The sequence below is a fragment of the Bradyrhizobium sp. CCBAU 25360 genome, from assembly GCF_028128695.1.
GTDB classification, from domain to species: domain Bacteria; phylum Pseudomonadota; class Alphaproteobacteria; order Rhizobiales; family Xanthobacteraceae; genus Bradyrhizobium; species Bradyrhizobium ottawaense.
Map to the genome: position 1 here is coordinate 662611 of NZ_LBJA01000001.1, position 57671 is coordinate 720281.

Annotated in this window: 53 protein-coding genes and 2 pseudogenes (2 of these 55 only partly in view); 15 read left to right on the forward strand and 40 right to left on the reverse strand. The window is 58.6% G+C overall.

What is annotated here, in order from left to right:
• The 3 genes in view from XH81_RS02955 to XH81_RS02965 are tightly spaced (at most 39 nt apart) and all read left to right on the forward strand, a layout consistent with a single transcriptional unit that may run on beyond the window.
• On the forward strand, positions 1–1199 hold the 3' portion of the coding sequence (locus XH81_RS02955; RefSeq protein WP_271595681.1) for an MFS transporter. It extends 22 nt beyond the left edge of the window; 1199 of the gene's 1221 nt are visible here — the last part of the coding sequence; its start codon lies beyond the left edge, outside the window; the stop codon is at positions 1197–1199.
• A gap of 39 nt (positions 1200–1238) precedes the next feature.
• On the forward strand, positions 1239–2093 hold the full coding sequence (locus tag XH81_RS02960; protein ID WP_271595682.1) for an SDR family NAD(P)-dependent oxidoreductase: 855 nt from the start codon (positions 1239–1241) through the stop codon (positions 2091–2093).
• Complete coding sequence (locus tag XH81_RS02965; RefSeq protein ID WP_271595683.1) at positions 2090–2806, forward strand: dihydrofolate reductase family protein; 717 nt, start codon at positions 2090–2092, stop codon at positions 2804–2806. The genes XH81_RS02960 and XH81_RS02965 overlap by 4 nt, the downstream gene beginning before the upstream one ends.
• 11 nt (positions 2807–2817) lie before the next feature.
• On the opposite strand, the gene XH81_RS02970 is transcribed toward XH81_RS02965, so the two are convergent.
• From XH81_RS02970 to XH81_RS03015, 10 genes are all read right to left on the reverse strand, one after another.
• Complete coding sequence (locus XH81_RS02970) at positions 2818–3762, reverse strand: LysR family transcriptional regulator (RefSeq protein WP_271595684.1); 945 nt, start codon at positions 3760–3762, stop codon at positions 2818–2820.
• A gap of 506 nt (positions 3763–4268) precedes the next feature.
• Positions 4269–4772, reverse strand: coding sequence for a hypothetical protein (locus XH81_RS02975; protein ID WP_271595685.1), 504 nt, complete (start codon positions 4770–4772; stop codon positions 4269–4271).
• An 82-nt stretch (positions 4773–4854) separates the two neighbouring features.
• A complete protein-coding gene (gene otnC / locus XH81_RS02980) occupies positions 4855–5550 on the reverse strand; it encodes a 3-oxo-tetronate 4-phosphate decarboxylase (protein WP_271595686.1) in 696 nt (231 codons plus the stop codon).
• A gap of 103 nt (positions 5551–5653) precedes the next feature.
• Positions 5654–7066, reverse strand: coding sequence for a pyruvate kinase (gene pyk, locus XH81_RS02985; protein ID WP_271595687.1), 1413 nt, complete (start codon positions 7064–7066; stop codon positions 5654–5656).
• A 45-nt stretch (positions 7067–7111) separates the two neighbouring features.
• Entirely contained in the window at positions 7112–7897 is a 786-nt protein-coding gene (locus tag XH81_RS02990) for an SDR family NAD(P)-dependent oxidoreductase (protein WP_271595688.1), read from the reverse strand.
• 28 nt (positions 7898–7925) lie between these two features.
• Positions 7926–8948 (reverse strand): TRAP transporter substrate-binding protein, encoded by a 1023-nt coding sequence (locus tag XH81_RS02995; RefSeq protein ID WP_271595689.1) that lies wholly within the window; start codon positions 8946–8948, stop codon positions 7926–7928.
• Positions 8949–9005: 57 nt separating this feature from the next.
• On the reverse strand, positions 9006–10943 hold the full coding sequence (locus XH81_RS03000; RefSeq protein WP_271595690.1) for a TRAP transporter large permease: 1938 nt from the start codon (positions 10941–10943) through the stop codon (positions 9006–9008).
• Between the two features lie 25 nt (positions 10944–10968).
• Positions 10969–12354: a four-carbon acid sugar kinase family protein gene (locus tag XH81_RS03005; protein ID WP_271595691.1), complete on the reverse strand. Its 1386-nt coding sequence runs from the start codon at positions 12352–12354 to the stop codon at positions 10969–10971.
• Positions 12351–13628, reverse strand: coding sequence for a ribulose-bisphosphate carboxylase large subunit family protein (locus XH81_RS03010; RefSeq protein WP_271595692.1), 1278 nt, complete (start codon positions 13626–13628; stop codon positions 12351–12353). The genes XH81_RS03005 and XH81_RS03010 overlap by 4 nt, the downstream gene beginning before the upstream one ends.
• Positions 13629–13810: 182 nt before the next feature.
• Entirely contained in the window at positions 13811–14719 is a 909-nt protein-coding gene (locus XH81_RS03015) for a LysR substrate-binding domain-containing protein (protein WP_271595693.1), read from the reverse strand.
• 187 nt (positions 14720–14906) lie between these two features.
• Here XH81_RS03015 and XH81_RS03020 point away from each other — a divergent pair, with 187 nt between their 5' ends.
• On the forward strand, positions 14907–15788 hold the full coding sequence (locus XH81_RS03020) for a 3-keto-5-aminohexanoate cleavage protein (RefSeq protein WP_271595694.1): 882 nt from the start codon (positions 14907–14909) through the stop codon (positions 15786–15788).
• A 190-nt stretch (positions 15789–15978) separates the two neighbouring features.
• Here XH81_RS03020 and XH81_RS03025 read toward each other — a convergent pair whose 3' ends face one another.
• From XH81_RS03025 to XH81_RS03060, 8 genes are all read right to left on the reverse strand, one after another.
• Complete coding sequence (locus XH81_RS03025) at positions 15979–16959, reverse strand: aldo/keto reductase (protein WP_271595695.1); 981 nt, start codon at positions 16957–16959, stop codon at positions 15979–15981.
• A 39-nt stretch (positions 16960–16998) separates the two neighbouring features.
• A complete protein-coding gene (locus XH81_RS03030; protein ID WP_271595696.1) occupies positions 16999–17847 on the reverse strand; it encodes an N-acyl homoserine lactonase family protein in 849 nt (282 codons plus the stop codon).
• Positions 17844–18326 carry a hypothetical protein gene (locus XH81_RS03035; RefSeq protein ID WP_271595697.1) on the reverse strand — a complete coding sequence of 161 codons (483 nt, stop codon included), beginning with the start codon at positions 18324–18326 and terminating at the stop codon, positions 17844–17846. The genes XH81_RS03030 and XH81_RS03035 overlap by 4 nt, the downstream gene beginning before the upstream one ends.
• Complete coding sequence (locus XH81_RS03040; RefSeq protein WP_271595698.1) at positions 18323–19372, reverse strand: aldo/keto reductase; 1050 nt, start codon at positions 19370–19372, stop codon at positions 18323–18325. Before XH81_RS03040 ends, XH81_RS03035 begins: the two co-directional genes overlap by 4 nt.
• 28 nt (positions 19373–19400) lie before the next feature.
• Positions 19401–20465: an aldo/keto reductase gene (locus XH81_RS03045; RefSeq protein WP_271595699.1), complete on the reverse strand. Its 1065-nt coding sequence runs from the start codon at positions 20463–20465 to the stop codon at positions 19401–19403.
• Positions 20466–20530: 65 nt separating this feature from the next.
• Positions 20531–21517, reverse strand: coding sequence for a substrate-binding domain-containing protein (locus XH81_RS03050; RefSeq protein ID WP_271595700.1), 987 nt, complete (start codon positions 21515–21517; stop codon positions 20531–20533).
• Positions 21518–21607: 90 nt separating this feature from the next.
• Positions 21608–22540 carry an ABC transporter permease gene (locus tag XH81_RS03055; protein ID WP_271595985.1) on the reverse strand — a complete coding sequence of 311 codons (933 nt, stop codon included), beginning with the start codon at positions 22538–22540 and terminating at the stop codon, positions 21608–21610.
• Between the two features lie 109 nt (positions 22541–22649).
• Positions 22650–24188: a sugar ABC transporter ATP-binding protein gene (locus tag XH81_RS03060; RefSeq protein ID WP_271595701.1), complete on the reverse strand. Its 1539-nt coding sequence runs from the start codon at positions 24186–24188 to the stop codon at positions 22650–22652.
• A 191-nt stretch (positions 24189–24379) separates the two neighbouring features.
• On the opposite strand from XH81_RS03060, the gene XH81_RS03065 reads away from it, so the two are divergent.
• The 3 genes from XH81_RS03065 to XH81_RS03075 all read left to right on the forward strand — a co-directional run bounded on the left by XH81_RS03065 (position 24380) and on the right by XH81_RS03075 (position 26344).
• Positions 24380–25081: a FadR/GntR family transcriptional regulator gene (locus XH81_RS03065; RefSeq protein WP_265575518.1), complete on the forward strand. Its 702-nt coding sequence runs from the start codon at positions 24380–24382 to the stop codon at positions 25079–25081.
• A 157-nt stretch (positions 25082–25238) separates the two neighbouring features.
• Complete coding sequence (locus tag XH81_RS03070; protein ID WP_271595702.1) at positions 25239–25625, forward strand: CidA/LrgA family protein; 387 nt, start codon at positions 25239–25241, stop codon at positions 25623–25625.
• Positions 25622–26344: an LrgB family protein gene (locus XH81_RS03075; RefSeq protein ID WP_271595703.1), complete on the forward strand. Its 723-nt coding sequence runs from the start codon at positions 25622–25624 to the stop codon at positions 26342–26344. The genes XH81_RS03070 and XH81_RS03075 overlap by 4 nt, the downstream gene beginning before the upstream one ends.
• A 145-nt stretch (positions 26345–26489) precedes the next feature.
• On the opposite strand, the gene XH81_RS03080 is transcribed toward XH81_RS03075, so the two are convergent.
• The 3 genes from XH81_RS03080 to XH81_RS03090 are packed head-to-tail and all read right to left on the reverse strand — an operon-like array spanning position 26490 to position 29807.
• A complete protein-coding gene (locus XH81_RS03080; protein ID WP_271595704.1) occupies positions 26490–26930 on the reverse strand; it encodes an SRPBCC family protein in 441 nt (146 codons plus the stop codon).
• 42 nt (positions 26931–26972) lie between these two features.
• Positions 26973–28523, reverse strand: a complete 1551-nt coding sequence (locus XH81_RS03085) for a 4-hydroxyphenylacetate 3-hydroxylase family protein (protein ID WP_271595705.1) — start codon at positions 28521–28523, stop codon at positions 26973–26975.
• A 60-nt stretch (positions 28524–28583) separates the two neighbouring features.
• The gene (locus XH81_RS03090; RefSeq protein ID WP_271595706.1) at positions 28584–29807 is read right to left on the reverse strand and encodes an ABC transporter substrate-binding protein; all 1224 of its coding nucleotides are present in this window, start codon (positions 29805–29807) and stop codon (positions 28584–28586) included.
• A gap of 291 nt (positions 29808–30098) precedes the next feature.
• Between XH81_RS03090 and XH81_RS03095 the strand changes: the two genes are divergently transcribed.
• Entirely contained in the window at positions 30099–31022 is a 924-nt protein-coding gene (locus XH81_RS03095; RefSeq protein WP_271595707.1) for a winged helix-turn-helix transcriptional regulator, read from the forward strand.
• 13 nt (positions 31023–31035) lie between these two features.
• Here the strand turns inward: XH81_RS03095 and XH81_RS03100 are convergent, their stop codons facing one another.
• The 8 genes and pseudogenes from XH81_RS03100 to XH81_RS03135 form a co-directional block, all read right to left on the reverse strand.
• Positions 31036–32580 (reverse strand): class I adenylate-forming enzyme family protein, encoded by a 1545-nt coding sequence (locus XH81_RS03100; RefSeq protein WP_271595708.1) that lies wholly within the window; start codon positions 32578–32580, stop codon positions 31036–31038.
• A gap of 11 nt (positions 32581–32591) precedes the next feature.
• A complete protein-coding gene (locus XH81_RS03105) occupies positions 32592–33341 on the reverse strand; it encodes an SDR family NAD(P)-dependent oxidoreductase (RefSeq protein ID WP_271595709.1) in 750 nt (249 codons plus the stop codon).
• Positions 33338–35773 (reverse strand): xanthine dehydrogenase family protein molybdopterin-binding subunit, encoded by a 2436-nt coding sequence (locus tag XH81_RS03110; RefSeq protein ID WP_271595710.1) that lies wholly within the window; start codon positions 35771–35773, stop codon positions 33338–33340. Before XH81_RS03110 ends, XH81_RS03105 begins: the two co-directional genes overlap by 4 nt.
• Positions 35727–36488, reverse strand: coding sequence for an N-acyl homoserine lactonase family protein (locus XH81_RS03115; protein WP_271595711.1), 762 nt, complete (start codon positions 36486–36488; stop codon positions 35727–35729). The genes XH81_RS03110 and XH81_RS03115 overlap by 47 nt, the downstream gene beginning before the upstream one ends.
• The gene (locus XH81_RS03120) at positions 36485–36964 is read right to left on the reverse strand and encodes a (2Fe-2S)-binding protein (RefSeq protein ID WP_271595712.1); all 480 of its coding nucleotides are present in this window, start codon (positions 36962–36964) and stop codon (positions 36485–36487) included. The genes XH81_RS03115 and XH81_RS03120 overlap by 4 nt, the downstream gene beginning before the upstream one ends.
• Entirely contained in the window at positions 36961–37830 is an 870-nt protein-coding gene (locus XH81_RS03125) for an FAD binding domain-containing protein (protein ID WP_271595713.1), read from the reverse strand. Before XH81_RS03125 ends, XH81_RS03120 begins: the two co-directional genes overlap by 4 nt.
• A gap of 36 nt (positions 37831–37866) precedes the next feature.
• The gene (locus XH81_RS03130; protein ID WP_271595714.1) at positions 37867–38640 is read right to left on the reverse strand and encodes an enoyl-CoA hydratase-related protein; all 774 of its coding nucleotides are present in this window, start codon (positions 38638–38640) and stop codon (positions 37867–37869) included.
• A gap of 653 nt (positions 38641–39293) precedes the next feature.
• A pseudogene (locus XH81_RS03135) lies at positions 39294–39870 on the reverse strand (DNA polymerase/3'-5' exonuclease PolX); the annotation flags it as partial.
• 97 nt (positions 39871–39967) lie between these two features.
• On the opposite strand from XH81_RS03135, the gene XH81_RS03140 reads away from it, so the two are divergent.
• The 3 genes from XH81_RS03140 (at position 39968) to XH81_RS03150 (ending at position 40929) form a co-directional block, all read left to right on the forward strand.
• The gene (locus tag XH81_RS03140) at positions 39968–40126 is read left to right on the forward strand and encodes a hypothetical protein (protein WP_271595715.1); all 159 of its coding nucleotides are present in this window, start codon (positions 39968–39970) and stop codon (positions 40124–40126) included.
• A gap of 39 nt (positions 40127–40165) precedes the next feature.
• Positions 40166–40570, forward strand: a complete 405-nt coding sequence (locus XH81_RS03145) for an extracellular solute-binding protein (RefSeq protein WP_271595716.1) — start codon at positions 40166–40168, stop codon at positions 40568–40570.
• Positions 40571–40767: 197 nt separating this feature from the next.
• Complete coding sequence (locus XH81_RS03150; RefSeq protein WP_271595717.1) at positions 40768–40929, forward strand: hypothetical protein; 162 nt, start codon at positions 40768–40770, stop codon at positions 40927–40929.
• Positions 40930–42153: 1224 nt separating this feature from the next.
• Here XH81_RS03150 and XH81_RS03155 read toward each other — a convergent pair.
• From XH81_RS03155 to XH81_RS03175, 6 genes are all read right to left on the reverse strand, one after another.
• Positions 42154–43434, reverse strand: coding sequence for a hypothetical protein (locus XH81_RS03155; RefSeq protein WP_271595718.1), 1281 nt, complete (start codon positions 43432–43434; stop codon positions 42154–42156).
• A 275-nt stretch (positions 43435–43709) separates the two neighbouring features.
• Positions 43710–44036 (reverse strand): WD40 repeat domain-containing protein, encoded by a 327-nt coding sequence (locus XH81_RS38650; protein WP_442868193.1) that lies wholly within the window; start codon positions 44034–44036, stop codon positions 43710–43712.
• A 357-nt stretch (positions 44037–44393) separates the two neighbouring features.
• Positions 44394–45734 (reverse strand): alpha/beta hydrolase, encoded by a 1341-nt coding sequence (locus tag XH81_RS03160; protein ID WP_271595719.1) that lies wholly within the window; start codon positions 45732–45734, stop codon positions 44394–44396.
• 11 nt (positions 45735–45745) lie between these two features.
• Positions 45746–46900, reverse strand: coding sequence for a S1 family peptidase (locus XH81_RS03165; RefSeq protein ID WP_271595720.1), 1155 nt, complete (start codon positions 46898–46900; stop codon positions 45746–45748).
• Positions 46901–46920: 20 nt separating this feature from the next.
• Positions 46921–47595: a M12 family metallopeptidase gene (locus tag XH81_RS03170; protein ID WP_271595721.1), complete on the reverse strand. Its 675-nt coding sequence runs from the start codon at positions 47593–47595 to the stop codon at positions 46921–46923.
• Between the two features lie 4 nt (positions 47596–47599).
• Positions 47600–48679: a hypothetical protein gene (locus XH81_RS03175; RefSeq protein ID WP_271595722.1), complete on the reverse strand. Its 1080-nt coding sequence runs from the start codon at positions 48677–48679 to the stop codon at positions 47600–47602.
• 207 nt (positions 48680–48886) lie between these two features.
• Between XH81_RS03175 and XH81_RS03180 the strand changes: the two genes are divergently transcribed.
• From XH81_RS03180 to XH81_RS03190, 3 genes are all read left to right on the forward strand, one after another.
• The gene (locus XH81_RS03180) at positions 48887–50287 is read left to right on the forward strand and encodes a hypothetical protein (RefSeq protein ID WP_271595723.1); all 1401 of its coding nucleotides are present in this window, start codon (positions 48887–48889) and stop codon (positions 50285–50287) included.
• A 75-nt stretch (positions 50288–50362) separates the two neighbouring features.
• Positions 50363–51328, forward strand: coding sequence for a helix-turn-helix domain-containing protein (locus XH81_RS03185; protein ID WP_271595724.1), 966 nt, complete (start codon positions 50363–50365; stop codon positions 51326–51328).
• The gene (locus XH81_RS03190; protein WP_271595725.1) at positions 51318–51761 is read left to right on the forward strand and encodes a hypothetical protein; all 444 of its coding nucleotides are present in this window, start codon (positions 51318–51320) and stop codon (positions 51759–51761) included. Before XH81_RS03185 ends, XH81_RS03190 begins: the two co-directional genes overlap by 11 nt.
• Before the next feature lie 69 nt (positions 51762–51830).
• Here the strand turns inward: XH81_RS03190 and XH81_RS03195 are convergent, their stop codons facing one another.
• The 5 genes and pseudogenes from XH81_RS03195 to XH81_RS03215 form a co-directional block, all read right to left on the reverse strand.
• Positions 51831–52004 carry a hypothetical protein gene (locus XH81_RS03195; RefSeq protein WP_271595726.1) on the reverse strand — a complete coding sequence of 58 codons (174 nt, stop codon included), beginning with the start codon at positions 52002–52004 and terminating at the stop codon, positions 51831–51833.
• Positions 52004–52225 (reverse strand): annotated as a pseudogene (locus tag XH81_RS03200) (TrbC/VirB2 family protein); the annotation flags it as partial. The pseudogene XH81_RS03200 and the gene XH81_RS03195, both read right to left, overlap by 1 nt.
• Before the next feature lie 47 nt (positions 52226–52272).
• Positions 52273–54420: a prolyl oligopeptidase family serine peptidase gene (locus tag XH81_RS03205; protein WP_333913081.1), complete on the reverse strand. Its 2148-nt coding sequence runs from the start codon at positions 54418–54420 to the stop codon at positions 52273–52275.
• A 333-nt stretch (positions 54421–54753) separates the two neighbouring features.
• Entirely contained in the window at positions 54754–55116 is a 363-nt protein-coding gene (locus XH81_RS03210; protein ID WP_271595728.1) for a hypothetical protein, read from the reverse strand.
• A gap of 303 nt (positions 55117–55419) precedes the next feature.
• Positions 55420–55734 (reverse strand): hypothetical protein, encoded by a 315-nt coding sequence (locus XH81_RS03215; protein ID WP_271595729.1) that lies wholly within the window; start codon positions 55732–55734, stop codon positions 55420–55422.
• 1177 nt (positions 55735–56911) lie between these two features.
• On the opposite strand from XH81_RS03215, the gene XH81_RS03220 reads away from it, so the two are divergent.
• Positions 56912–57671, forward strand: the 5' portion of a protein-coding gene (locus tag XH81_RS03220; protein WP_271595730.1) for an alanine racemase. Its footprint extends 383 nt past the window's final position; the window shows 760 of its 1143 coding nt (coding positions 1–760); the start codon lies at positions 56912–56914; the stop codon falls past the right edge of the window.

The following is a 57671-nucleotide window of genomic DNA, read 5'->3' on the forward strand; positions in this document are numbered from 1 at the left end:
CGCCTCGCGGGCTGGCTGCTGCACAAGTCGTGCTCGCGCTGGGCGGCTTGTTCATTGGTACCGGGGAATTCGCCGCCATGGGGTTGTTGCCCGGCATGGCCGAATCCGTCGGCGTTTCAATACCTCACGCGGGCAATCTCATCAGCGCCTATGCGTTGGGCGTGGTCGTCGGCTCTCCCTTGCTTGCTGTGCTCACGGCTCAAATGGAGCGGCGGACGCTGCTCTTGGTGCTTGGCTCAATCGTCCTGCTCGGCAACGCGGCGTCCTCGCTGGCGCCAGGGTTCTTCAGCCTCGCAGCCGCGAGATTCATCGCCGGTCTTCCCCATGGCGCCTACTATGGCACGGCCTCGATCGTGGCGGCGGCCATGGTCCCTCCGTCTAACCGAGCCCAGGCGATCAGCCGCGTCATGCTCGGCCTCGCTGCCGCCAACGTCCTCGGCGTACCCATCGCAACGTGGCTGGGCCAGATTTTCGGCTGGCGTTCGGCCTTCGCCTTGGTAGCTCTCGGGGGCCTATCACTAGTTGGACTGCTACGCGTATTCATCCCAGTTGTCGCAGCGGACAAGCAGGCCAGTCCGCGGCGCGAACTCTCGGCTTTCGCCAGCGCACAGATCTGGCTGACGCTTGGGGTCGCCACAATCGGCTTCGGTGGAATGTTCGCAGTCTACAGCTACATCACTCCGACGCTAACCGAGGTCGCCGGTGTCGCCGCGGCGCACGTTCCGGCTTTCCTGGCGCTCTGGGGACTAGGCATGATCGCCGGCAACGTCGCCGGAGGATGGCTTGCTGATCGTGCGCTGATTCCATCAATCCTTGGCATCATCCTATGGAACGTGGTCTTCCTTGCCGGCTTCGCGTTGGCGGTCAATGCGGGCCCCGTAGCGGCTGGTCTGGCGCTCTTCATGATCGGCATCGGATTCGCCCTGGTGCCCGCATTGCAAGCGCGCCTGATGGCGGTGGCAGGGCATGCACAATCGCTGGCGGCGACCGTGAATCACTCTGCCTTCAACCTCTCCAACGCCATCGGCGCCTGGATGGGCGGAATGGCTATCAGCGCCGGCTACGGCTGGCCATCGACTGGTTTTGTCGGGTCGGCGCTCGCAGCCGCAGGATTGATGGTGATGGTCTTATCCACACTGCTTCCATGGCTTTGCGCGGGCGCGAAAAGCAGCGAAGCGGCCGGGAGCCGGGCCGCCTAGGGTCGGCTTTCCTCATACCCAAAGCAAGGAACCGTTGACATGGACGACAGAGTTGGAAGACCGACATTGTTTGGTAAAGGCAATGTCGCTGTCATCACTGGCGCGGCCAGCGGAATCGGCCGTGCAGCGGCGGAGCACTTCGCCGCGCTTGGCATGCGCCTGGTGCTGTTCGATAAGAACGAACATGCGCTGGCTGGGGTCGCGAGCGGCCTGCAAGCCGACGTCCGGCACCTCGCCGGCGATGTCACCCGATTCGAAGATCTAGAGCGCTTGCGCGACCTCGCCGTCAGTGCCTTCGGCAACGTCGCTGTGTTGATGAACAATGCGGCGATCGGCGGCCGAGAGGACGACAATTGGACCGGGCTGAGCGATTGGCGCCAGATCATTGAGGTCAACTTCTGGGGCGTCGTGAATGGCGTCCACGCATTCACTGGAGCGATGTTGCTCCAGCCTGCGCGCGGCGCGATCATTAACACCGGCTCCAAGCAGGGCATCACCAATCCGCCGGGCTTTCCCGCCTATAACGTCGCCAAATCGGGCGTGAAGACTTTGACCGAGCAGCTGGCTCACGGTCTGCGCCAAAAGGGTGCTGCCGTGACGGCGCATCTGCTGGTTCCCGGATGGACTTACACCGGCATGACTCATGCCCCGGACGGAAAGCAGCCGCCAGGCACGTGGACAGCCGAGCAGGTGATCGACTTCATGGTGCCTCGGGTCGAGGCGGGTGATTTCTATGTCATCTGTCCCGACGGCGCCGTGACACCGGAGCTCGACGCCGCGCGTATTCTATGGGGCGCCACAGACATGACCGAGAACCGCCCCGCCCTATCGCGCTGGCATCCCGACTGGAAGAAACGCTTCGACGATTTTGTAGCAAAGGAGACGCGCGAATGAAGCCTTATGTAGTCTGCCACATGATGGGCCCGCTTGACGGTCAACTTCTTGTCGAGCAGTGGACCCCGTCCACCGGACAACCCTACGACGCGCTGATCGCTGAGTATGACCGCGTGCACGAACAGTTCGGCGCAGACGCCTGGATTTCCGGTCGGGCCGTCGGTGCTGAATTCGCCGACGGCAAACCACATTCGCCGATACCGATACCCTCCGTGGAGCGGCCTGTTCACGTGGCGCGCAGTGGCGCCGACGAATATGCGGTGCTAATTGACCCACACGGCAAGCTGCACTGGAGTGGACCGAAGACCTATGGCGCGGCCACAATTGTGCTGCTGGGACGAGACGTTCCAGACGCCCATCTGGCCGAACTGTCTTCCGATGGCATATCCTATGTTACCGCAGCGAGCGATAAGATCGATCTCGTCCATGCGCTCGAGACACTGAACACGAAGTTCGGGATCAAGCGGCTGATCCTCGAGGGTGGCGCGCACACCAATGCAGAATTCCTCGAAGCAGGCCTCGTCGACGAGATCAGCTTGCTCCTTTTCCCGGCGATCTGCGGACGGACCAGCAGTCGGACGATATTCGGGGCGCGGCCGGACGGACTCGCTGACCGACTTCGACTATCCATGATCTCGTCCGAGGTGCGACAGGCCGGCGTCATGCATCTCCGTTACAAGGTGGACTACGCGTCGAAAAACAAGGGAGGGTGACTCACGTGGAGTCACTGGACTTCGTTCTTCAAGAAGGAGATCAGGGCGCGTAGCGCGCTCGGCACCTGCCTCCGGCTACTGTAGTAAACATGAAAGGCTGGTCCGAACGAGCTCCACTTCGGCAGCACCTCCTTCAGCGCCCCGGATTTGAGCTGATCATGGACGCGCGGTTCGACGCAATAAGCTATGCCGCCACCGGTCCCTGCGATTTCGATCGCGAGCGCGGTCTCGTTGACGACGATCGCCCAATCGAGGGAAATCTGTGCACGTTCAGGGCCTTTCTCAAGCTCCCAGTGATAAATCGCTCCCGTACCCGTCCGCAGGCCAATGCATCGGTGAGAAGACAGGTCGGACGGATGCTTCAGTCGAGGGCCTCGCGCGAGATATTCCGGGGAGGCGATCATGATCCAGCGAAGATCGGCTCCAATTGGTACGGCAATCATGTCCTCGGGAACAGACCCGCCGAAACGAATCCCCGCATCGAAACTGCCGCTGACAATATCGACGAACTCGTCCTGGACGACGACTTCAAGTTTTACCTTAGGATAACTCGCCATGAATCCTGCGAGGTTTGGGCCCAAGGCAAGCCGAGCCGCGTCGGTGAGCACATTGATCCGCAGGCGACCCGACGGCGTATCCCTGTGAACGTTTAGATTCTCGATCCCGCTCTCGATTGCCTCGAACCCGCTCTCAAGGCTCGCAAGGAGCTTCTCGCCGGCTTCGGTTAACGTGACGCTCCGATTTGTGCGATTGGCCAGACGAACCCCGAGCCTCGTCTCAAGTCCGCGCAACGCATGGCTGAGTGCAGATGCTGAGACATCGAGCTCGAGGGCGGCGCGTCGGAAGCCGCCCGCTCGCGCGATCGTTCTGAACAGGTTCAAATCCCCAAGGTCGGAGCGTGTGAGTGTAGGACGCGCCATGCACAAACTATGAACGTCGCTCTGTTCAATGTCCATAATGTGCTAATCGACGTCATTTTATCTTACGGAGGCAGGCGACCGTAAGATACGAACCTGGCCGCGACTATGTGATCAGTCGAACGCTTCCGCCAAGAGATCGTCTGCGTCGCTATCGCCTGGGCCACCGTGAAAAGAGCCACCCTCACATCTCAATGCTGCATCTTCAGCGGAACGCTTCTCTTACAACTGGCCGAGCGTCGTTCCATCATCTGCCGGTCGCTTGATATAGATGGGGATTCGCTGTCAATCCCGAACGAGAAGTCGTGAAGAGTTTCTGATCGTGGCGAACTAAAGAAAAAATGCGTCCTGTCCGCGCGGCAGGGACTCACGTCGCCGGCGCCGCGCGCGCGGAGAAGCTGCACAATCCGGGGGCGTGTACTCGAAACCAAGACGGGGTGCCGATGCCGTCTGCTTTTTGCTTAGCAGCGAACGGAAGCGTATCTTGCCGGAGGTCTGAGCAGGATCAAAAGGCGACGTTGCTTGGCGACATCAGGGGGATCAGCTCAAGGATCAAGAGCATCATCGGCTAGGGTCCTATGCGTGCGCGCACGAAGTTGAAGGACGATCTCGCCCGCTCGCTTACCGTCGTTAGCGATGGCATCGAGCACTCGCCGGACTTCCTCCAGATCTGGCGGTTGAGCGCTCAGCCAGTTTAACCCCGCCTGTGCATTAATGATGGTCGCTGTGAGCGCGTTGATGGCGGCACCATGGGTGTGCACAGATTCCACTGAGGTCTGCAACGGCGCTCCGCTTTTCGGATCGCCCAGATTTTCTTCTGGTTCGGCGATACGGGTGCGGTGCACCCGACGCGGCCTTAGACACTGAACAGCGTTTGCAACTTTCCGGATCACATCGAGTACGAGGTCAGGCTGGCACAGCTTGGGAAATCGGCCCCTATCGGCCTCGAAGGCAGAAGCGCCGATGCCTTTTACGACAAGACGTTGAAACTCCGGTTGAACCGTGCGGCCCTTGTTGGCCACGATGCACCAACTCGACTTCCAAGACATAGCGCGCTCCTTCCGCAAGCGGTGAAAACGATTCGGCGCTGTCGGCCCGAGAAGCCGCTCCAACGTGGATGCAACGAGCCAACTACTTCCCTTCGGTTCTTTGTAGGTTCTGAATACACGCCCTCTGGCAAATAATCGGAAATGAGAGCTTGAAGGTCTTCGCCAGATCCTGTTCCTGCTCCGGCGATAGGTAGCGGGGGTTGAGTCCACGTAACAGCAAGTAGAGCCTCGCGGTCTCTTCCAATTCTTCGGTAGCGAAGAAGGCAGCTTCTAACGTATCGCCCGCAACCACAGGGCCATGGTTGGCGAGCAAGACGGAGGAATATTTTCCCCCAAGACCTTTGATCGCATTCGCAACGGCAGGATCGCCCGGCCTATAGTACGGCACCAGAGCGGTCCGACCACATCTCATGAGGTAATAGGGGGTCATCGGCGGCAGGACGGCTCGCCGATCGACCTCGGGCAACATCGATACCGCGACCGAATGAACCGAATGAATATGTACTACGGCCCGGGCCGTACCTCGCGTTTGGTACAGCGCGGCGTGTAACGGGACTTCCTTCGTCGGCGCATCGCCAGATAAGACGCTTCCCTGCGCGTCCGGATGGGTGACGCGATTGGGATCGAGGAATCCGACCGATGCGTTAGTGGACGTCACGAGCCAACCGCCGTCATCGAGCATAACACTAATATTGCCAGACGATCCCGGCGTGAAACCGCGCTCGAACAGCGAGCGGCCGAAGCGGCAGAGTTCATCCCTCAACTTGCTGTCGCTCACTGTCGCACCGCCATTCGTCGACTTCAGGTGGCTACTTCTGACATTCGAATGAATCGAAACCTCGCCGGGTTTGGCCGGCCCACAGACCGATAGCCTCAACAGTTCAAGGTACCGCGATGACGCGGATATTATTCGTGGTCCCGGCCTGCGCGAACGGAATTCCGGCAACGATCACCACGTGGTCCAAGCTATCTGCGAAACGTTCTCCGACCGCGGTAGAAACAGCGCGCGACACCATCTCCTCATAGTCGCTCACGTCGGACGAGAACACGCTGTGCGTCCCCCAGAGAAGACACAGACGACGGGCGGTGTCCGAGCTCGGAGTAACGGCAAGCACTGGCACATCTGGACGGCGGCGAGCGATGCGTGCGGCGGTCGTGCCTCCGGACGTGTACACGACGATAGCCGCCGCATGGATCGCCGACGCCAAGCCCGCCGCAGCTGTGGCCACCGCGTGGGGCGGCGTTTGCTCCTCGTCGGGGCGCAAGGCATCAACGATCGATCGATACATCTTGTGACGTTCGGTGCTGCGGACGATGCGATCCATCATCTCCACCGCCTCGCGCGGATATCGGCCGACGGCAGACTCCGCCGATAACATCACGGCGTCGGCCCCATCGTAAATGGCCGTGGCGACATCGGACGCTTCCGCGCGTGTCGGCGTCGGCGAAGACACCATGGAATCCAGCATTTGGGTGGCTACGATCACAGGCTTGACCGCCAGTCGACAGGCTCGCACCAGTTCCTTCTGCCGCCCGGGAACGTCTTCGTGGGGTATTTCCACGCCGAGATCGCCCCGCGCCACCATGACCGCGTCGGACAAGCTAATGATGTCATCGATCCGATCAAGAGCAGCCGGCTTCTCAAACTTCGCAACGAGCCCTGCCCGATCGCCAATCAGGCCCCTCGCTTCAATGAGGTCTCCCGGTCGCTGCACAAAGGACAGCGCGACCCAATCGACGCCGAGTCGAAGGCCAAATTCTAAGTCTGATCGGTCTTTTGGGGTAAGCGGAGACAGATTCAAGATCGTCCCAGGTAGATTGACGCCCTTGTGGTTGGAGATTTTGCCGCCAACGATTACCTCAGCATCGAGACTGTCGCGGAGCAGCGTCTTAACGCGAACGCACAGGCGACCATCGTCGATCAGCAGATCGTGGCCAGGAGCCGCTGCCACGAAAACCTCCGGGTGCGGCAGCGGGATAGCATCCCGATCCCCGGCGCCTTCTTGGACAAAGCGAACGGTTTCGCCCGGTGCTACGGTCAAGCTCCCGTCGCGCAATGTCCCGATCCGGATTTTCGGTCCCTGGAGATCCAGCAAGATGCCAATCGGTCGGCCCATTTCAGCCTCGAGCGCGCGTATTGCTGCGTGGACCCTGGCGTGATCCTCCCTCGCCCCGTGACTAAAGTTAAGGCGAAAGGTATCAACGCCTGCCTCGAACAATGTCCGAAGCATCTCTGGTTCGCAGCAGGCGGGTCCAACTGTTGCTACGATCTTCGCTCGGCGGCTTCGTCGCACCTAATTAGCCTTTCCATCGAAAAAGCAAGCCTGCACAACGGACGCCTATCGAGGCGGCGTTTTGTCCGGTCCGAACATCAGACCAGCTTCACGGAAACCGCCGTCAACGTTCAATGTATGGCCGTGGACATACCTGCTCTCGTCCGAAGACAAAAAGACTGCTGCGTCAGCGATCTCTTCCGGGGTCCCGTAGCGGCCCATCGGAATGAGGTATTCATAGGCCCGGCGTGTCGCGGGATCGTGTGCCGTCTTGGCCATCTCGGTTTCAATCGCTCCCGGAGCGATGTTGTTGACATTGATGCGGTGTTGAGCAAGTTCGACCGCCATGACCTTGGTCAGCAACTCGAGGCCGGCTTTAGCCGCGCCATATGCGCCGCGTCCGTTTCCGCCGCGCTGGCCCGAGAGCGATGCGATGTTTATGATCTTGCCACCACGTCCTTGCTTAACCATCTGGCGCGACACGGATTGTGCCACGATGAATGCTCCCGTCAAATTGATTGAGATCATTCGCTGCCAGTCCTCGAGCTTGATGTCGAGGAACGGCGTGTTGCCCCCGATCCCGGCGTTGTTGATCAGGATATCCATTCCCCCGCAGCGACGGACCACTTCGTCCATCAACTCGCCCACCGACGGTTGATCCGCCACGTCCACGCGCAGGCCTAAGTGATCTCGGTCGGCATTTTCGAGAGCAGCTGCCGCTGTCTTCGCACCGTCAAGGTTGACATCCGCGATCACGATGCGCGCGCCCTCCCGCGCCAGTGCCTTCGAGATTGCAAATCCGATTCCGCGTGCGCCTCCGGTGACGAGTGCCACTCTCTTGTCCAATCTCATGTCTATCTGACTCCCGATTTTGTCGTCTTCACGTTAGCTTTCCGGCGGTGCTCTCAAGCATCGTCCAGAGTTCCTCCCCGTATTTGGTTCGCCATTCCTTGTAGAAGCCGGCGCTGCGAAGAGCATCTCGGAAGGCGTTGACGTCGGGCTCGTTGAAGATCAGACCCTTCTTGGCCAGGTCACCGCGCAATGTCGTGGCAAGCGTCGCCATGTCCTTCCTCTCAGCCATTGCGGCGTCATTGATTGCCGTGGCCACGATTGCGCGCAGATCCTGAGGAATGGCTTCCCAGTTTCGCTTGTTCGCCACGCAGAAGAAGGCATCCCACATGTGACCGGTCAGAGCGCAGTACTTCTGCACCTCGAAAAGGTTCGCCGTAAAAATGTTGGCGAGGGAGTTTTCCTGGCCGTCGACGATCTTGGTCTGCAGCGCGGAGTACAACTCGCTATAGTTGATCGCGGTCGGTGCGGCGCCAAAGGCCTGGAACATAGACGTCCATAGTGCACCTACCGGCACGCGAATCTTGACGCCCTTCAAGTCGGCCGGCGTATTGATCTGCTTCGAGCTCGTCGTAATGTTGCGGAAGCCATTGTCCCACATCTTGGCCATCGGCACGAGGTTCGCCTTGCCGATCGCGGTTCGCAATGCGTCGCCGAGTTGTCCGTCCATCGCCTTCCAGACGGCGTCATAATCCGGAAAGATGAATCCCAAACCGTAGATCGACGCGGATGGAACGATCGTCGAGAGCACGTTGATCCCCGAGTTAAGAAACAAATCCAGACCACCGGCGCGCAGCTGCGACAGCATGTCCGTGTCGCCCCCGAGTTGGTTGTTGGGAAAGACATTGATTTCCACCCGGCCTTTCGTTTCAGACAACACGCGTTCAGCAGCTTCCCGCGCACGCGCGGTAATTGGATGTGACTCGGCGAGGTTGAACCCCCATCGGAGCTGAAATTCTGCGGCCCGAGCCGGCCTCACAGACAATCCGGCTCCAGCAGCCACCGCGACCGACGTTGTTGTCTGCAAGAACGTCCTGCGACTGATCTTCCTCATTGCTTCCTCCATCGTTCAAGTTGCCAGGCTCGATGCCACCTACGGCGGAGCGTCAGTTCACAAGAACCCTGTTGAGATCCACGGAACTGACGCGACAATCACCAGCCCAACCAAGAGGGCCAACATGTAGCCAAGAATGGGCCGCATTCCGGCGTCCGGGCTCACCCTGCTGATCGCGCATGCGGCGTAGTAACCAACGCCGAAAGGCGGTGCGAAGAGGCCGACACCCATCGCCAATATGACGACCATCGAATAGTGAACGAGATCGATCCCCAGAGCTTGAGCTATCGGGAAAAGCAACGGACCGAAGAGAACAATGGCCGGAATACCTTCGAGAACGCTGCCAAGAATGACGAAGGCCACAATGGACACCGCCATGAAGCTTGCCGATCCACCAGGCAACTGCTTCATCGCCACAGCGAGTGAGCGAGAGAAGCCTGATTGGGTCAGACTCCAAGCCATCGACGTCGCGGTGCCGATGATAAAGAGGATGGCCCCAGACAGACTCGCGGTCTCGACCAGCATCGGCTTGATCCTCCGCCAATCGAATTGCCTGTAGAAGAGAGCGCCAACTACAATCGAATAGAAGATCCCAATGGTAGAGACTTCGGTCGCCGTTGCCACGCCTTCGATCACTGCGGATCGAATAACGAAAGGAAGAGCGATTGCCGGTACCGCGAGCAGAAACGCCTTTCCAATTTCCTTGGCTGAGGCGCGACGAGCAAGGCTAAGATCCTCATTGCGGTATCTCCATGCAATGACCCAGCAAAGGGTGATCGCCAGAATCACGCCGGGAAGAAGTCCGCCGGTGAACAGAGCCGCAATGGAGACTCCGGTAACCGAGCCGATGGTGATGAGAACTATGCTCGGTGGAATCGTCTCGGTTTGAGCACCTGTCGCGGCCAGCAGCGCGACGAGATCTCCTTCCTTCGCACCCCGACGCTTCATTTCCGGAAACAGAACCGGCGCCACCGCGGCCATGTCCGCGGCCTTTGAGCCGGAGATCCCCGAGACGAGGTACATCGCTCCGACGAGGACGTACAATAGACCACCGCGCACATGGCCTAACAGGCTCGCGAGGAACGTAACCATGGCCCGCGCCATGCCCGTCATTTCGATCAGTTGACCGAGAAACACGAACAAGGGAACTGAAAGCAGGATGAGATGGCTGACACCTTCGTCGATACGACCCACGATGATCAGCGGCGGAGTCCTGGTCGTAAGCATGAGATAACCGAATGTTGCCAAACCGAACGAAAAGGCGATCGGAACGCCCGTAAAGACGGTGCAGGCAACGACAACGACGAAGAAGATGATGAGATTTACGTTGCCGAGCGGCGCAAAGACCGGCTTGAGAAGCCAAAGTATCCCCACCAACAGTGCGACAATGGCGAGGGCGGTCAGAGCCTGTCTTGCATCACCGAGACGCACGAGGCGAAGGAGTGTGAATATTCCCATCAAGCCAAAGCCGACGGGAGCGGCGGACGCTCGCCACGCGTTTGAGAGATCCATCGCGGGGGTTCTAACGATAGCTTCCTCGATTGCATACTCGAGCGTAGCCGGAAACAGGAGGACGACCAGCCCCAGTGATGCTGCCAGCGCGATCGCGTCGAGGTGAGCTCGCATCCTAGGAGACACGAATGCGAATAGCGCCGTCATTCTCATGTGCTCGCCGCGTCGCAACGCAATCGCGGAGCCCAGCATCACAAGCCAGAGAAACAGCATAGAAGCCAGCTCGTCCGACCAAATGATGGGCTTGAGGAAGACGTAACGCGCCAGGACTCCTGCAAACAGCAGCAGAATCTCGGCCGTCAGCAGTATGCTGACGCAGATTTCAAGAATAAGGCCGAACAATTTATCGGCGCCATCTGCAATCGCCTGCAGAACGCTCTGGCGCGAACTCTCCACGGACCGTCCAAACGGCGCGTGCGAGGTCGCGCTGCCGCGACTATCGTGCGCGGCCATGCCGCCTGAAGCCATCGTTGGGACACGCATTGGCATCCTCCCTATTTCGTTCTTATTAGACTCGACCCAGCCATCCGCGCTTGAAGAATTCTTCGTCGCCGAGTTGACCGCCCTTGAATGCTATCTGAAGTCCATCGAGACGGCCGCGGATCGATCTGGCTCGGCAAAGTGGCACGCCAGGGCTTACGCGCGATTCAATTTCAAGCGCATCAATATCCAAGAGTTGTGCGACCTGACTCGACGTGTCGCCACCGGACAACAACAATCTCTTGAGGGGTACCTCCTGCAGAATATCACTAACGAGTTGGCCAAGCTTCCGACCAAGGTTTCGGCCACCTTCATGCTTGGCGAACTCGCGCGACATCCCGCCCGTTACGAGCATATCAATCATCTTCCCGATCCGTGGATCATCGGGACCACGGGCTGTATGCAAAATGACGCTGCGTCCTTCCTTGAGCAGCGAGAGGGTACGTGCGACGGCTTGCCTCGCGGCTGCCATGTTTTGGCCATCACCGAGCAGCGCAGCAGCGTCGAGAGGCACCTCCGCAAATCCCGCCCGCACAGCGGCATCGATCTGCAATGCGGTCACAGGTGAGGCACTGCCCGACACGGCCAGTACCTGATCGATCGCAGCTGGGCCGCCGTAGGAGCTGGTAGGTGGAGGGATCACACCAGCCTCCCGCCACCACTGCGTCAGGGCATACTCCACCCCTGACGGACCCACCACGAATGCGCTTCCACTCACTCCAGCCCAATCGACGAGGAGTCGCCCAACCTGTGTAAGCTGTGAAGCATTGGTCGAGTCGAGCAGGATTGCGTCGGCCCCACCCTCTGCTAAATCCTTGAACTGCCCGGATGCCAATTCATAGCCCTGGTCCAAGAACGGGCACGTCAGCTTTTCGATCCTGAGCGCTGCCTGCCGTCCGATGTGCAGCGCCAGATCGCTTTCTTGCATAGGCGTCACGGGGTGAACGCTCATAACCGGATGCCTATCGATACGATAGACGTTCCCATCAGTTCCGGATCGGGCAAACAGGTTTCCGAACGCGCAATATCTTTGAAGCGATGGCGTACCCCCAACGATGGGAACTGGATCGCCAAAGATTGACCTTGCGATTTCAATCACTCGACCGATGCTGCCGATCTCCGGCGAACTGTCAAAGGTCGAGCACACCTTATAATGAACGATCGGCGCGCGAAGCGATGCAAGGTACCGTAAATGCTTCTCCAGATGTTCGGTCATCTCCGATGGAGACATGCCGCGACTCACACCGGCAAGGCCGACGACATCAATGTCTCGAAAGTGATTCAAGACATCGGGGCTCGGCGGACGGAGAAAGAGAGCAGCACGGAGCCCGGCGAAGGCTACGACCTCAAGCGCATCCGTCGATCCAGTGAAATCATCACCGTAGAATGCCAACCGGTAGCGAGGCTGTGTCACGCCGCCCCCCCGAACTTGGACAGCGCGAGCTGAAGCGGCGCATGGGATTTTGCGTACTCAACCGCTGGTATACCTTGGACTGCCGCCTGCCAGGCTTCTCGCAAACTCATGACGCCGCCAGCGATGCCGCCAGGATGCCCCATGATCCCGCCGCCGGCGAGGTGCATGAGGTCTATGCTTCCGAGGCGCTCGAATGTGTCTCCGGCTTGTCCGGCCCATTGTCCTGAAGAGAAGACCGGCATCATTGGTTTGACACCTGAAAACGCAGCTAGGCATGAGCTCGCAGACAGGATGACGGAATCATCCGGCTCCCAGAATTTACTCCTCAGACCATTCACGTGCAGATGATCGACACCAGTCAGTCGCCACAGCTTTTGAAATGCCAAGAAATCGAAGCCGAGCCAGGGATGACGGGTAAATAAGCCCCACCCATTGCGGTGACCATGGATCGGCAGATTCGTGTAGGTCCGCAGATGTTCGATCGCAGAGAAGCCGCACCAATTGACGCTCACCATGACGCAGGTTCCACCGGCCTCTAGCACCAGGTCATGGCGACGCCGCATGTCGTCGATCGAACCACTGATATTGATCGCGTACATGGGCTTTCGGCCCAATCGGTCGGCATGCCTGTCGATCACCGGAAAGACCGCCTTCAAACGCTCCTCGAAAGGCGCGTAAGGCGGATCGGCGATTAACTCGTCATCCTTGAGAAAGTCGATCCCGGCTTCGCAGATCTTATCGACCAGCGAGGCGGTCTCGGATGGAGACATACCGATACTTGGCTTCAATATCGTACCGATGAGCGGGCGATCGAAAACACCGGCTAAGCGGCGGGTCCCGTCGACGCCGAACTTCGGACCTGGAAAGCTTGCGGCGTACTCGATGGGAAGGTCGATGTCGAGCAGCCGAAGGCCCGTGATTTCGCCGAGCTCGAATAGATTGCCGGCAACCGTCGCCAAGAGCGTTGGAATATTGCGGCCCACGTTATCGACCGGAAACGCGATCTCGATCTCGCCGCGCCGAAACGTCGTTGTTCTCTGCCTCCGCTCTGAGAGCGCACTGCGCAATGTCGGGGCGTCGGCGGATGGCAGCTCGGTCACCCGAAGCACCCGTGCGCGCGACCGCTTCTTCAACTCATCCGTTTCGCCGGGCAATGAGAGAAACGTCCCGCTTGACTGCTCTCCTGCCACGACTTCTGCCGCCCTCTCGAGACTATCGACAGTCTCGATCAAATATCGGGCTGTGAACTCGGCTCGCGGATTGTCGCTGCGCATTGTGACGCCTTGCTGCATTTCTTCCCGGAATTCGTCTCATCCATCCGTACGATCGAAGAACGTTTGGATGCGGACGGTGATATCTTCACCCGGGCTATGGCATGACGGCAAACGATATTCGTGAAGCAACCCGTGAGGAAAACTCACAGGGGCTCGGCCTTCGCTGGTGTCGGGAGAGGTTGCTAAGCTTCGACCTTACCCAACATGGCACAGCTCTTCACAGTGGCAGACATTTCGCGCGTGAGCCATTGCGAAACCGCTCTACTCTCAGGGCGAGTTGCGACGTGGGGCGCCGTCCATAGCATTAAGGTGCGTTTACCGGGGATGCTGCCAAAGGGCGCAATCAGTCTGCCGCTATTGATCTCCTCCAAGACGAACATCGTCGGGACCAGCGCCAAGCCCAGCCCGCATAGCGCCGCCTGGATGAGAAGATAGAAGTGATCATACGACTCTTGAATGCGGATATCCCACTTCAACCGCATCTCATCCAGCCAATCTGACCAAGCCTCCGGGCGTGTTCGCGTGCCGAGCAAACGGCACCCCGCGATATCATCCGGATCATTCAGGCTGTTGGCCTTGGCGTAAGAAGCTGCGCAAACCGGGGAAATCCACTCCCGCGCTAGCTCCTTGATGACTACGTCTCGCGGCGGTGCGATGGTACTTGAACGGATAGCAATACTGACCTTGTCACGAATGAAATCTACTTGATCGTAGTTCAGGTTGAACTGGAGATCGATGCCTCTGTGAGCGTCATGAAAGGCTGCGAGGCGGGGAATCAGCCAATACATCATGATGGTCGCAGAACATGAAACCGTCAGCGGCCCCGGCAGGATTTGCTCTACACTCGCGTCGATAAGGCTGAATGCGCCAGATAGTCCTTCCGCCAGACGAATCCCCTCCGGCGTCGGGTCTGTGGAGGACGACCCTCGCACCAATAGCGGGACACCGAGCAATTCCTCCAGCGATCGGATGTGCCGGCTAACCGCCCCATGTGTGACGGACAATTCCAACGACGCAGCGGTCATGCTGCGCAATCTCGCCGTGGCCTCGAAGGCACGCAGCGCATTGAGCGAAGGCCGGGGACGCACCATCGATACCTCGAAAGCCTAAAGTTTAGCCGTTGTGAGCTTTAGTCACAAGTGCCGCGATAAAAGTCGTTTGGGCATTTGGCGGCGGAGCCATAATCTCTCGACCTCAAAATCGTTCATGGCTGATGCACTGCGAAGGAGGCCGCCATGAACCAAAGCTCGAGCACCGCCGGCAGCGAGAGAACGGACTATGTTGAGAAAGATGATCGTTGAAGCCCGCGTAAACGAATACGCGATGCGGGACGCTAACCCGAATGTGCCATGGACAGCCGATGAAATAGCCGAAACCGCGGCCCGCTGTCGCGAGGCGGGAGCGTCGATCCTTCATTTTCACGCCCGCGCAGACGATGGGGCGCCGCTCCACACAGCTGAGAAGAACGCTGAGATCATCCGCAAGGTCAGGCAGAAATGCGACATCCTGATATTGCCGACGCTCGGCTTTTTCGCCAACGACACTGATCCGAGCGCACGGATCGACTGCATTCTCGAGCTTGCCAGGGATCCGCAGACCAAACCGGATATCGTTCCCATAGACACCGGAAGCACCAATCTTGACGTGTTCGATCGCGACAAGCTCATGTTCGAACATTCCCAGCGCATCTATGAAAACCGTACGGCCGCTGTAGAGCACTATTTCCGCTCTCTCAAATCCGCAGGCATCAAACCGAAGATGACGTGCTGGTCGATCGGGTTTGTTCGACGCGCGATAGCATTCATGGAAATGGGCCTTGTGGCGGCGCCGGGCTATTTCCTTCTCAACATGACGGACGGTCCGTATCTCACCGGCCATCCGGGGACACTCGAAGGTCTAGACGCATTCTTGCCGTTCTTGCCGAAGCACATCCGCCACACGTGGACTGCCAACATCGTCGGCGGCAACCTGCTGGCTCTGTGCGAGGGCGTGGCCAGGCGCGGCGGCAACATCGCTCCGGGGATTGGAGACTATCCCTACGTTGAGTATGGCTGCCCGACTAACGAGGAGCTCGTTCGCCGGACATGTGACATTGCAAGAAATTGCGGTCGCGAGATCGCTTCTCCTGACGACGTTCGAGAGATGCTTGAAATTTGTTAAGGCACTCGTCCCGGCGTACGTGCTTCGCCGCTAACCAACGGGCGCCGAGCGAACGACCAGCACCCTTCCGCTCTCTCGAGGCTCTCTCCCTGACTGTGCCGGGATTTCAGTGATCCCGGCACTTTTTTTTACAAACTTAATTGTCTCTGATCTGCAAAGCCCAGCACCAAAATCGGCTTCCGGCGTCTACTCACTTCAATCCGACAACGCTGTGAGGCACATAACGCTTTTCCAGTCGCACGATTTCTTCTGAGGTTAGCTTCAGACTTAAAGCGGCGATCGCATCGTCCAAGTGCTGAGGCTTCGTAGCACCTATGATCGGTGCCGTTACGCCGTCTTTTCCGGCCACCCAGGCCAGGGCTACATGCGCTGGTGCTACTCCGCGCTCCCTTGCAATATCGGAAACCACATCCACAACACTCCGATCGGCCGCTTCAGCGTGCCCGTAGAACTCCGAAGTTACATTGTCAGTCTCGGAACGGGCACTTTTTGCGGTCCACGGGCGGGTCAGGCGCCCGCGAGCCAGCGGACTAAAGGCGATCACACCGATCCCTTCGTCGCGACAAAGCGGCAACATCTCTCGTTCCTCCTCACGATAGAGGAGATTTAGGTGACATTGCATGGACACAAAACGCGCCCAAGAATTAGTGTCGGCGCGATGGAGAGCCTTGGCAAATTGCCAAGCGTAGGTATTGCTGGCGCCGATGTATCGGACTTTCCCGCTCCGCACGAGATCGTTGAAGGCCTCAAGAGTTTCATCGATTGGCGTGTCATTGTCCCAGAAATGGATCTGGTACAGATCGATATGGTCGGTGCCGAGCCTCCGAAGACTTGCTTCCGCTTCGGCAAGAATTGCCTTTCGTGAAAGGCCGATCCCGTTTGGTCCCGGGCGCATGCGGCCGTAGACCTTCGTAGCGATCACGATTTCGTCTCGCGGTACCATCTCCTTGAGAATCTTGCCGACGATTTCCTCGCTCGTACCGTCCGAGTACACGTTGGCCGTATCGAAGCAATTGATCCCGAAATCGAGAGCCTTGCGTATGAATGGCCGACTATCGCTCTCGCCTAGGGTCCAAGGATGATTCCCTCGCTCCCCGACCCCGTAACTCATGCAGCCAAGTACAATCCGCGAAATCTTGAGGCCTGAACGGCCCAAACGTATGTAATCCATGAGCGATACCCTCGCTGTCTCGCCAGCCCCTGGGCTGTTTCAAAGTGTCGCGATGTCAATGATCCTCAGTCCCCGATCGCTCACCCGCGATGGGAAGTGATCCTTGAGCTTTTCCTCGTGGACGGGGACGAGCCTCAACATGTCGCCGCCGACGCTGTCGAGCATCTCTTCCGCCGCAAGAATCAGATTGGTCTGACTTCCCGTAGCCAGTCCTGGTGGCACGAAGCATGGATCATCCCGATCACCTCCATGCAGGTTTTCGTAGGTGTAGACAACGTCGCCGGTAAGGACCCATCGGTCCTCCAAGCTTCCGCCGTTGCGGACCACCACGTACTGCGAACCCGCCGTGTGGGTGTCAAAGGCGGGAAGAAGATCGATATTCGGCAGAACGTCATGCGACGCACCGTCCAGCACGGCCAGCCGATTGTTCATTCCGAGATCCACGAGCTTCAGGACATCCGCAGGGTTGATGCCGCCGAGGAGGGATCGAAAACGACGTCCCTTGGACAGCGCCCAAATCCAGCTCTCGATCTCACGCTTCTGGATGTAGAACTTGGCGTTCGGGAAGTAGGCCAGCCCACCCATGTGGTCAAAATGAGCGTGAGTAAGGAACACATGCTGCACATCCTCGGGACGAATGCCGACGGCTCCCAACACTTCAGAGGGCGGAGACCAGCCGGTGACGCCGATGCTATTGGCGATCTCGCCTCCGAAATCCGATTGATCGTAACCGGTGTCAACCAAGGCGACAGTGTCACTGCTACGCAGGAGCAGATAAGCAAACGGCAAGTTCATGCTTCCGCTGTTATGTCGACCGTATACGACACCACTTCTCGGATGTTTGGGGCTCGCTGCGTATTCGAGCACGGTGATGGCATATCTCGTCATTTGGAGGCTCCAATCAGGAGGTCAGCACCAAGCTTAAGTTGGCCGCAGCACTGCCGCAGGTCGATCAAGCCGCCGCAGGCGATCGGACTCGCCCGACGCAGATGGTCCCACGCTCCTGACAGCAAGCTCACTTCGGACGAGCGTTGATGTGGCGCCAGGGGTGCCGCCCGCGGCGGCATCAGCAGATGCGCCGCCTGTTTCACATGATGATGCTCGTGCTGCCGCTGCACCGGTACCCGAACCGCCGCAAGAATCTCGTACACATGATCCGAATCGCCGGAGTCAGGCTTGCTTTCATCCTCCAGACGCGACGTCCCAATGAAGTTCGCGAGAAGACGAACAGAGCGGTCAGTCACAACATCGCGCAGATAGTGGACGACCGGCCCGATGACGACATCGTATTCGGCGACTGCTGAACCCGGTGCAATCCCCTCGAAGGGATCGTCGGCACGGAACTGTGCGCTTAGAAATCCGCTCACGAGGATCGCCCGTCTTCCGGAACCGGAGCATTCGATGGGATTAGGTCGAAATTTTTCAAGTCCTGCCAGAGAGCAGCGGGTATTCGTGCCGAGACAGCGTGGACGTTCTGGGTAACCTCGCTTGTGGACTTCGCGCCCTGAACAACGGTGGCGACGGCGGGATGCGCTTGCACGAACTGGGTCGCGACGGTGGGCAAATCGACACCGTGTCGTTCGCACACTTTCTCGATTGATCGGACGCGCTCCAGGATGGCGCTCGGGACCTGCTGGTAGTCATAGGTCGAGGCCGCCGCCTTCGATCCAGCGGCTAAGATGCCTGAATTGTAGATGCCGCCGGCGATGACCGAGACATTTCGAGACCGCAACTCGTCGAAATGCCCATCGAGTGGTGCATGATTGAGCAACGTGTATCGACCTGCGATCAGCGCACAGTCAATCGCAAATTCGCGAGCCACCCCGAGAACCGAGTCGGTCTCGTTCACTCCTAACCCGACGGCAGCAATGACTCCCGAACTCTTCAGTTCCTCGAGCGCTCGGTACCCGCTCTCCCGGAGCTGGTTCCAGTAGAATTCTGCTTGATCGCCGTGCCATGCGCGTCCCACGTCGTGAATCAGAAGCACATCGATATAGTCGAGGCCCAAACGCTGCTGACTGTCCTCGAACGAGCGCATCACGCCGCTATACGTATAGTCGTACGTGTCTCGAAACGGATACGGATCAACCCATTCGATCCCGTAAACGGTCTCGAGCTTCGGTGTCCGACTGGCTGGCTTGAGCACCCGGCCGCACTTTGTGCTTACTACAATCTGGTCTCGGATACGGAGGTCACGGATAGCGCGGCCGAGGAAGTGCTCGGCCTTTCCGAGACCATACATCGGCGCGCAATCAAAGTAGCGCACGCCGAGATCGAATGCAGCTTTCACGACAGCTTCGAATTCGGCATATGGCACTGCGACATTGAACCCGGAAAGAGGCACTGTCCCGAGCCCCAGCGACGTGACGGAAACTTTGGTGCGGCCTAGAGTTCGTGTCTCGAGCGGCATCATCGCTCTTCTCCTTGCTTGACGTGGAAGTTCAGCCCGACCGGGCCAGTGAGCCCGGATCCGGAAGCGGGGCATGTGTGGGAATCAGGCCTTCGCTCTTCAGGTCCATCCAGAATGCCTGAGGAATTGGCGTCGATATCGAGGCGACGTTCTGCGCGACATGTGCGGTCGTGAGTGCGCCCTGAACGACCGATGTCACGGCCGGATGCGCATAGACGAACTGGGAAGCCGCATTGGCAAGCACGACTTTGTGACATTCGCAGACAGCTTCCAGCGCCTTCACGCGCTCTACGATGTATTCTGGAGCCGTCTGATAGTCATAGGTCCGCGTTAATGCGTTACCCCGACTGCCCTCGGCCAAGATCCCCGAATTGTAGACACCGCCGGCGATGATGCCGATGCCGCGGCGTTGAGCCTCGGGAAAGAACTCCGTCAACGGCGCATGATTAAGGAGCGTGTACCGTCCTGCTACGAGTGAGCAGTCGAGATCGAATTCCGCAGCCACTTCAAGCACTGAAGCCGTCTCGTTGACGCCGAGACCGATCGCCTTGACGGCTCCCGACCGACGGAGCTCATCGCAAGCCCGGTATCCGCTCTCGCGGAGTTGCCCCAGATACAGGGGATACTTCTCCCGGTGCCAAACTCCGCTCACGTCATGCAGGAAAAGAATGTCGATGTGGTCGAGACCGAGGCGCTGCTGGCTATCTTCGAAAGACCTCATGATGCCGTCGTAGCTGTAATCGTATTCGTCGACGAAGGGCAGCGGATCAACCCAATTGATCCCATAGAGACTTTCCGCGCGCTTCGACCGGCTTGCCGGCTTCAACAGCCGGCCCGCCTTGGTGCTCACCACGACGTCCTGACGAAGGCCGTGCACACGAAGAACATGACCGAGGAAATGCTCGGACTTTCCGAGACCGTAAAGCGGAGCAACATCGAAATAGCGTACGCCCTGCTCGTAGGCTTTCAGGATCACTGCCTCGAAGGTCTCAAAGCCGACCGGAACACCGCACCCGCCCAAAGGTGACGTCCCAAGCCCAAGCGAAGTCAAACTCAGACGCCCGTTCGGAAGCGCCCTTTTCTGCAGAGCCACCATTTCCAAATATCCCTGTTTAAGCATCAGTGCGCACGCAGCTGTCCACCGCGTGCGCACGATAGGGTTCACATGTATTTTGCGACGTTCGAGGAATCCAAGATGAGCCACGGGACGGTGTAATCCTTCTGGGTTCCGCCTTTCCACTCCATCAAAGAATCCCAGACCTCGGACCGCGGCTTGTAACTGTCCCCCTTGATGGCACGCAGGGCGAGATCGACTGCGCCCTGCCCCTCAGCACGGGCGTACTTGTAGAGCGTTACAGTCATTTCGCCTTTCTGAACTGCGCGCTTGCCGTCCGGGATGCCATCGATTGCGAGCACCGGAACGGACTTGAAGTCGACCTTTGCACTCTTCATGGCCTCAATCGCGCCCAGCGCCATCTCGTCATTTTCGGCGAGTACGGCATTGATCTGCCCCGGATGCGCGAGCAACCAATTCTCCATGAGCGACTGCCCCTCGGCACGGCTCCAGTTGCCCGACTTGCTGGCAATCAACTTGAGCTTCGGGAACTTGGCCAAGCCGGCGTCGATGCCAGCCTTGCGCTCGATCTGCGCCGACTGACCAATGGGGCCTTCCATCAACACCACGTTCCCACCATTCGGAAGCAGCTTGCCTAACTGATCCCCGATAATACGCCCTCCCTCCGTGTCGTTGACGATGATCGACGCGGTGTAATTCTTCGATGCGGTTTTCAGCGCCGATACGATCACCGGAATGCCAGCCGCGACGGCTTTATCGATTGCGGGCGCCGACGCCTGGAGATCGAACGGTGACATGATGATGGCATCGAACTTTTGGGTAATGGCGGTATCGATCTGGTTCGCTTGGACGAGAGGATCGTACTTGCCGTCAAAGATCGTGACTGCGACAGAACCGTCCTTGACTGCCGGGTGGCTCTGAATCTCGCTGGACCAGGCCTTCATGTACTCGCCGGATTCCCCGAACGATAGGGCGGCGATCCGCGTCTTGCTTTGAGCAAAGGCCGTACCGGTCGATAGAATGATTGCAGCAGCGGCGAAACTCGCCATCGTCGATCTACGCGTAACCTTCATCGTCTCCTCCGATTGATGTGGTCAGTCACCTAGTCCGCCCATGCTGGGCGTTACAGCCGTTGTCATCGTCTGTAATGGTCTTCGCAGGTGTCACTTGCGAAATTGGTCGAGCATCACGGCGACGACAATGATCGCGCCCTTGAGAAGCTGCTGGTAGTAGGAAGACACGCCCATCAGATCCATGCCGTTGTTGATCGTCCCGATGATGAGTGCGCCGAACAACGTCCCGACTAGCGAGCCGCGCCCTCCTGCGAGGCTAGTCCCGCCGATCACCACGGCCGCGATTGCATCGAGTTCGTAGCCGATGCCCGCCTGTGGAAGTGCGGCAGTCGTACGGGAAGTAAGCACCAGGCCGGCGAGTCCGGCGAGGAGGCCTGAGATAATGTAGGTGGATGCAATGACGCTCCGCGTGGAGATGCCGCTCGTCCTGGCGGCCTTGTCGTTTCCTCCCACGGCGTAGACGTAACGCCCGAACGTCGTGTAAGAGAGAACGACCCATCCGATGGCGAACACAAGAAACAGAATTAAGACCGGCACAGGAACGCCAGCAACGCTGCCGCCGCCGATCCATCGGAACGACTCGGAGAGATTGGGAACGGGACGCCCCTCGGAAAAGATCAGGGTCAAGCCGCGCGCCATGCTCAGCATTCCGAGCGTGGCGACGAAAGGTGGAACATTGAATGTGGTCACAATGACGCCATTGACCAGGCCCAACGCGGCGCCCGTTCCGAGCCCTGCCAGAACAGCCCACAGCACGAAGTGCTGGTTGGTCGAAGTCACGAGGCTCGCTGCGATCATGCCTGCGAGAGCCATAACGGAGCCAACGGAAAGGTCGATGCCTTTTGTCAGGATCACGAACGTCACCCCGATCGCCAGAACGCCGTTGATCGAGGATTGTCGCAGCAGGTTCACCCAGTTCAGCCAGGTCATGAAGTATTCGTTGGCCACGGCGAAGAATGCCGAAATGACCACGAACACGATGACGATGCTGAACGACTTCAGGTACAGTCCTAGAGCAGCAATACTTTTGGATCGCGCACCCGTAGGGACGCTGCTAACTACGTTGGTCACCACCTCAACTCCTCGCTTCGACCGCATGCGCAAAGCCAGTTTGGAAAGCTCTTCGATCCGCTCAACTTGCGAGATCTGTCAGCATTTGCTGGGTTGTCTCGTGTCCATCCACGACATGATCCAGTCGTCCTTGCCGAAACACGGCGATCCTATCGCTGATCTGGAGGATTTCCGGCGCTTCGGATGAGACCACGAGCACGCCATTGCCCTTCGCCGCGAACTCGCGGAGAAAGGCGTAGATCTCCTGCTTTGAACCCTCGTCGATCCCGCGGGTTGGCTCGTCGCAGATCAGCAGACGCGGATTGGTCAGGAGACAGCGTGCGAAAACCACCTTCTGCTGGTTTCCGCCGCTGAGCGTCTCCACGGCGACATTTGGGGATGCCGCCTTGATCCGATGCAAGCGCATCATGCGATCTGTTGCGGCCGCCTCCGCCTTGCGGCGGACGAATCCGCTGACGGCGCGCAGCGCAAGGGACGACAATGCAATGTTATGTGCGATGGAGGCACACAGAACGAGGCCGGTGTCCTTCCGATCCTCGGGTACCATGGCCATGCCTCGTTGGATGCACTTTTTGGGATTGCCGGGATCGACCCTCTTTCCATCAAGAAAGACGTCGCCGGCGGTCGGCGCGTGGATGCCATAGATCGTCTCCAGGAATTCGGTCCGACCAGAGCCAAGCAAACCGTAGATTCCCAGAACTTCTCCTGCAGCGACGGTCACAGAGATGTTCTTGAAATGAGATCCACGCGACAAAGAGCGTACTTCGAGCAGGATTGGCGCGCCCTCGTTCGGCCTTCCCTTCTCCACCGACTTGATCTCGTGGCCGACGATCTGAGTCACGAGGTGATTTCGGTCAATCGAGGAAATTGGTCCGCTTTCGATGAAGCGGCCATCGCGGAAGACCGTGTATTCGTCCGCAATCTCGAAAATCTCGGTCAGCTTGTGCGAGACGTAGATGATCGCGGCTCCACGCGCCTTTAGCCGCTTCAGCGCATTGAAGAGGATGTGCACCTCGTGTTCGCCGATGGCCGAGGTCGGCTCATCCATAATGACGATGTCCGCACGGTGACTCAGCGCCTTCGCAATCTCGACGAGCTGGACCTGGGCCAAGCTCAAGTCTCTCATGCGGGCACTGACCGGAACGTCGAATTCAAGGTCATCCAGAAGCCGTTTTGCGGCCTGCCGCATCTTGGGGAAGTCCACCACAAGCCCGCCGATCTTCGGCTCTCTTCCCAAGTAGATGTTCTCGGCCACTGTCATTTCCGGAACCGGAGACAGCTCCTGAGTGATGATCGTCACACCGTGTCGCAGTGCGTCTGCGGCGCTCCTGAAATCGACGGCCACCCCGTCGATCTGAATGCTGCCCTCGTCGCGGTGCAGCAAGCCCATCACGATGTTCAGGAAAGTCGATTTTCCGGCGCCGTTACCTCCACACAACGCGTGGACGGTTCCGCGTTTGAGAACCAGCCGACCATCGCGAAGGGCTGCAACGCCATTGAAAGACTTCGTGATTCCTTCCGCCACCAATAGCGGCTCGTCTCGCGCCTTAACGGCGACCTCGTCGCGGCCTTCCGGATTTGCCCCGGTCGACAAATGCATCGGTTTCCTCCAGCGGCGTCTTTGATCGCGCTCTTCTGTAGAGATATGAGGTCATACCTTATACCTGTTGTCAATGGAGATCATACCTCCTACCTTGTGGATGTTCGGTGGTTTGGGCTGGTTGCCTAGCGGCTTATGTGTTCGCTTGGCTTGCGGCAGAAAATTAGAGTTGCGAGCGACCGATGGAGCGAATGGAAACCAAAAAACTGCCCACGCGTGTCGAAGTCGCGCTGAATTACATTACGGGTGAGATCGCCAACGGAAATCTAAGTCCCGGAGACAAATTGCCCAATGAGAAGGAGCTCGCAGAGAAGCTTGGCATCAGTCGCACTCCTATCCGTGAGGCGATGAAGACGCTTGCGGTGTCGGGATTGATCGAAACCCGACATGGGCACGGCAACTACATCCGGAAGGATGAAGGCACCGCCGTGATGCCGCTGATGATGTTTCAGCTCTATCTCCAGGATTCAACTCCCGAGATGCTGATGGAGCTTCGATACATTTTCGACCGCAATTGCGCAGAGCTGGCCTCGATAAGACGCACCGAAAAGGATCTAGCCGTCATGAGAGAGAGCATCGACCGGCTGAAGGCTCTCTCCGAAGACCCCCATTCGCCGATCGACAAACTGCTGGAAGCCGATCTCGACTTCCACCGAGCAGTCTATGCGGCAGCGGGCAACAAACTGATCGTGGTGATCGCCGATTTCGTCCTGAACATGGTCGCTCCCTGGATCCGCAAATCGCTGGAGGTCAGCGGACGCTACCGCGCTGTGGGCCTACACGAGAAGATGTATGCAATGATCCGTGATCAGAAGACGGGCATGCTCAGTCGGGAAAGCGTGGAGGCGAACATGGAGCACTTCATGTCTTCCTTGAAGATTCCCGCGGCGTAGCGCCTGTGGCAACCTCGATTCAGGCACAGCTCGGGCCCGGTAGGTCTGTTTCTGCCACACGGCTGAGCTTTCTCACATCGACCTCGTATCCGTCTTGCCGGCAGAATACTCATGCAAGCCTGATTGAGCCCAGTTTGGCCACCGTCGAGCGCCTCGCATGATCGCAGGTCTCAGCCTGATTCTGCTCTGCCAGTTGGTGGGCGAAGCAATTGTGCGCGGTGTCGGGCTGCCGATGCCCGGACCGGTGCTCGGCATGGCGTTCTTGCTGCTGCTTCTCTTGACTCGCGATCACTTCACCGCCCTCAGGCGTGGCCCATTGCAGAACGATGCAGTTGAGACAACGGGCCGTAGCCTGCTCGGCCATCTATCTCTAATGTTCATTCCCGCTGGCGTAGGCGTCGTGAAGAAACTCGACTTGGTCATCGAGCACGGCGCCGCAATTTTATTGACCTTGTCGGCCTCGGTGGTCATCACACTGCTCGTGACCGTGACTACATTCCTCGCGGTCAACCGGCTTCTCTCAAGGAGCCAACCGGGGCCATGAGCGAAAACTCATTCTCGCTGTGGGTCTACCTCTCGCAGTCACCTCTGCTTTGGCTCACCGTAACGCTCTCGATTTACGCCATCGCGGAAGCTATCTCGCTTACGACGCACCGGCATCCGCTGGCAAATCCTGTATTGCACTCGATCTGGATCATCGGCGCGTTCTTGATCGTCACGGACACTACGTACACCACATACTTCGCGGGCGCCCAGTTCGTGCACTTTCTTCTCGGGCCAGCGACGGTTGCGCTCGCGATCCCACTCTACGACAACCGGGCGCGGGTCACCGCTGCGCTTCTGCCAATGTTGGTTTCGCTGGTAGTTGGCTCGATTACCGCGATCGTTACGGCCGTACTGTTAGCCGAGGCCTTCGGTCTGCCTCGATCAGTTATCCTATCACTTTCGCCAAAATCAGTTACAGCCGGCGTGGCCATGGGAATCAGCGAATCCCTGCACGCCGATCCGTCCCTGACCGCTGTCTCGGTTGTACTCACCGGGATCCTGGGAGCCATCATCGTCACGCCCCTCATGAACCGGGCCGCCATTACCGATTTTCGCGCCCGGGGTTTCGCGGTCGGTATCGCCGCACACGGTATCGGCACAGCACGGGCGTTCCAAGTCGACGAGGTGGCCGGCGTTTTCTCCGGGATTGCCATGGGCCTGAACGCGCTTGTGACATCGTTCTTGGTCCCGATCGCGGTGACCCTACTTCTACGCTGATGGCACCTTGCATATCCGCGCGCCCTAAGAGCTCGCTCGTTCAGCGGGGATCGGGAGGCGACCGATGAGCGTCGCGGCTCCATTACGGCGCGGCATGGGGAACGTCGGGCAGAATTAGCTGCTCTCGCGATGTCGGGTTCTTCAACTAAAGTGCTCGGGCAAAACTGGCGAAGAACTCGTCGGCCAGCTTCTTAGCCGCTCCGTTGACCAGCCGCTGTCCCAACTGCGCGAGCTTTCCACCAATCTGCGCGTCGACGTGATAGGTCAAGAGCGTGCCACCATCCCGCTCTAGCAGATTTACTTTCGCGCCACCTTTCGCGAAGCCTGCGACGCCGCCTTCGCCCTCGCCAACGATATTATAGCTTCTCGGCGGATCGAGATCTTTCAGAGTCACCCTGCCTCTAAATCGCGCCGAAACAGGTCCCACCTTCATTTTTGCAACGGCCCGCAATTCGTCCCCATCGATCCTCTCCAACTCCTCGCATCCGGGAATACAAATTTTCAAAACGACGGGGTCGTTCAATTTGGTCCAAACGACTTCCCGCGAGGCGGCGAGCAGGATCTCCCCGTTCATTGTCATTGCCATTGATGTCTCCGAAATAGCCGAGATCGGCCCGCTTCTGTGGGCTCAGTTGGGAACAGGCGCAAAGACTCTGGCCATGTAAGTCGATAGATCGCTCTCGATCTCTGCCCGCGTCCTGGAAGAAATACCGGCGAGCGCTTTGGCCAATTCCTTCTTGAGCTCGATCTGCATCGATCGGGCGATCTGGATACGCTGTGCTTGCGGCGAGCCGGCGCCATGCATGGACTCAGTGAGATAGCCCACAGCGTTCCTTCCGAGGGTCATGTTTTCCACCAGGCGAAGGATGCGAATCCGGTCTTCCGTTGCGATCTCAGGCCGCCCCTTCAGATATTTCTTGATCATCGGACCGATCTTCTCATGCTTGAGCTCACGCTCGGAGGGCAACGTCACCATCAGCCCACCTGCGAGATCCTGAGCCAGTCGGCCGATCTCATAAGGTAACCGCGTGACGTGATGCTTGCAGACGTTCGCGAGCATCTCATCCGGCAAGAAAGCACCGGATTTCATCTTGATTCCTTGATGGCTCGCCGCAATGCCTGTGCCGTAGATCGTCTCGTTGAGATGGGTCATCTCGACGAGCTTGTCGCGGATATGCGATGCGCGATCGACACCGTTGTAGTCAGCAATGGTTGCTGCAGCACCAATCAGGACGTCACCAACACCGGTTTTGCAGACGTAGCTGCGGCGGTGGTAGCAGGTGAAGCGCTCGACGAGCGTCGAAGCAAATTCGACCTGCCCATCCAGGAAAACATGTTCGTTCGGAATGAAGACATCCTCAAAGATGATCATCGCTTCCTGGCCGGCGAATTGAGCGTTGCCTGCGTCGATATCTCCGCCTTCGGTGCTTCGGGTATCACAGGACTGCCGGCCGTAAATGTAGGTGATGCCCGCAGCATCGACCGGGATCGCGCCGACAATTGCGTAATCCTTGTCGGCCGCCTCCAATCTCATCGTCGGCATGACGATCAGCCAATGCGAGTTTAAGCATCCGGTTTGATGTGCTTTCGCTCCTCGGACGAAAACGCCTTCAGCCGTTCGACGGACGACGTGCAGGAACAGGTCTGGATCCGACTGTTGCGAAGGCGAGCGACCGCGATCTCCTTTGACGTCGGTCATTGCCCCTCCGATGACCAGGTTCATGGCCTGCATGCGTGTGAGGAAATGTTTGAATCGCGCGTGGTAGTGCGTGCCGTACTTTCCGTCCAAATCGTAGGTTACGGAGTGCAGTGAGTTAAGTGCATCCATGCCCACGCAACGCTGGAAACAGGTACCCGTCAGCTGTCCAAGACGACGTTGCATCTTGTTCTGCATCACGAGGTCCGCAGAGCTGGTGGAAATGTGCAGGAACCTGTTGACCTTGCCGCCGGTGAGAGGCGATACCGCGGACGCGAGGGCGGGGTCCTCGTTTGCAAGATCGTAGGTTCTTGCCACCGCATCAATCGATGGCCGGATCATGGGATGCTCGACCGGTTCATCGACCAGCTCACCCATCAAATAGACTGTCAATCTACGTCCGCGGAGGCTCTCGATATATTCGGCTCCACTGCGGATCGGATTCATAACTCCAGATCTCGCCGCGACAACTTCCTGATCCATCGAGATGCCTCCTTGAGTTTGAGCCATGACGCACACGGGTTCGAACCCGACTCTCCTCGCTCAACCTTTCTTCACGATCGGGCAGGCGCTATCCTTGAGCGGACGGAACGCCTGATCGCCCGGGATCACTTCGCGGAGCCTGTAGAAATCCCAATCACCCTTCGATTCCGACGGCTTCTTGACTTCGTATACGTACATGTCGTGCACCATGCGGCCGTCCTCTCGAATACGTCCGTTTTTGGCGAAGAAGTCATTCACGGGCATTTCGCGCATTTTTTTCATGACTGCCTGAGCTTCGTCCGTGCCGGCCGCTTCGACCGCGCGCAGATAGTGCATAGTCGACGAATAGTCGCCGGCATCGCCCATGTGCGGCATCACCTTCATCTTTTCGAAGAACCGCTTCGACCATGCGCGCGTCTCATCGTCACGGTCCCAGTAAAATGCGTTCGTCAATACCAGTCCCTGAGCGGCCGAAAGGCCAAGGGCCTTAATGTCAGTTTCCCAGACGAGCAGGCCAGCCAGCGTTTGGCGTTGTTGAATTCCAAATTCCTGCGCGGACTTGATTGAGTTGACCAGTACGTTGCCCGATCCGGCCAGTGCAACAACCTGGGCTTTCGACGATTGCGCCTGGAGCAGGTACGAGGACTGATCGAACGACTCAGGCGGGTATCGTGTCGATCCGACGACCGCACCACCCATTGCCCTCACGACAGCGGAAGTGTCGGCTTCGAGGGCGTGCCCGAACGCATAGTCCGCGGTCAGGAAGTACCAGGACTTCTTTCCTTCCTTCGCCAGCGCAGCGCCGGTTCCGCGCGCCAGCGCGTACGTATCATAAGAGTAGTGTATGCTGTTCGGCGTGCACGCATCGCCAGTCAGACGAGAAGATCCGGAGCCGTTGATGATGGCAATCCGATTCTTGTCCTTGGCAAGCCCGGAAACGGTAAGTGCGATTGAGGAATTGATCAGGTTCCCGATCATGTCAACCTTCTCAACATCGAACCATTTGCGCGCCAGCGCGGAGGCCGTGTCGGGCTTGTTCTGATGATCGGCGACAACAACCTGAATCGGCTTTCCGAGGATTTTGCCACCGAAATCCTCGACAGCCATCTTGATCGCAGTCACCGCGCCTTCGCCCGACTCGTGCGAGAATTGACCCGACATGTCAGTTAGCACGCCGATCTTCACGACATCGTCCGAGATTGTAACGGTCTGAGCACCGGCGCCGACGCTCACCGTCAGAATCGTTGCCGCCGCGATCAGGCCCCTATTCACTCTTCCCTTCATGACACGCCTCCCGCCTTTTCTGGTTTCCAATCCCGCCATTACTATCATAACTAGACTGTTGTTACATGCATAACTAGACTTATTTTTTCAACGAGTCAATCGCGCGATGTGTTACAGGTGCGCAACTTTCAGGGCTGTCCGGTCGTGGCGGCTGTGCGAAAACGGACCGTCGGAATGCCTGTCGCCGCTAAACTCCAAACGTCCAGAACATCGGCCAAATCGAAGACGGCAGCCGCTGCTGCCCGTACTGCCGGTGGACGAACGGAGCGCAACTGCTCTGTCGCTCGCACGTTGGACATCGTCTCGGACGCATGGGCTTTCCTGATCATCCGCGAGGCATTTTTTGGAACTCAGACCTTTGAAGCCTTTCGATCAGCGCTTGGCATTCCGCGGGCCACTCTGACCGATCGGCTGAAAAAACTGACGCAGCTCGGGATCTTCCGCCAAGTTGCGCCTGGCTCTTCACAGAGGAAGGAGTACCGACTGACGAGAATGGGCTTCGATCTCTATCCGAGCTTTATTGCGCTCATGCAGTTCGGAGACCGTTGGCTGTCCAAAGGCAAGCCGCCTCCACTGACGCTTGTCCACGCGACCTGCGGCTGCGAAAGTCACCCGATCGTCACGTGCTCCCATTGCGGCGAAAGCATCTCGGCGCGCGACGCGAAATACCGCGATGGACCTGGCGCCGGCCGCAGTCCGGCGAAAGCTGGTCGTAATACACGGCGCCCTTCGGATGGAAGCCGGTTCATGCTCGGTCGCCCCAGCTCCGTATCTCGCGCCCTTGAGATCATCGGCGACAAATGGAGCTTTATGGTCGTCCGGGAAGGATTCTTCGGCAACCGGCGCTACGATAAGATTCTCAATGAGCTCTCAATCGCACCCAATATCCTGACTGATCGGTTGAATCGCTTGGTCGCCAGGGGAGTGCTCCGACGGAGACGCTATCAAACTTCTCCCGACCGCTACGAATACCTGCTAACGGACATGGGTTTAGAGCTTTACGGTCCCTTCATCGCCATGCTGAGATGGGGTGATCGCTGGCTTTCGAAGGGAAAGCCGCCCCTTATCCTCACGCACATCAAGTGCGGCCACGACTTCGATCCTGTCGTCGATTGCGATCGGTGCAAGACGCCGATCGTAGCCGCAGACATGCGGTATCGTCTCGCCTACGATCCGAAATCCTTTGGCGCGCTTGGTCCGCGCTCCGTCGACTGAATGCGCGCGCGGATCAAGCCTGGGCACTCAAGGCCTCGACGAGCTTGAAGCGCATGATTTTGCCAGACCCCGTGCGTGGAATTTCTCCGACGAGATGTGTAGATTCCGGGATCTTGTATGAGGAGAGATGCGCCCTGCAATGCTCCAGCAGCGCGGGGACGTCGAGAGCCTCATCCTTCGGGACAACGAAGAGGCACGGCACTTCGCCTAACGTCGCGTGCCGCATCCCGACGACGGCGCAATCCCTGACCTGGGGGTGCTTCACGACCACTTCCTCGATCTCGGCCGGCGCAATGTTCTGACCGCCGCGAATGATCAGTTCTTTGATCCGGCCGGTGATCGTCAGATAGCCCGACCGGTCCGATTTCGCGAGATCGCCGGTATGATACCAACCCTTGCGCAGCGCCGAAGCAGTTTCCGCAGGCTTGTTGTGATAGCCGTGCATGAGGTTCGGCCCGCGGACGATCAGTTCGCCTTCCTCGCCGATCGGGACGTCCTCAAGCGAGGACGGATCGACGATGCGGACCGCGAGGCCGGGCACCGGAAGGCCGCACGATCCCATCGGCCTGCCGCCGTGCAGCCAGTTCATGGTCACCATCGTAGATGTCTCGGTGATACCGTATCCGTCGAGAAGCCGCGTCTTGAAGCGTTCCTCGAACGCCTTGTTCAAAGTCGCGGGCATGATCGCGCCTGCCGAGATGCACAGGCGCACGGCTCCCAAACGCTCGATGCCGGCCTCCTGCGCGCGGAGCAAAAGGTAGTGAAACATCGTTGGCACGCCCGGCATGACCGAATATTTGCCGGTCTGGAGCAGTTCGAGCGCCTGCTGCGGCGAGAAGCGCTCCATGATGTGCTGACTGGCGCCGACTGCAAGCACACCAAGAACCGAGAGGTTCAGACCATAGGAATGGAAGAGTGGAAGCGGCGATAGGATCACGTCCTCGCTCGTCAATTCGGCGATCGGCGCCCAGCACGCTGCCGAAATCCACAGCATACCGCGGATCGACAACAGCACGCCCTTTGCCCGTCCCGTCGTTCCTGACGTGTAGATGATAAACGAAGATCGATCGATGTCCGCCGGATCGAGCGACGCCGCGCCATGCGCCTTAGCGAGGTCCTCCATAGATACTCCGGCTCCACCGGCGTCCGGCCCAGCGAAGATCACTGTCGGCGAGATACTCGCGTCCCGACAGATCTTTTCCAGCAGGTCCTTTCGGGCACCCGCTGTGACGATAATACCGCAGTCGGCGTCGGTCAGGCGATAGCTGACCTCCCCCTCGGCTGCATCAAAGCTGATCGGCACCACAACGGCCCCGGCCCGCAACGCAGCGAAGCAGGCTTCGATCCAGTTCACCCCATTCGGCAAGTACACCGCGAGCCTGTCGCCCTCCTTCAACCCTGCCCTCGTCAGGTTCGCAGCGATTGAGGCGGTACGGTCGGCGAGTTGTGCGTAGGTGATTGACCGCGCCGAATCCCAATACGCCACCTGCTCCGGTCGGCTTTTCGCCTGACGCTCCATGAGCCTCGCAATAGGTGCGATCAGATCGACATTGAGCATCGCCGCCTCCCTCAGACCATCGAATATCCGCCGTTCACGCTGATGACCTGGCCGGTAATCCAGGCGCCGGCGTCCGAGGCGAGCAAGGTTACGAGGGGAGCCACATCCGATGGCAGGCCCAGGCGACGAATGGCGTAGGCCTTGACCAATTTGTCGCGATTAGCTTCGACCCAGGCCTTGTCGTGTGCGGTCTCGATCAGACCAAGCGAGATCGAGTTCGCGGTAACGCCCGAACGGCCCCACTCGCGAGCCAGCGATTTCATCAGCGCGATCGTTCCGGCGCGCGCGGCTGCGCCGATCGCGAGCCCGGATTCGCCGACGCGCGAGGAGTCGCCCATAATCGAGATGATGCGTCCATGGCCCGACGCCTCAAGTAGCGGTCCCGCGCTATGGGAGCAGTTCAATGCGCCGTAAAGACAGGTGTCGACCTGCTTCTTCCAATCCTCCGGCGTGCTCTCACTGAACTTTTTTCGAAATACCAGGCCCGCGTTGTTGACGAGAATATCGAGGCCACCGAAGTCGTTCTTGATGCCGGCGATCATCTTCTTGACGACATCCGCATCAGCGATGTCGGCCTGATAGGCTTTTGCTTTTCCGCCGGTCCTTTCGATCTCAGCGACGACTCCTTCTGCATCCACCTTCGAACTGTGGTAATTGACTGCGACGGACGCGCCACGTTCCGCCAGCATCTTGCAGATAGCAGCGCCGACGTCGCGGCCGCCTCCCGTGACCAGCGCGACACGTCCTTTGAGGTCCGTCATGTTTTTTCCTTTGCTCTAAGCTTTGCGTTCTGGATAAGCCTGAAGATGCGTTCCGGGGTCATTGGAAGGATCGAGACGTCAATCTCGAGGGGCGATAGCGCGTCGGCGATAGCGTTGGCGATCGCCGCCGGCGCACCGATTGTGCCGCCTTCGCCCATACCGCGGAACCCGCCCGCCACCGCGGACTCGCTTTCGACGTGGACGACATCCATCATCGGCACTTCCGGGGCCGACGGAATCACGTAGTCGACAAGGCTCGCGCTGAGAAGTTGGCCATCGTCATCGTAGATGAGTTCCTCGAACAGCGCGGCACCGATGCCCTGTGCGACGCCCCCGTGGACCTGACCATCCACGATCATCGGATTGATGATGCGGCCACAATCCTCGGCGACGACAAACTTGTGGATCTTTACGAAGCACGTCGCCGGATCGATCTCGACCGCCGCGATGTGGGTTGCCGCCGCGGTTGTGCCATTGACCGGATCGTAGGTGTAGCTCGCAGTCAGCTCTTCCCGCGCATCGACCGGCAAGGTCTTCATGTCGGAATAGACGGCCTTGGAAATCTGCTTGAAAGACACTGTGCGATCGGTGCCGAGTACAGTCACCATTCCCTCGGAGACTTCGAGGTCATCCGCGTTAGCTTCCAGGAGATGCGATGCCACCCTCTTAATCTTGGCCTTCAGGATCTCTGAGGCATGCTTCGCGGCACCACCGCCGAGCACCGCGCTGCGGCTGGCGTACGTCCCGGTCGACATCGGGACCTCGTCGCTATCACCTTGAATGACGCGAATGTCCTCGAAGCGCGCACCGAGGTCGTCGGCAACGATCTGCGCCAAAGTCGTCTCGAGGCCCTGGCCATGGGAGGCGACGCCAAACGCTGCGGTGATGCCTCCGGTCGAATCGATCGTGATCTTCGCCGTTTCCGAGCCCGTATTGATCGGCATGCCTGGCGCGACCGCTATACGTGAGCCGATGCCGGTCAGTTCCGCGTATGAAGCGATGCCGATCCCGAAAAGCCGCCCACGTTTGCGGGCCTCGGACTGTTGCGTTCGAAGCTTATCGTAGCCCGCTGCCTCGGCGGCAGCCTCCAAGCAGTCCACAAAGCCAGTCTTGTCCCAAATGATGCCGGACGCGATCCGGTATGGGAATTCTTCAGCCCGCACCATGTTGCGGCGCCTGATCTCGAGTGGATCGATCCCCAGTGCCTTGGCGCCCATGTCCATCAGACGCTCGCAAACGAAGGTCGAAACAGGCCGGCCAACACCTCGGTAGGGTCCGGTCGGCGGCTTGCAAGTCGCTACACCGCGAACCGCGCCGCGATATGATTGGATCTTGTAGGGGCCGGGCAGGAAACTGACGACCTGCACGGGTTCCAGGCCGCAAGTCCACGGATAGATGGAAAAGGCGCCGACGTCGCCGATCACGTCTGCTTGCAGAGAGGTAGCCATGCCGTTCTCGTCGAAGCCCATTTCGGCGTCAACGATCTCGGCAAAAGCCTGACTGCTACTGCTGATGTCTTCGAGCCGGTCCGCCGTCCATTTGATCGATCGGCGCAGCTTGCGTGCGGCGATGCAGATCAGAAGCTCCTCCGGATACAGCGAGCCTTTCGACCCGAAGCTGCCACCGACGTCGGGGGCGACCACCCTCAGGCGATGTCCTGGAAGCGAGAGCGATTCCGAGATGGCATCGCGGATGATGCCTGGGATGTTCGAGGACGTGTAGAGCGTGAGCGCATCTCTTCGCTTCTCGTATTCGGCAACGTAGCTGCGCGGCTCCATCGCAAGCGCCGCCTTTCGAGTCATCTCGAAACGCCCACCCACCCTCACCGCGGCGCCAGCCAGACCGGTTTCGACGTCCCCCTTCTTGAACTCGCGGGCGATCAGGACGTTCGTCCCAGCCTCTTCGTGGAGCAGAGCCGCACCTTCCGCGACCGCTGCTTCCGGGCGCGCGACCGGCTCCAGAGGTTCGTAGTCGACGTCGATCAATTCGATCGCATCTTCGGCCAGGTAGCGGGAGGTGGCGACAACGGCGGCGACGGCCTCTCCAACATAACGGACCTTTCCGGAGGCGAGCGGCAGAATCGGCGTCGCGTAGTAGTTCGCCATCCGAGAGAATGGGATGACCGGCTTGAAATCGCCGGCTATCTCCTCCGCGGTCAGCACCGCCACGACACCCGGCGCTTCCAGGGCGGCAGACGTGTCGATCCGCACAAGTCTGGCATGCGCCTGGGCGCTGCGTAGGAAGGCGATATGCAACGGCCGATCCAGCTTTCGATCGGCGGTGTATTCACCGCTTCCCGCGAGCAGGCGTGGATCCTCGGTGCGCCTTATCGGCGCGCCGACGTTTTTCGGGCGCTGCACGTCGGAGGGGTTGGCGCGATGATCTCTATTCATAGCTGTCGCCGCCTTTGCGCAAGCCTTGCCATTGCGCATCGTCGTGTCCGCAGATCACCGTTGCACCGGACTTCTCGATCCGGCGAACCTCCGCAAACGTCTTCAACTGCTGTTCGACGTTCCAAGTGTTGCGGGGGGCCGCGTCAGCATCGAGGTTCTGGCGCAGGCTGACGGCATCCGAGGCGAGCAGGAACTGCCCATCCTTATCCAAATTGACGAGCGCTCCCATCGTCCCCGGCGTGTGGCCCGGCAGCGGAAGCAGAACCAGACTAGAGTCGCCGAAGACATCTTTCTCTCCGTTTACTAGCTCGATCGGCTGTCCGTAATCCCAGTCGGCTTTGAGGTATCCTGCGGCGTCTGCGCCAGGCGCCTTCGCCGCTTCGATCTCCTTGGCATGTGCGAGAATTGTCGCCTTGCGGAAGAACTGATTGCAACCGCAATGATCCGGATGAAAGTGCGAGTTGACGACGATGTCGATGTCATCCGGCCCGAGGCCCGTGCATGCCAGGCTTGGCAGCAGTGTCTCATCCTCTCGCATCATCGGCTTCATGACCTTTGCGAGCGGGCCCCAACGACCCTCAGCGTCGGTGAGGACGGACGGATGACATCCGGTATCGAACAGCACATTGCCCTGCTTATGCCGAACCAACGCGCTGCTGACCGGAAGATCGATCGTCTCGCTCCGCTCTGCGCCGGCCACGTAGATACTCTTCTTCATCCGAAGGCGCCCGGCGGCGAGGAAGTTCAACTTCATGACTTTTTCCCTGCGCGCATAGTGGCGGCGCTGCGGATCGCGGCCACAATGTTCTGATAGCCCGTACAACGGCAAAGATTTCCGGAAAGCCCCTCCCGGATGTCCTCATCGGTAGCTAGAGGATACTTTCGAAGCAGGTCCTCACCGGTCATCAGCATACCGGGCGTGCAATAGCCGCACTGAAGCCCGTGATGCTCGCGGAACTGCGATTGAAGGACGTTTAGTTCTTCGGCCGACCCCAGTCCCTCGACTGTTACAATTTCGGCACCATCGGTCTGGACTGCCAACATCAAGCAGGCGCGCGCGCTGTCGCCGTTCAGAAGGATGGTACAGGCTCCGCAGACACCATGCTCGCACCCGACATGCGTTCCGGTGAGACCTAGTCGGTCGCGCAAGAAGTCAGACAACAGCATGCGCGGCTCGACGTCAGTGATGTCGTAGCGCTCTCCGTTCACTTTCACCGAGATCTCTGTCATGCCGCTTGCTCCGTCGGTATCAGAGCGGTGCGCAATGCGCGCCGGGACAGCTCTTTCAGGAGGTGCGTGCGGTACTCACCCGATGCATGAGCATCGTCGTTCGGAGACACCTCTGACGCGATGATCTCTGAAAAGAGCTCCGGAGCCTGTTCGTCGAGCGGCAATGCAACGAGTTCCCGCTCGGCTTGCTTCAAGCGCAGCGGAGTGTTGGCCACTCCCATCACCGCGATGCGCGCATCCTCAAGCCTGGCACCCGTGCGACGAACGGACAGAGCGATGCTCGCCAGCGCGAAATCGCCGAAGCGGCGGGCGACCTCTTCAAATGCCCACCCGTCGTGATCGAGGACCGGAAATTCGATTTCCACGACGATCTCGTCGGGCTCTAGGCAACTTGTCAGAGCATCGACAAAGAACTCCTCCGCGGCGACCGTCCTGAGCCCGCTCGGGCCCCGAATTGATATGGTTGCATCGTAAAATACCGTTAGCATCGGCAGTTCGGCGGCGGGATCCGCATGGGACAAGCTGCCGCCGATTGTGCCGCGATTGCGTATAGCCAGATGAGCCACGTGCCGCATTGCGGCCGACAAGACCGGAAGCTTTGAAGCAATGAGTGGCGAATGTTCGAGGTAACGATGGCGGGTCAGCGCGCCGATCGCGATGCTATCGCCCCGGTCCTTGATATAGGAAAGTCCTTCGATGCGGTTGAGGTCGATCAGAACCGAAGGGCGGGCCATCCGGAAGTTGAGGAGCGGTAATAGGCTTTGCCCTCCGGCGAGCAGCTTTCCCTCTCCGTTCGAGGCAACTAGTGCCTCGACGGCCGCCTCCACGGTCGTTGGAGCGACATAGTCAAACTTGGCAGGCTTCATCGGCCCTCTCCAAATCCTGATGCTTCTTCATCCGACCTATTCTCCGCAAAACCGTGGCGACCTCTTCTGCAAGAAAGCCTCACGCCCTTCCTTGAAGTCGCTGCTGTCGGATGCCTCGTCGACGAGCCGCTGTGCTGTCGCCAGATCCAGCGCTCCGTTGCCCATGGTGAGACCATTCAGCATGAATTTGGCGCCGGAGATCGAGAGCGGTGCATTGCCGGAGAGGTGTTGCAGGAACTTCTCCGCGGCCGTGACGACATCGTCGTGAAGCTCGTCGATCAAGCCCATCCGAATGGCTTGTTCGGCGCCGAAGCGGTCTGCCGAATAGAGTATCCTCTTGGCGTTGGACACGCCGGTGAGTGCGAGCAGGCGCTGCACACTGTGAACTCCGTAGACAATCGACAGCCTCGCCGACGGAATGCCAATTATAGCGTTGAGATGGGCGAAGCGGAAATCGCAAGCGAGCGCAAGATGGCAGCCGCCTCCGAGACAGTAGCCATCGATCGCCGCGACGACAGGCTTTCCCAGCGCAGCAATCGCTCCCGAGCAGGCATCGACTGCGACTTCGTAGGCGGCCGCCTGATGACGGTGTTCTCTGATGCGGTCGAATTCGGAGATGTCCGCGCCGACCGAGAAGTTCCGGTCCGAGCCACGCAGGATCACGCCGCGGACATCCCGATCAATTGCGTAACTCGAGAAGATGTCAGCAAGCTCCCGCCACATCGCAAGCGTTACGGCGTTCCTTACAGCTGGACGATTCAGAACGACGTGCGCAACGCCGTCTCGCCGCTCGACCCGAATTTCCTCCACGAATGCCTCTCTGGGCTGGAACGGGTTTGAGCATACCCGACGAAGGTCGAGGCTCACCCCTCACTTGCATAACTAGACTTAATACTTCGAACGAGTCAAGTCCGCTCTTGCCGTTGACCTCAATCTGCGGAAACATCTCGAATCCCGCGAGTTTCCAGTTCAGCGTCAGGCGATGGTTCGGCCAGCAGATCTGTCGGGCAAACTGTCAACTCTGCTGCCCTTGCTCAGGTGGCGCTACCTAGAGAACGATTGACGTCGTCGAATAGACTGTCTCTACGCGATGGTTCACCGCCGACGCCCAGCCAGCGCCCATTCGAGGCTGTGCAAAATTTCATGGAACACTGATCACGGTTATAGACCATGCCGTTGATCGACGAACTGCCTCCTAGCGTGCGGCCCTGAGCTGTCTAGATAGGTCGACCACCAGTCCGAGCGGTCGGATCCGTCTTGAATTGCTAGGTGGAGGAAGCATCGAAGCGTTTTGATAAACCCCGCTGGTACACGAATGAATGGGTTGCGGTCCACGGGAGCAGCCTCGAGGAGACAGCCTGTTGCGATATCATCCGCCGAGAGGCGACTTGCGAGTAGGCAGCCGGCCGCACCAGCCCCCACAATCACGGCCGCACAAGGGTGTCGCGTTCCACGACGAGGACAAGCGCCGATTGGTGCCAACGCCAATCCAAGTAAAGAGGCCATGGATGTGAGTTGATCTCGACCACGACGTGTTTCGCACAGGTCGATTTCGTGGCCAGGGCGGCGCTGTAGCTGCCGCCCGGTCATGTGGCCGACGATAATCGTGTGAGGATCGGAAGCGGCCCGAAGCAGTCCCTGCGTCTCGTCTTGCAGTCCAGCATGAAGCGCCCGTGGATACTGGCGACAACGAAAGTCGAAACGTCCAAGCACCTCGTCATCGTAGTCAAGCGAGCCGTCCGCCAGAATGTCCGACTCGATGCCGCTAAGGATCCGGAAATCCTTGCCGAAGCGCTTTGTTGAGCCGGTCGGCTGCTCGATGCTGCTGCGCGCCCCGAAATACATCGTATCCGCGCTGGCGCGTCGCTCTTCGCCATCGTCTCCAGGGTCTCGATCCCGTCCGAGTTATCGGCGTGGGAGTGAAGGATTCCGCGCGGGTTCTCCGTCGGTGAAGAGCTTCGGCAGCTTGCCCTTCAGGACCAGCTCAATTTCGCCGCGCCCCTCCCTGAGCTCCGGAGCGATGAAGGGCAGCCTGGCAGCATCTAGCGTTGCACATGGTGGTCGCACGAGCCGGGGCCGTTTGCCGCGCGAGCGGATTGAGTTAGGCGAATAGGGCAGATTCCCGGACGATGGCGACGTGATGTTGCTCTATTACCGGAAGGACATCTTCGACGATCCGAAGATCAAGGACGAGTTCAAGGCCAAGTTCGGCTACGAGCTGGCGCCGCCAAAGGACTGGAAACAGTTCGACGAGATCGGCCAGTTCATCACCGACAAGATGGCGACGAAAGTCTAAGGCGCCGGCTTTTTCCGCAGCGCGCCCTATCCGCAATACATGTTCCAGGAACGCTTCCGCATGGAGGGCGGCAAGTTCTTCAATGCCGACACTATGAAGGCGACGGTGAATGGCGAGGTCGGCCTCAAGGTGTTCAAGCAGATGCTGGCGGGGAACAAGTTCATGCCGCCAGGCGTGGAGCAGTGGAATTTCGTCGACAATCTCGCTGCGTTCCTTCAGGGCACGACCGCGATGACGAGTTCCTGGCCGCCCTACGGCCGCTGGGCCGCGGGCTACGGCTCGGGCGAGGAAGCTTTGAAGTGGGTGCCGAAATCGCAAGTCGCCGGCAAGGTCGGCTATGCGCTCACCCCTCTCGGTCGCCCGGAGCTCGGCGTCGGCTTCGATCTATCTGTGTCGGCCACCAGCAAGAACAAGGAAGCGCCTATCTCTTCATCCAGTGGCTGAACAGCAAGCAGACCAGCCTCGAGCGCGTCCAGCTCCCCTATACGCTGCGCGATCCGTTCCGCCTCTCGCACTACGCGAGCGAGAAATACCGTGCGCTCTGGTCTGGCGCTCCAGCCTATCTCGATACGATCAAGACGTCGGGCGAGAAGGGCCTGCTCGATCTCTCGCTCCTGCAACAGGACAAGTACGACGAGGCGATGACCAAGGCGATCTCGAGCCTGTGGGCCGGCGAAGAGCCCAAGGCCATTCTCGATCGCATGGCGCAACAATTCGACGCGATCACCGAGAAGGTCGGCATCGAGAGCCAGAAAGCCGTCTACAAGGTCTGGGCCGCAAAGCCCCGCGCCTATCCGCAATAACTGACTGGATATCGCACGGGAGGCATCGCCCTCCGCGACTCGCAAGCTGGAGGACACGCTTCGCGACCGTTTTTGACTAGGTGACTTCATGGCTACGAAAAGTTGCGTTTACTCTCGACGTTAGGCATCAAAGATGCCCCGCCAACCAATGGGAGCGAGGTCGTCTTTGAGACGCTTGTTGCTCCTGTGATGGAAAGCTTTCCCAATCTTGAAATAACTCACTTCCAATCATTTCGAGAACCCGGCTCGATCAATCAAGCAATCATGGAATACGTTCTAGCGGCGGATTGGGTTATCGCAGATTTGACTGATCTGACGTTCGACGGATTTTACGAACTCGGGTGCGCCATGCGACGAAGCTGCCCACTGTTCTATTAGCTCAGGATGGCGGACGCATGCCTTTTGATCGCAAAGACTATCGCTTTGTTGTCTACCCGTGAGAGGCCACGGACGATGAAACCGAACAAAGGGCACGCGAGGCTCTGGCCGAAGCAATCCGAGATGTTCTTGAAGCGATGCCAACTCCTGCCGGCTCAACGATGCCGGGAATAGATATGACCCCGCGCGAGACGCGTCACCAGCTGGCTTCGCGGATACATGAGGCCGCTGAAGCTCTCCGAACACTGCGGATAAACTCGGCTGCCGAAGTTGTCGCCTCAATGGATAAAATCGCCACGGACCTTGAATCCATCGCAGATGAAGAGACCCGATCGCATTACGAGATGCCGGCGAGAAGGTACTCAAGATTCTTTCGCGGATCGCTGACCAGCTTGCAACCGTTAAGGGCTCGCGGATTATCGTTGCCGGAATTATCTCCCTTGTGCTTGGAGGTGCTAGGTACCCAGGAGCCACAATTTACGGGCTAACATTAGCATTCTGGCAAGGACCAGAGATATTCTCAAAGGCGATCGAGGCGTTCACCAAGCGCAAAAAATAAGCGTTTAGCCGTACTCAAAGCCGAGATTGAGGTCGGTACCTTCAAAAGCCAGTCGAGGTGATGGCGAGAGAGTTCAGTATGACCTGCTTCCCGTTCGAAATCGCGCGATCATTATCGCAGCATGGCAGCGCGGGGGATCGCTCCTGGATACGAGTCCAAGGCCGATGCGGCAGGGCAATGGCTGAACAAGGCCTCGAAGTCAAGAATGTGGCTCCGAAGGAACGAGGAGAGAAGCCTCGCAATTCGGACCTGGTTCTACGATAGAGATCCTTTCATGGGTTTCACTTTTACTCCGTTGGCCCTGCGCTTTCGCTATCGCACTCTTCCATCTCGATGACGCGCCGTTTCAGCGGGGAAACCCATCCCCTGCTATCCTCGACCAATTTCCACCGAGCTTGCTTAGCGATCAAGATTGCGGCATCCATGTAGTCGGCGCCCAACGCGAACTGCGCGTGAATTTGCGCCTCGATCAGAGCATTGACCGGTTTTTCGTAGTATTTGACGATGTAGTAACTGGTGCGCTCGCGATATTCGTCCCACACCATTCTGTGCGCTTTCTCGGCGGCAGCCGCCGAAGCGGTCACGCCCCAGTAGGACATTAGGTCATGCGCGGCGTTGCCACTCCAATCGCGAAACAACCGGTGTTGCCAGTTCTTATTTCTCAATATGGCAGCAACGTCCTGACACCAGCGCGAGATCTCGACAGGATCGACATTGATTCCGGGGGTGGAGGCGAGCCACTCTTTGACCTGCCGCAACGGCTCGTGCAGTCGCCAGTCGAACGCCTCCATCTCGGCGCGACGCTTGGCATCGGGCCGCCATTCGAACAGCACGCGCGTCTTGGTCTGCATTCTGTCGACAGTCGAGCGCGAAGCGAACGACAGGCGCGCCTTTCGTGCCCGCAGCAACTGCAGGACTTCCGTCTCGCCGTAAGTCAAACTCGCGGGAAAATCTAAGGACTTGCCGCTGTTTTGGGCGCGATAGTGCGATTCGTCGATATGCTCCTCGCGGCGCGGTGCGGTCTCAACCACGAGGTCGATATCACCGTGATCGTTGCTGTCGGTGAGGTAGGATCCGAACGCGGTGATCTTATGCACAAAGAACACCAACTCATCGCGCGTGTTGATCTCGTTTGCGCGAGCGATCAGGGCAGCGACCTCGCTATCTGCCTTGGCGCGGTCAAAACGTTTCGTCAAGTTCGCAGCCGCGAGTTGCCGACCCTTCTGGCTGGTCTGGTATTTTCTTTCGTCGCCCTTATACTCCGGTTCGTGGGGTTCAAGATATCCCTCCTGGAGCAGCGCCGCGAAGACGCGCTCGGCCTCCGCGAGCTTGATTGGCTTGAACTTGAAGCGCCAGATTTTGCAATAGTTCTTGCGATCATCAGCATCGCATCGCTGGCGAAGGGTCTTCGGGATTCTCGGATTGGTCTTGCAGGCGGCATCTACCGTGCTGCGCCAATGTAGATCATTGAGGAATTGAAGCACCGCCTCCTCGTCGATTCTGGATACGTTGAGGTTGCGCATCAGGTCGCGCGCGGTCTTGACCGGCAGTCCGACGATGCTTTTCACTTCGAGTCTCATCTGGTCCTGTGTTGTGACTGCATTTGAGGATTTGGTCTTTTACTTGTTGGTCCCGCGAACTCGCCGCTTTGGTAGCTTGGAGGGCGATATCTCGCGATCAAGCGTAGCGAAAATCAAGGCGTCACGCCTCCGCCAGATCGCGTCCGAGCCGGGCGATTAGCACAACCAGGACCCCCTCCCCGGTGAAGGTCGATTGTATGCTAATGATCCGCAAGACCGTCATCCTGCTTGAGACTGCTACGCACAATGGGGCATTCCTGCCCTCATCCACCCGCACCGGCAACTGAGGTCTCCTCGAAAGCCGGAACGGCACTAAAACTTCCGTCCGCACAACACACACCCAAGCGCTCTTCATTGAGCCACGCGACTTGACCTGAGTCACTGAACTTTGTCGTTCCCAACACTTCCGCTGATAGTCCAGAACGCCAAACAACGAGCTGGCCGTCCTCTCCCGCCGATGCGATGTGACGTCCACTGTCAGAATAGGCGACGCTCCAAGACCTGCCGGCGTGGGTCGAGTATCGACGGACATCGTTTTCATCGTCTAGTGCTGCAGTAACGATGTCTTCGGGGCTTGCCGCGTAGACAATGTGACTGTCATTTTTCGACTAAGAGAGCGACTGCACAGAATCGCCCGCCTCGATCATTCGGATCAGTTTTCCCGAAGCGGCGTAAATCTCAATCGAACCCGTTTGGATGCCAATGGCCAAAAGTTCACCAGAGCGAGACCACTCACAGCAGTTTACGACAGTGTGGCGTAGTGAAATGCTCCGGTAGACGCTTATTGGTGAGAACATCGTCCAGCTCTCCGCTTGTAAATCTGCTGGGTGCGCAGCAACAAAACATTTCGGCTCGCCGCGCTCATTTGTTCGCACTGAACGCGGCCGCACCTGCTAGCTCTCTTACTGGTCGCCCAAAAACACGCCTGCGAACGGCCAAAGAGCCATTCAGTATGGATACATCCAATAAGTCGTATTGGAATCGTCGGGCATCGATCGCAAGGTCGGGGTCCGCTGCGGGGGTTTAAGATGCGTCGAGGAAGAAATAATCCGGCCTATGTCATCGAGAACGGCGCGGCTGGTTGAGTACGTACTGTGATTTAGAGCGAACATTTCGCTGCCCACCGCGGAAACATCGATGGTTTCGATACCGGGGACCAGCGTTGGCCCGCTGTCGGTCACAAAGCCCATTCGCGAAGTGGACTGCGCTTTCTTCATGGAGGCTAGCAATGCCAGATCCGTCGAGGAGGCATATAGAGTCACCGCCCCCGCAGCTGCCTTGATCTGACTCGCACGCTTCAGATAGAGATCGCGATCGACATCCGGCGCAGCAAAAATCAGCTCGGTGATTCCGAGCGTCGTCTGGCTCAGAGCAGCTTGTTGCAAGGCACCCAGGACAACTTCGCTGCCGAGGCTATGCGCAATCACGATGATCCTTGAGACCTTTCCATCCTTCTTAATCAGCTGGAGAAGATCGAACAAGCCGTCCGGCGCGAACAGAGCACTCTCGCGGTCGTAATCGTAGTCCTTCACTCCGCCCTTCGACGGCCACGAATACATCATGACGCGACCTTTGTAGTTCGCGTCGAAGGCGATCTGCGCGGCCTTGAATGCAGCGTCGGAAAAAGCAACGTTGTAGCCATGCACGAAAAGCATCAGGCTGTCGGCAGGATTGGCGATAGCGGCGGCAAACTCTTCGCGTGAGAGCCTATTTAGCTTCTGAATTCGGAAGTGCTTCCGGTCGTCCTCCGCCTGGCGTATTCCAAGCCAACTCTCGGGTGTTTCCACTTCGCCCATCTTGTGAACGATAGGAATGCTGACGGTCACGTAGCCAAAGGTATTTGTGGCGGCCCGACCATAGGAGATCTGGCCCAATTCAAGACGTGGTCCGCCCGTCACCACGCGATTTGTGGCGAAGTAGACCGGCACCAGGCCCTTGATGACTGGCTTGTTGACCACCACCTCGGCTCCGGTGGTGGTCTTGTCGGGAGGTGCCTCCTGGCTCGCCTCACCAGTTGTCGGTCGCCATGGCCGATAGCCATGATAGTGCCGGACATGATGGTAGTACCCGGGGCCATAGCGATAAGCGTATTTCTTGAATGCGCTCCCATGTTTCTGCGGGGCTTGGTGGATATGCGGCTTTGCCGGATGCGTAGTTGGACCCTGGTGGGCGCAACCGGCCGCAAGCGCGCAGAACAGGACTACGAGCATTGCTCGCACCTGCTGGAAACCTTGACCGAGCCGATGCAACCGGTTCGAAGCGTAAATTGGCAATGCAAGCATGACCATCTATTTGGCACCTACTTCGCAAGGATCTGAGAAACGTTGACCGTAGCGCCCAGCCATCCGCGGTACCTGTCGACGGCAGGTCCGCTGGTGAGCTTGTAGGTGAAGCGAGCCTGCGCCCCAGCGCCGTTTATCGCGCAAGCGATATTGCTGGCACCGTTCGCGGTCTCAACGTGCCACGAGCACCCTGTGATGCGGTAACCGGGCTCAGCAGGGAAAGTCTCGGTATAGTCGGCCGAATGCTTCGCAAATACGACCGGGTGATCGTCCTTGGTTTTGTCCACCGTATACGAGCGCTCGATCTGCTTCGGCTCGACGAGCTGCGACACTGGTACGTTCACGATGAGACGCCGGTCTTCGGGCACAATCGTGTGGATCGCTCCGGCAAGTATCTCGGGAATTTTCATGCCGGCATTGGCTTGCGTCTGCACATGCGTGGAATTCAGCTTGCTCCAGTTCTCAAACGAGATCGTTGTCTCGACCCACTTCGTCCAGCAAACAGACGGCTGGGGAATGGCCGTGATCATGCTGTAGAGTGGACTTGCAGTAATGACAGTGGCGGGAATGATGAAGTTGACGCCAGAAACCAGCGCCTCGTTCCACTTGACGATGCCGCCGACCGCGATCCCGAGCAGCGCGCCGAACTCGTTGAACGCGGGCCCGCCGCTGTTGCCGACATTTATGACCGTGTCGGTCTGCCAGCGACCATTCGGGCTAGTTTGGTTGCTTATCAGACCGCTCGAAATGCTGAGATCCAGATCGAGGGGATAGCCGAGCAGATAGAGCTGAGTCCCCATCGGGGCTTGCTGGTTGTCGTCGATCACCGGCATTGGACAACGAGAGGCGCCTCCGCTATTTCCGGCGGGCTGCGACAGTTCGAGAAGAGCCAGGTCTCTGGCATCGTCGCGGTGAACCGCAGTGACCTTGATCGGGTTCGCATTGCGCGACCCGAGGCGGGCATTGACTTCAAAGCTCTTGTAGTTCTCCTCGCGTCCGATCACATGGCTATTGGTCAGCACGAGACTATCGCCGATGAGCAGCCCGGAGCCGCCGCCGACCTCCTGCTTATCGTTGTACATGACGCCAACGTACTGGACGTGAACCGTCCTGACGTTGTACCGCGCAGCAATCTGCACCGCCGCGCGATCCGCCTGCGCGGGAGCGCTCATGAATACGAAGAGACTGAGTGTCAGGACGGATAGAATGTTCTGACAGCGGCAATATCGAGCGGGCTGAGTTGTCCGTTTCCGTTCCATGCTGGATTACAATAGTTCATTATGGAGTTGGGGTCGTATTTAGTGACTTTATAATCGCCGACCGAGCCAGAAGCTTTCTCGTTGCGGCATTGCTCCGGCGCATCGTCGCGGTTCTGTTCATGTGTGAAACCAAGCGCATGTCCGAATTCGTGGACTGCAACTGCACGAATGCAGAACTCGCGTCTATCTCGACAGCCTTTGCTCCAATGATTGAAACTGAAATTGAGAGTCATGCCCGATGGCTTTCGGTCGAGGTACTTGCCAACGACATCGGTGTGGGCGCCCTCGTCAGCGATCCGCACGTGCACACCGGGCGCGCCATCGGTACACGGTGGCCAAGTCTTCGAAAACCACACGCCACCTTGCGCCGCGGCCTCCCAAGTCTCGGCAACGGCTTTTCGAACTAAGTCGGCATATCTGTGATCTTTTGGTTGCAGGTTCTCCCAGCAGACCGGGATTTCCTTGATTTCCCATTTCGAGCCACGGATGACCGTGCCGTACAGTTCAATTTCGGACACACCTGAAGGAAGCGCAGGCTGTGCATTCGCACCCCAGCAGAACAAGCACACGAGCAGCAGAACGAGTCTGGGCAACCAGATGGGAAACATTTTCCTACTGCGTCGGAGTTGGGGTCGGGGGGAACACAGGCACCGGCGCCAATATAAAGCCTTTGGTGCGAGGTCCGGCGCCCGATGGGCGACCGGCCGCGGCACCTCCGGGGAATTCCTGCGACTTCTCTCCTCCCGGCAAGGGAGTCGTGTAGATGGGATTCTCCTTCGATCCGAGCGGTGGCGTCTTCTCCGCATAACCGGCCGAGCCGGATCTGGCTCCATTAGCCAGGACCGCATTCGGACCATTGATGTAGATTCCGAGATTGCTGAACTGCTGAGCGGAGGCAGATGCTTGGACCGCAGCGGGCGTCCAACGCGACGAAGTGAGAGAGTACTTTGCTTCCAGTCCGCCGGTGACCTGGATCGAAAACGTGTACGTCATCTGCGCCGGCTCCGCTCTCTCCGTGGGCATGGCAGGAGTCAGATCGTTGGCGGCGATGAGAATGGCATTGTCCCGCAACCAGGCCGCTAGTGGCTTGGAAGCATCTACAATAATGCGCTTATAGGCGGTTCTCTCCGGATACTTGTTCTCGGCCAAGCCCTCCAGCTCGACCAGGTCGGCAGGCGCTCCGCGGTAGCAGCCGCGTTCGTACGATGCAGGACTCGCCGCCTGCGGGGTGGTATCGGACGCAAGCTGGGCATTCTGCTTCAGAAGGAACGACCAGATCAGGTCATAGGTGTCCTGGGCTGAAGCGGTGGGACCCACATGGGTCACCTCGTTGCTGGTCGCGCTCAGTATCCGCCTGTAGTCAAATGCCGTACCGGATCCGAAGCCGCCCGTATCAGTCACCTTCAACTCCAGGAAGAAGGTACCATATAGGAAAGGGTCGATGTCGAAATGGGCGTACCTGTCGAACGCCTCTTCAGGCCGCGTCTTGTAGATCTTCAGGTATGCCTTCCGTCTCTCTCGTTCGATTTGGTAGAAGGTCACGACCTCACATCGGATCGACTTGAGGAAGTAAGGCAGCTCACCGGCCGTGATCACGCCTGTCTGCGGATCATGAATATGATATAGACTGGTGCACCCGCCCATGGCGAAGCAAATCGCAACATAAGCCGCGGCTCGGCTGAATTTCCACATATGAACGCCCCCGTCCGCGTCGACGCGCGGATCGCCCGCTCAGATAGAAAAACAGTCCGCACGGGTTCGTCAATAGCATCGTGACAACAATGCAGCTTTTCGTTGCGCCCGTCGCATTTCGCGCAGGTTTTCCGCGCGGCCTCCCCACGTCTTGGTAAGCGTGTTTCGTGATGGTCGTACGGCACGGGCCAAGAAGTGTGAGCAACAATGTCGAGCCGATTGCAAAATCGTGGGCGCACGCTATCGATGGAACATATTGCTGGTGTGATTTGGACAAAGATTTTGCCTGGGCCCGTGAACAGCCGAGCCGAAACGTCAGCCTTTGATGCCTGGAAGAAGGAAGCGTGGGAGCTTGCCGGGCGGCAGGAGCTGATCACGAATGCCAGTCGGGATGATCTCAGGAAAGCTCTGTTCGAGCTCGACACGCTGTTTCGGAAAGCCCCGGGAAGCGTGCACAAGGCCTACCGAAATCTTACAGAAAGGCGGATCGAGCAGGCACGAGAGAGCTTCACCCATTCAATAGGAGATGGCCATCTCTCGTGGTCCTTGTCCAATGAGACGCCTGAACTAACAGCGTTAAGGATGGGCGGCCTCATACGGGAAATCGATCGGATCCTTGCTGAGCGGCGGTCTCAGTGGCCGATCGCACCGAGTGAGTGGCACCTCGAGCAGCTTGGATGCTGGCTCATTCCGCGGCAGGGCGTGAGCGCATTGCGTCCGGCTCGAAGGGGGCAGGCCTACTCGAAGCGTGGCCTGCTCTTTCACAGGATTCTGCCCGCGCTGATTCAGGGCTATCCTGTCCATGTCGTAGATACTCGCACCTTGCGTAGTACCGCACCGGACGCGAGCAAATGGACGATGGGTGCCTGCCTGTTCAAGGAGCTAGAGATCAAGCCAGAATTTGTTTCCATAGGAGGCGATAAGCGTTTCATTGTCGCGGCCGTCGAGGCGCCGTCAGCCGGTGAGGCCATTTCGGAGCAGATTACTCAGGCTCTCAAGGAGAACTGCATCGCTGTTGTGTGGCCGGAGCTCACCGTCTCGCCGGAATTGCGCGAGAACATCGTTAAACTCATTCGAGACCGCGACGTTGCGGACGAGCTCGAAGCTCCCGAAATTCTCATTCCAGGAACCTGGCACGAGACGACCGACCATGGCATCGTGAACCGGGCTCGGATCTACGACGGTTATGGAGAGGAGCGCCTGATCTACGACAAGATCGCCCCGTACGCCGACGATGGCTGGGGCACGGAAAACATCACTGCGGGTGACCGGGTATGTGTCCTTGCCACCGAGGGCGCTTTGATTGGGATCGCCATTTGCCTGGACTTCTGTGACATGTGCGAGACGCCCTTCGGCGAGCTCGACGTCGACGTGATGCTGGTCCCCTCGATGGGGAACGACCGCACAATGCAGGGCCACCAAACCACCGCGGCTCAAGTTGAGGTGAGGTTCGGCACCCGCAGCTTCGTGGTGCAGCATCCAACCCAAACCGTCTTCAAGGATCACAGAATAGGTACTATTTTACCTTTATTGAAAGAACCTAACTCGGTTTCAGCCAAGGAACTCGGTCAAAAAACCGTTTGGGCTGCCTACAAATGGGGCTCTTGACACCTAGATTCCGGGACTAAAATCAGAGTAAAGCGTTGTAAAACGTTCTTAACGGTTGTGATGTAGGGCTAGCCCATGTCGGACGCAGCATTGGAAAAGATTGAGTCGGGCGAAGCGACGGCGAACGAGGCAAGGTGCGTCATTTCGGAATTCCTCAAAGAGGGGTCCGAAACAAGCTTGGAGCGCCTCTATGCGACACTGGGCGCGTGGGTTTGGAACGCCCTTGAAAGCCGCCGGCGTGACCCTGAGCTGCGGGAATGGTTCGATATCTTACGTCGGACGAGCGCAACGCTTAAGCCAAGGAATGCAGCCTATGCGGAACGCTTCAGAGCATTCTACGATCTTCTGCAGATGTCGATAAATACCTCCAAGCTCGCACGGCCGAGCGAGGTCATGCATCGTCAGCACGTCATTGAGATACTTCGGTTGCTGCGTGACACACAGTCGGGGCAGATGGAGAAGGCGGCGATCGCCAAGAGGTTATCTCTTAGAGATGCCAATCTCAGCCGCATTCTCCGCCTCATGACGAATGCTCGTTTCGTGGAGCGAACAACACAGGGCAAGTTCGCTCATTTCGCCCTGACGCGTGACGGCTTGCTTGAGTTAGAAAGGCGCGAAAAGCGCGAAGCCGAGGAGCGTGGCCGGTCAACCCATCTCGTGCGAGACAAGTTTCCAGCAGCCGCCCACCCGATCCATGTACCGGCGGATGCAGACGCGGTTCTTCGTACCTTTATTGATCTGGCAATGCATGGCTCGTTGCCCGCCAACATAGCTGGCTCGCTCAACGCGAGCGCTGTCGGCGTCCGGCGAGCAATGGAGGACTATCTGCTCCATTTTCACGGCCCGGCACCTGCCGCACCCGGATATATGAAGGCCAGGACAAAAAGCTCCTACCAAGCCTTTTCCGTCAGTGTCGTGCAGCCAAAAAAGGCTGAAGCTCACGGCTCCTACACTATAGAGCCGATGAACAGTCCCAAATCCGCCTCATTCCCCGTCGGGATGTTGCATCTGCAGGGAGAGGAGAGCGAACATGTCGAATGAAGATCTCAGTGCTTCGAAGCCGGATGAGGCGCAAAGTGATCCCGACGCCGTCATGTTGTATGGAAGCGCCCTGGTCGACCGGCTCACATATATCTCAACGACATTCAGCTCGCTAGTCATGAGTATGGGCAGAGCTGCGCGGGACAATCGCGATGTCCTAGTCCCGCTCGTCGAGGTGAAGTTTGAGGGACCTACCGGCCAGGACGACACCGTATCCAAGACCTTTTTTTCGGAGCTGGTGCCTCTCGAAAATATAGCTTTCGTTCTCGAGGACATGTCGAACGATCTCACGACTGTTTGCCATCACCTGAGCGCGGTGGGTGCAGGCCCGGTGAAACCTGATTTCAAGCGACTGGGCGAAACGAGAAGGCTTTTGAACGAAGCCAAGGGCAACCTCGAAAAGTGCCTGGCCGATTTGGAAAGGATTGGTTGAGGCTCTCTTAAGCAAGGGCACCAAGCGCTGGAGCGCAGTTGAGAATCGCTTGCCGAGGCGCCAGGTCGATCAGCCATGTTCGCTAAAGACAAACATGAAAGATGAATAGCGTACTGCGGAAGTGTTGTTCGCTTCCGGCGATCGCCACGGTGCGGGGCGCCCGCCCATCAGGATCGGATCGGTGAGCGCGCGATGGACCGGCGCGAAGAAGCCCGGCACTTCTGGATCGACTATTCCGGCCATTACACTAAGGCTCCGCCGGAGAAGCTGAAGAAGGTCAGGAAGGGCTCGATGCAGCAAACGCGATCGAGAGGCCGAAACGATCTGGATCAGCCGGCGGAAGCCGCCGGACGCGTCGCCGAAGGCGAGCGTCAGGCCGGTCACGGTGATGATGATGACCGACATGATCTTGGCGACGGCCCTTGCACCGACTCCAGGACCGGATTGAGCGGCGTCTCCCACGGCCAGCGTTCGTGAAAGTAACGTACTGACGACCTGATCGTGCTCCAGTTCAACCACCATCGACAAGCCGCCGATGTGCATAGATGTACATGAGCGCATCCTGGCGAGCATTTTCGATAGGAGTGGCGGGCCAATGTCCGCCCTTGAAATCCTCATAGTAGAAATACGTCTGACTAAGCGCACGCAGCCTCGCGGCTGCCTTGCGGCCGTGCGCTGGATGCACGACGTTGTCGTTGGTCGCGCTGAGAATGAACGGAGCCGGGTAGGTTCTGCCTGGCACTAACTTCTGATAAGGCGAGTAACGCTTGATCCATTCACGTTGGTCGGGAATGGCGGGATCGCCATATTCACCCCTCCAGAGCGCGCCCAATGTCAGCTTGGTGAACCGAAGCATGTCGAACAACGGTACCCGCGCGATCGCTGCATTGAAGAGATCGGGGCGCCGGGTCAGCGCGGTTCCCACCAGCAGGCCTCCTTGGCTGGCGCCGACCACTCCCAGCCGCCGCGGACTTGTGACCTTCCGCCTGATCAGGTCCTCCGCAACTGCGATGAAATCCTCCCATGTGCGCTGCTTCGATGCTCCCTGGGCAGCCTCGTGCCAGTGCGGCCCCAGCCCGCCGCCGCCGCGCAGGTTCGCGACGACATATGCGTTGCCCTTTTCGAGCCAGAGTCGTCCCATGACCCCATCATAAGACGGCAGGAGGGGATGCCCAAAGCCCCCATAGCCATAGAGAAGAGTAGGAATTGAACCGTCAAGACCGGCGTGACGGGGCCTCACCAAAAAGTAAGGAATACGCGTTCCGTCGCGCGAGGTCGCCTCGAGTTGCTCAACAACATGTCCAGACGCGTTGAAGCTTTCACGCGCGACCTTCAAGGACTCAAGGTGTTCGGTCTCGGCGTCAAAGTACCAGAGTGACGTGGGCTTGAGGTAGTTGGAGACGGTGAACACTACTCGATCGGAAGTATCGGAAGCGGTTAACAGGCCGACATTCGCATTTTCTGGAAGTGGGATCGACGTGACCCGCCAAGTGCCGCGGTCATACTTGTAGGTGAATGCCTTGCCCTGAAGATTGTCAAGGACTGTGAGTATCAACAAGCTCTTGCTGATGAGGAAGCCGCTGAGTTCCTGTCGAGGCCCGGGCTGAAAGACAAGCGAGGGCCTGGCATGCAGCGGATCCCGCTTCCATTCCGCCAAATCATACGAGATTATCGAGCCGGCCCTGAAGCCGGCGCCACCGAACGGCGTCCAATCTTCATCAAGGTCTTTATCAAGTTTAATGAGCAGGCGGCCACCTGTGATGCCGCCGATCTCCGCGCACTTGGGCAGAGGGAGCTTGATTGGTCCTTTGGGTCCCAGGAGTATATACTCCCGCTCGTAACGGCTATTGACTCGTATGGCGCCGGTCGCATGGACCGCGCCCTCACTGTCTCGCACCACGAATGGCTCAACCCTATAATCAGTCCGTTTGCCGCGAAAGACCTCGCGTGCTTGCGCGAGCGGCTGAGAGCGCTTGACCTCCTTCAAGACGAAGGGATGACCGGCACGTGTCATGGTCCCTTTGCCCCAATCTCGCGCAACCAGAATAGTGTCGCGGTCTACCCATTCGACATCCTGCTTTCCCTCAGGAAGATTGAAGCCGGTTTTGACGAAGGCCTTCGTATCTTGGTCAAATTCGCGTACAATTGCAGCTTCCTTTTCGCCATCGAAAAGTTTGACTAAGCACAGCCGTTCTTCGGGCGGCAGGCATCTGGTGTTTGTGTGGTTAAAAACCCAATTCTTCTTCTCCTTCGCAGCCAACGCGTCCACGTCTAGAATAGTTTCCCATTGCGGCTCCTCGGTGCGATAGCTATCAAGCGTGGTACGACGCCAGATGCCGCGCACGTGCTTCTTGTCTTGGGTGAAATTGTCTAGGCCGCGCCATCCCAAGGAAATCTTCGGGATGTCGTCTCGGGCCTTTCTGATGGTGAGCGCGTCCCGGTGGAAGCGCCGATAGCGCCAATCCGATTGTAGCGTCACTAGTGTCTTACGCGTCTCTTTGCGAGCCCACCTCAATGCGCGCGGCGCCTTCCTCCTCTCGAGCCAAAGAAAAGGATCACCTGCCGGCACGCTGGCCACTAAGGTATGGGGAAACGCCGAGGAGAACAAGCAAGTCATGGAGAGTGATGCGGCGAGGAGGAGCGACTTATTTAGGGGCATGTCTTGGGCTGGGTCGGCCGGCCAAGCTCTTGCGAACTGGACCGAAGCTGCGAAGCGCCGGATTGGTCTCAAAGACTCACATTGGAGATCGGGTCTGCGACTTGCCTGAACTTTGCAAGAGGCGGGCCAATCAAAGCAGATGGACTCTCCAGTCGCTCGAGAGCGAGAAGCATCTGAACTTGGTTTCAAGCACGACAATCCGACCAACTTTGTCGGTATCGTTTCAACAACGGCAGTCCCGGCGCGAGCTCCGCGCCCCCTTCCAAAGATATACTCTTCTACCTCTCATATCGGCTTTCGGACGCGAAAGCTTCTGTGCCAGCTTCAAAAGGATCAAACGAAATGAACGAAACCCCGCCCGGATAAGGCAAGGGCGGTGTTGCCGTAGCGGGCGAGTGCTTTAAAGATTGCCAGCCAATGTCCGCGCTTGATGCTGTGGATGGCTCCTCCACCGGCACGAGACCGCAGCGACGCCCGAAGACAGGTGCGCTGGCCAGCGAGGCGACGCACGAAGTGTGGCGCTACCTCGGCCCGCAGTTCGCTCATGCTGTCGAGCGGCACGAGTGCGGCGGGGCGGCGCGCGGCTTGCTCGTCGCGCAAACGGACATACAGCTCGCCCGTGCCGTCGGAGACAACCAGCTCGCGACCGTCAGCATCCGTCTGCCCAACGGTCGGCAGTCCGAAACTTGCGATCAATCGGATGAACGGTCTCAAACTCCGGCAGCGCGGACAGGAGGATCAGTGTTCCCGTTGACGCGTCGGGCAGCCAAACGGCTGGTTCGGGTCCAACTGGAGAGGCGGGGTCATGGGTGACGCCGCAACCTCCATCGAGAGCGCCGCCACTTCCGCCACATCAGGATGCTCGGCATTCTTGGTCGCGAGGTAACCGAGCTGGCTGGCGCCAGCGAGTCCCGCCCGCCCCTGCCTCGCCGGCGGCCGCCCCGGCTAAGTGTAGGCGCACCACGTCCCACTGGCTTCGGCCGACTCCTTATGGACATTTCAATATTCCAGTGAGGTGTCCGCTTCCGGTAAGGGCTTGAGGAAGGGACCGGTGCTGTTGCCGCGAATCCAGAAGATATGCGATCCATGCCCCGAGACGAAGCTGTGCTTCAAAACAGCCACCGATAGCGGTTGTCCTGCCGGAAATTCGGTGTTCATCGGCATAGGCAAATAGAGGTCGCCAACCTCCACGCTCGCGATGCCGTCATTTCGCACCATGATCTCCCACGTCAATCCGGCCTCGTCGACTGCGACGCGGGTCTTGAGAAGGACGCCAGCATCGCGGGCTGCTAGTTCAAGGGCCACGCTATGCATCGGCCTCGTTGCATCAGCGCCGGTTCGAAGCGTATGCCACTCGGATCCGGCACGCCGAACCCTAGCGTGAGCCGTCCCCAGCACGGCTCCAGGCAGAACATAATCCGTGTGTCATACGCATCGTTACGATAACGCAACGAGGTAATGCCGTCTTGTGTGCACCCAACGACGAAGGGAGAGTCGGCCGCCTTCGCGAGGCACGTCGCCCATTTTACGCGGGCGTCACTCGCCCGCGAAAAGAAATCAGTCTAATTTTCAGGAGCATCATCACTCGCCCGGGGTGAAGGAGCTGTTTGACAGGGCAAAACAGGGAATGGTGGACCACATCTTATTTCCCGAAATGATCTAGGACATTTCGATCAACTATGTGGAGCACCTTGTGCTCCGCATGAACCACCAGCGGGTTCGCGCGACCCACTCTCAAAACCTGGATCACTACGGCGCAGCCGTGAACCTGTACGTGGGCCCATTAGAATCTTTGTCGTGTCCATGAAGCCCCGCGGACACGCCAGCGATCGCGCTCGGCGTCGCTGATCGGGTTTTGGATGATCGGTGTTTTGTTGGCGCGCAGCGCACGAGATGCCTGCGCTTGAAAGGATAGCGTTGTAGCTCAGAGAATGCCGGCAGCACATCTACCGCCCGAGCTCTGAATCGGTGTTGTCTTTCGACCCCAGATGATGTCCGCGCGCCGCGCGCGCCATATCGAGTCCGCACCAAGGGCAAGAGCCGCCTTCGCGCACACTCCGCACCATTGCCTCTCGACCTTTCGGCGTCAGAGGCACATTATTGTGGGTATCCATTCGGCTCTCCCCACCCGCAGCCGGCCCCACTCGGCGGATCAATTTAGTCCTACCTTGGTCTAGTTGGCCTCAAACTGAGCCCGCTGCCCCGGTTTATAGCCTGGTCCTTGTCTTAGGCCAGAGCGAATTTTCAACCAAAGATTAAGGCCGCGATGCACGATAGGGATGAGTCGACTCCTCGATCTTTGTCTGGTTTTTCACAGCCGTGTACAAAAGCTGTAAGATTCAAGACATCGCGCGCCGTTGCGCATGGCAAACTGTTTCAAAGTGTAACCAGGCGGTTTAATGCGCGAGGAGCGCTGGCATAGTCATTGCTCTCGCAGCAGGCAACAACGGCGCTGGCTACTCCGCGCCTGGCGCGAGAGGAATGGTCCAAGATGAGCTTGGTAAGGTCATTGGAAAGGGCAGAAGTTGACGCCTTCTATACGCTCAATGAGGGGCGGCTTGCATCCGTCACGCGCGAATTCACCGAGCATTTCTCAGGACGCGTGCTGTATGCGGTCAAGGCGAATCCGTTGCCCCAAATTCTTCAAGCGGTCTCTCGCGCCGGAGTGGCCGGATTCGACGTGGCGTCGCTTGCCGAGGCCCACCTTGTCCATTCCACTATTTCCGGGGCCCGTTCATGGTTCATGAATCCAGTGAAATCTCGTCGCGATATCGAACGGACGTTCCGCGATCTCGGGGTTCGCGACTATGTCATCGATTGCGAAGCCGAGCTGCGGAAGCTCCACGAAGTCTTGCCGTCGCATGATCCGGAAATACGAATCTACGTCCGGTTCAAGTGTAGCAGGACGTGCGCCATCTTAGACTTAAACGGCAAGTTTGGTGCCTCGCCCGCCGAAGCCAGCCGTCTGCTGGATCTCGTCAACGCGCAATCGCGCTGGACCACGGGATTGTCCTTTCACCCAGGTTCCCAAACGATCGTTGTCGATCCCTATCTGGATGGCATACGGGCGGCCGTCCACCTGATAGAAGCTGCTTCTCCGGCCCCCATAGCGCTCGATATCGGTGGCGGCTTTCCCGGCCATTATCTGAACGTCCCCTATCACTCTCCCTTGCGCATGCTCTCCGAGATCACGAAACTGGTGCGCGGAACGGATGCACTTAAGCGTGTTGAACTGTTGTGTGAGCCCGGAC

Excerpts from the sequence above, each read along its gene's own strand:
- XH81_RS02965 (WP_271595683.1), top strand. The coding sequence starts at position 2,090 with ATGAAGCCTTATGTAGTCTGCCACATGATGGGCCCGCTTGACGGTCAA.
- XH81_RS02990 (WP_271595688.1), bottom strand. The coding sequence starts at position 7,897 with ATGAGATTGGACAAGAGAGTGGCACTCGTCACCGGAGGCGCACGCGGA.
- XH81_RS03190 (WP_271595725.1), top strand. The coding sequence starts at position 51,318 with ATGTCGAATGAAGATCTCAGTGCTTCGAAGCCGGATGAGGCGCAAAGT.
- XH81_RS03045 (WP_271595699.1), bottom strand. The coding sequence starts at position 20,465 with ATGGTGGCTCTGCAGAAAAGGGCGCTTCCGAACGGGCGTCTGAGTTTG.
- XH81_RS03160 (WP_271595719.1), bottom strand. The coding sequence starts at position 45,734 with ATGGTCATGCTTGCATTGCCAATTTACGCTTCGAACCGGTTGCATCGG.
- XH81_RS03070 (WP_271595702.1), top strand. The coding sequence starts at position 25,239 with ATGATCGCAGGTCTCAGCCTGATTCTGCTCTGCCAGTTGGTGGGCGAA.
- XH81_RS03075 (WP_271595703.1), top strand. The coding sequence starts at position 25,622 with ATGAGCGAAAACTCATTCTCGCTGTGGGTCTACCTCTCGCAGTCACCT.
- XH81_RS03020 (WP_271595694.1), top strand. The coding sequence starts at position 14,907 with ATGTTGAGAAAGATGATCGTTGAAGCCCGCGTAAACGAATACGCGATG.
- XH81_RS03100 (WP_271595708.1), bottom strand. The coding sequence starts at position 32,580 with ATGCTCAATGTCGATCTGATCGCACCTATTGCGAGGCTCATGGAGCGT.
- XH81_RS03205 (WP_333913081.1), bottom strand. The coding sequence starts at position 54,420 with ATGCCCCTAAATAAGTCGCTCCTCCTCGCCGCATCACTCTCCATGACT.
- XH81_RS03115 (WP_271595711.1), bottom strand. The coding sequence starts at position 36,488 with ATGAAGTTGAACTTCCTCGCCGCCGGGCGCCTTCGGATGAAGAAGAGT.
- XH81_RS03025 (WP_271595695.1), bottom strand. The coding sequence starts at position 16,959 with ATGGATTACATACGTTTGGGCCGTTCAGGCCTCAAGATTTCGCGGATT.
- XH81_RS03000 (WP_271595690.1), bottom strand. The coding sequence starts at position 10,943 with ATGCGTGTCCCAACGATGGCTTCAGGCGGCATGGCCGCGCACGATAGT.
- XH81_RS03145 (WP_271595716.1), top strand. The coding sequence starts at position 40,166 with ATGTTCCAGGAACGCTTCCGCATGGAGGGCGGCAAGTTCTTCAATGCC.
- XH81_RS03185 (WP_271595724.1), top strand. The coding sequence starts at position 50,363 with ATGTCGGACGCAGCATTGGAAAAGATTGAGTCGGGCGAAGCGACGGCG.
- XH81_RS03015 (WP_271595693.1), bottom strand. The coding sequence starts at position 14,719 with ATGGTGCGTCCCCGGCCTTCGCTCAATGCGCTGCGTGCCTTCGAGGCC.
- XH81_RS03170 (WP_271595721.1), bottom strand. The coding sequence starts at position 47,595 with ATGTTTCCCATCTGGTTGCCCAGACTCGTTCTGCTGCTCGTGTGCTTG.
- XH81_RS03085 (WP_271595705.1), bottom strand. The coding sequence starts at position 28,523 with ATGGATCAGGAAGTTGTCGCGGCGAGATCTGGAGTTATGAATCCGATC.
- XH81_RS03120 (WP_271595712.1), bottom strand. The coding sequence starts at position 36,964 with ATGACAGAGATCTCGGTGAAAGTGAACGGAGAGCGCTACGACATCACT.
- XH81_RS02975 (WP_271595685.1), bottom strand. The coding sequence starts at position 4,772 with ATGTCTTGGAAGTCGAGTTGGTGCATCGTGGCCAACAAGGGCCGCACG.
- XH81_RS03060 (WP_271595701.1), bottom strand. The coding sequence starts at position 24,188 with ATGCATTTGTCGACCGGGGCAAATCCGGAAGGCCGCGACGAGGTCGCC.
- XH81_RS02960 (WP_271595682.1), top strand. The coding sequence starts at position 1,239 with ATGGACGACAGAGTTGGAAGACCGACATTGTTTGGTAAAGGCAATGTC.
- XH81_RS03065 (WP_265575518.1), top strand. The coding sequence starts at position 24,380 with ATGGAAACCAAAAAACTGCCCACGCGTGTCGAAGTCGCGCTGAATTAC.
- XH81_RS03040 (WP_271595698.1), bottom strand. The coding sequence starts at position 19,372 with ATGATGCCGCTCGAGACACGAACTCTAGGCCGCACCAAAGTTTCCGTC.
- XH81_RS03080 (WP_271595704.1), bottom strand. The coding sequence starts at position 26,930 with ATGGCAATGACAATGAACGGGGAGATCCTGCTCGCCGCCTCGCGGGAA.
- XH81_RS02995 (WP_271595689.1), bottom strand. The coding sequence starts at position 8,948 with ATGAGGAAGATCAGTCGCAGGACGTTCTTGCAGACAACAACGTCGGTC.
- XH81_RS03110 (WP_271595710.1), bottom strand. The coding sequence starts at position 35,773 with ATGCGCAATGGCAAGGCTTGCGCAAAGGCGGCGACAGCTATGAATAGA.
- XH81_RS03050 (WP_271595700.1), bottom strand. The coding sequence starts at position 21,517 with ATGAAGGTTACGCGTAGATCGACGATGGCGAGTTTCGCCGCTGCTGCA.
- XH81_RS03180 (WP_271595723.1), top strand. The coding sequence starts at position 48,887 with ATGTCGAGCCGATTGCAAAATCGTGGGCGCACGCTATCGATGGAACAT.
- XH81_RS03125 (WP_271595713.1), bottom strand. The coding sequence starts at position 37,830 with ATGAAGCCTGCCAAGTTTGACTATGTCGCTCCAACGACCGTGGAGGCG.
- XH81_RS03215 (WP_271595729.1), bottom strand. The coding sequence starts at position 55,734 with ATGCATAGCGTGGCCCTTGAACTAGCAGCCCGCGATGCTGGCGTCCTT.
- XH81_RS03105 (WP_271595709.1), bottom strand. The coding sequence starts at position 33,341 with ATGACGGACCTCAAAGGACGTGTCGCGCTGGTCACGGGAGGCGGCCGC.
- XH81_RS03150 (WP_271595717.1), top strand. The coding sequence starts at position 40,768 with ATGACCAAGGCGATCTCGAGCCTGTGGGCCGGCGAAGAGCCCAAGGCC.
- XH81_RS03090 (WP_271595706.1), bottom strand. The coding sequence starts at position 29,807 with ATGAAGGGAAGAGTGAATAGGGGCCTGATCGCGGCGGCAACGATTCTG.
- XH81_RS03165 (WP_271595720.1), bottom strand. The coding sequence starts at position 46,900 with ATGAGCGCTCCCGCGCAGGCGGATCGCGCGGCGGTGCAGATTGCTGCG.
- XH81_RS03010 (WP_271595692.1), bottom strand. The coding sequence starts at position 13,628 with ATGCGCAGCGACAATCCGCGAGCCGAGTTCACAGCCCGATATTTGATC.
- XH81_RS03175 (WP_271595722.1), bottom strand. The coding sequence starts at position 48,679 with ATGTGGAAATTCAGCCGAGCCGCGGCTTATGTTGCGATTTGCTTCGCC.
- XH81_RS03030 (WP_271595696.1), bottom strand. The coding sequence starts at position 17,847 with ATGACGAGATATGCCATCACCGTGCTCGAATACGCAGCGAGCCCCAAA.
- XH81_RS02970 (WP_271595684.1), bottom strand. The coding sequence starts at position 3,762 with ATGGACATTGAACAGAGCGACGTTCATAGTTTGTGCATGGCGCGTCCT.
- XH81_RS03195 (WP_271595726.1), bottom strand. The coding sequence starts at position 52,004 with ATGGCCGGAATAGTCGATCCAGAAGTGCCGGGCTTCTTCGCGCCGGTC.